58 protein-coding genes and 1 pseudogene (2 of these 59 only partly in view) are annotated in these 54,070 nt (G+C 66.4%); 30 read left to right on the forward strand and 29 right to left on the reverse strand.

The features are described 5' to 3' along the window. Positions 1-1,422, forward strand: partial view of a primosomal protein N' gene (locus EAE28_RS09180; RefSeq protein WP_127105551.1) — the 3' portion only. It extends 774 nt beyond the left edge of the window; the window shows 1,422 of its 2,196 coding nt (coding positions 775-2,196); its start codon lies off the left edge, out of view; it ends in the stop codon at positions 1,420-1,422. A gap of 48 nt (positions 1,423-1,470) precedes the next feature. Continuing rightward, the gene (locus EAE28_RS09185) at positions 1,471-2,064 is read left to right on the forward strand and encodes an SAM-dependent methyltransferase (protein WP_127105552.1); all 594 of its coding nucleotides are present in this window, start codon (positions 1,471-1,473) and stop codon (positions 2,062-2,064) included. A 60-nt stretch (positions 2,065-2,124) separates the two neighbouring features. Here the strand turns inward: EAE28_RS09185 and EAE28_RS09190 are convergent, their stop codons facing one another. The 5 genes from EAE28_RS09190 to EAE28_RS09210 all read right to left on the reverse strand — a co-directional run bounded on the left by EAE28_RS09190 (position 2,125) and on the right by EAE28_RS09210 (position 7,763). Further along, positions 2,125-2,610: a PaaI family thioesterase gene (locus EAE28_RS09190; RefSeq protein ID WP_127105553.1), complete on the reverse strand. Its 486-nt coding sequence runs from the start codon at positions 2,608-2,610 to the stop codon at positions 2,125-2,127. Positions 2,611-2,696: 86 nt separating this feature from the next. Next, on the reverse strand, positions 2,697-3,056 hold the full coding sequence (gene copM, locus EAE28_RS09195; protein ID WP_127105554.1) for a CopM family metallochaperone: 360 nt from the start codon (positions 3,054-3,056) through the stop codon (positions 2,697-2,699). An 86-nt stretch (positions 3,057-3,142) separates the two neighbouring features. Then, positions 3,143-4,246: a pyridoxal phosphate-dependent aminotransferase gene (locus tag EAE28_RS09200; RefSeq protein WP_127105555.1), complete on the reverse strand. Its 1,104-nt coding sequence runs from the start codon at positions 4,244-4,246 to the stop codon at positions 3,143-3,145. Continuing rightward, positions 4,243-6,537 carry a xanthine dehydrogenase family protein molybdopterin-binding subunit gene (locus EAE28_RS09205; protein WP_127105556.1) on the reverse strand — a complete coding sequence of 765 codons (2,295 nt, stop codon included), beginning with the start codon at positions 6,535-6,537 and terminating at the stop codon, positions 4,243-4,245. The genes EAE28_RS09200 and EAE28_RS09205 overlap by 4 nt, the downstream gene beginning before the upstream one ends. Positions 6,538-6,602: 65 nt before the next feature. Further along, positions 6,603-7,763 carry a type III PLP-dependent enzyme gene (locus EAE28_RS09210; protein WP_127105557.1) on the reverse strand — a complete coding sequence of 387 codons (1,161 nt, stop codon included), beginning with the start codon at positions 7,761-7,763 and terminating at the stop codon, positions 6,603-6,605. A 160-nt stretch (positions 7,764-7,923) separates the two neighbouring features. On the opposite strand from EAE28_RS09210, the gene EAE28_RS09215 reads away from it, so the two are divergent. Further along, the gene (locus tag EAE28_RS09215; protein WP_127105558.1) at positions 7,924-8,355 is read left to right on the forward strand and encodes an Lrp/AsnC family transcriptional regulator; all 432 of its coding nucleotides are present in this window, start codon (positions 7,924-7,926) and stop codon (positions 8,353-8,355) included. Between the two features lie 2 nt (positions 8,356-8,357). Here the strand turns inward: EAE28_RS09215 and EAE28_RS09220 are convergent, their stop codons facing one another. From EAE28_RS09220 to EAE28_RS09235, 4 genes are all read right to left on the reverse strand, one after another. Next, positions 8,358-9,224: a hypothetical protein gene (locus EAE28_RS09220; protein ID WP_127105559.1), complete on the reverse strand. Its 867-nt coding sequence runs from the start codon at positions 9,222-9,224 to the stop codon at positions 8,358-8,360. Continuing rightward, positions 9,206-9,904, reverse strand: coding sequence for a DUF3592 domain-containing protein (locus EAE28_RS09225; protein ID WP_164736595.1), 699 nt, complete (start codon positions 9,902-9,904; stop codon positions 9,206-9,208). Before EAE28_RS09225 ends, EAE28_RS09220 begins: the two co-directional genes overlap by 19 nt. 84 nt (positions 9,905-9,988) lie before the next feature. Then, positions 9,989-10,369 (reverse strand): VOC family protein, encoded by a 381-nt coding sequence (locus tag EAE28_RS09230; protein ID WP_127105561.1) that lies wholly within the window; start codon positions 10,367-10,369, stop codon positions 9,989-9,991. A 130-nt stretch (positions 10,370-10,499) separates the two neighbouring features. After that, positions 10,500-11,690 (reverse strand): pyridoxal-phosphate-dependent aminotransferase family protein, encoded by a 1,191-nt coding sequence (locus EAE28_RS09235; RefSeq protein ID WP_127105562.1) that lies wholly within the window; start codon positions 11,688-11,690, stop codon positions 10,500-10,502. Positions 11,691-11,850: 160 nt separating this feature from the next. Between EAE28_RS09235 and ygfZ the strand changes: the two genes are divergently transcribed. Next, the gene (ygfZ, locus tag EAE28_RS09240; RefSeq protein WP_127105563.1) at positions 11,851-12,651 is read left to right on the forward strand and encodes a CAF17-like 4Fe-4S cluster assembly/insertion protein YgfZ; all 801 of its coding nucleotides are present in this window, start codon (positions 11,851-11,853) and stop codon (positions 12,649-12,651) included. Here the strand turns inward: ygfZ and EAE28_RS09245 are convergent. The 12 genes from EAE28_RS09245 to EAE28_RS09300 form a co-directional block, all read right to left on the reverse strand. Further along, positions 12,648-13,016 carry an Mth938-like domain-containing protein gene (locus EAE28_RS09245; RefSeq protein WP_127105564.1) on the reverse strand — a complete coding sequence of 123 codons (369 nt, stop codon included), beginning with the start codon at positions 13,014-13,016 and terminating at the stop codon, positions 12,648-12,650. The genes ygfZ and EAE28_RS09245 overlap by 4 nt on opposite strands. Continuing rightward, on the reverse strand, positions 13,013-13,987 hold the full coding sequence (gene secF / locus EAE28_RS09250; protein WP_127105565.1) for a protein translocase subunit SecF: 975 nt from the start codon (positions 13,985-13,987) through the stop codon (positions 13,013-13,015). Before secF ends, EAE28_RS09245 begins: the two co-directional genes overlap by 4 nt. A 10-nt stretch (positions 13,988-13,997) precedes the next feature. After that, positions 13,998-15,662: a protein translocase subunit SecD gene (gene secD / locus EAE28_RS09255; RefSeq protein WP_127105566.1), complete on the reverse strand. Its 1,665-nt coding sequence runs from the start codon at positions 15,660-15,662 to the stop codon at positions 13,998-14,000. Positions 15,663-15,768: 106 nt separating this feature from the next. After that, a complete protein-coding gene (yajC, locus tag EAE28_RS09260; protein WP_127105567.1) occupies positions 15,769-16,098 on the reverse strand; it encodes a preprotein translocase subunit YajC in 330 nt (109 codons plus the stop codon). A 249-nt stretch (positions 16,099-16,347) separates the two neighbouring features. Further along, the gene (locus tag EAE28_RS09265) at positions 16,348-17,889 is read right to left on the reverse strand and encodes a flotillin family protein (RefSeq protein WP_127105568.1); all 1,542 of its coding nucleotides are present in this window, start codon (positions 17,887-17,889) and stop codon (positions 16,348-16,350) included. A gap of 22 nt (positions 17,890-17,911) precedes the next feature. Next, entirely contained in the window at positions 17,912-18,673 is a 762-nt protein-coding gene (locus EAE28_RS09270) for a Rossmann-fold NAD(P)-binding domain-containing protein (protein WP_127105569.1), read from the reverse strand. Next, on the reverse strand, positions 18,673-20,145 hold the full coding sequence (locus tag EAE28_RS09275) for an aldehyde dehydrogenase family protein (RefSeq protein ID WP_127105570.1): 1,473 nt from the start codon (positions 20,143-20,145) through the stop codon (positions 18,673-18,675). The genes EAE28_RS09270 and EAE28_RS09275 overlap by 1 nt, the downstream gene beginning before the upstream one ends. 1 nt (position 20,146) lies before the next feature. Beyond that, on the reverse strand, positions 20,147-21,289 hold the full coding sequence (locus EAE28_RS24345) for an ATP-binding cassette domain-containing protein (RefSeq protein WP_181954484.1): 1,143 nt from the start codon (positions 21,287-21,289) through the stop codon (positions 20,147-20,149). Further along, a complete protein-coding gene (locus EAE28_RS09285; protein WP_127105571.1) occupies positions 21,282-22,013 on the reverse strand; it encodes an ABC transporter ATP-binding protein in 732 nt (243 codons plus the stop codon). The genes EAE28_RS24345 and EAE28_RS09285 overlap by 8 nt, the downstream gene beginning before the upstream one ends. After that, entirely contained in the window at positions 22,010-22,933 is a 924-nt protein-coding gene (locus tag EAE28_RS09290; RefSeq protein WP_127105572.1) for a branched-chain amino acid ABC transporter permease, read from the reverse strand. The genes EAE28_RS09285 and EAE28_RS09290 overlap by 4 nt, the downstream gene beginning before the upstream one ends. Beyond that, positions 22,930-23,796: a branched-chain amino acid ABC transporter permease gene (locus EAE28_RS09295; RefSeq protein WP_127105573.1), complete on the reverse strand. Its 867-nt coding sequence runs from the start codon at positions 23,794-23,796 to the stop codon at positions 22,930-22,932. The genes EAE28_RS09290 and EAE28_RS09295 overlap by 4 nt, the downstream gene beginning before the upstream one ends. A 63-nt stretch (positions 23,797-23,859) precedes the next feature. After that, positions 23,860-25,068: an amino acid ABC transporter substrate-binding protein gene (locus EAE28_RS09300; protein WP_127105574.1), complete on the reverse strand. Its 1,209-nt coding sequence runs from the start codon at positions 25,066-25,068 to the stop codon at positions 23,860-23,862. Between the two features lie 545 nt (positions 25,069-25,613). Between EAE28_RS09300 and EAE28_RS09305 the strand changes: the two genes are divergently transcribed. From EAE28_RS09305 to EAE28_RS09395, 19 genes and pseudogenes are all read left to right on the forward strand, one after another. Then, entirely contained in the window at positions 25,614-26,810 is a 1,197-nt protein-coding gene (locus EAE28_RS09305) for a phage portal protein (RefSeq protein WP_127105575.1), read from the forward strand. Beyond that, the gene (locus EAE28_RS09310; RefSeq protein WP_127105576.1) at positions 26,807-27,052 is read left to right on the forward strand and encodes a GTA head formation protein, RCAP_rcc01685 family; all 246 of its coding nucleotides are present in this window, start codon (positions 26,807-26,809) and stop codon (positions 27,050-27,052) included. The genes EAE28_RS09305 and EAE28_RS09310 overlap by 4 nt, the downstream gene beginning before the upstream one ends. 9 nt (positions 27,053-27,061) lie before the next feature. Continuing rightward, positions 27,062-27,598, forward strand: a complete 537-nt coding sequence (locus EAE28_RS09315) for an HK97 family phage prohead protease (RefSeq protein WP_127105577.1) — start codon at positions 27,062-27,064, stop codon at positions 27,596-27,598. A 105-nt stretch (positions 27,599-27,703) separates the two neighbouring features. Next, positions 27,704-28,915 carry a phage major capsid protein gene (locus tag EAE28_RS09320; RefSeq protein WP_127105578.1) on the forward strand — a complete coding sequence of 404 codons (1,212 nt, stop codon included), beginning with the start codon at positions 27,704-27,706 and terminating at the stop codon, positions 28,913-28,915. A 175-nt stretch (positions 28,916-29,090) separates the two neighbouring features. Beyond that, a complete protein-coding gene (locus EAE28_RS09325; RefSeq protein ID WP_127105579.1) occupies positions 29,091-29,678 on the forward strand; it encodes a head-tail connector protein in 588 nt (195 codons plus the stop codon). Then, on the forward strand, positions 29,678-30,013 hold the full coding sequence (locus tag EAE28_RS09330; RefSeq protein WP_127105580.1) for a head-tail adaptor protein: 336 nt from the start codon (positions 29,678-29,680) through the stop codon (positions 30,011-30,013). Before EAE28_RS09325 ends, EAE28_RS09330 begins: the two co-directional genes overlap by 1 nt. Beyond that, positions 30,010-30,417, forward strand: coding sequence for a DUF3168 domain-containing protein (locus EAE28_RS09335; protein ID WP_127105581.1), 408 nt, complete (start codon positions 30,010-30,012; stop codon positions 30,415-30,417). The genes EAE28_RS09330 and EAE28_RS09335 overlap by 4 nt, the downstream gene beginning before the upstream one ends. A gap of 25 nt (positions 30,418-30,442) precedes the next feature. Beyond that, positions 30,443-30,850, forward strand: a pseudogene (locus tag EAE28_RS09340) (phage major tail protein, TP901-1 family); the annotation flags it as partial. An 89-nt stretch (positions 30,851-30,939) separates the two neighbouring features. Beyond that, positions 30,940-31,263 (forward strand): gene transfer agent family protein, encoded by a 324-nt coding sequence (locus tag EAE28_RS09345; RefSeq protein ID WP_127105583.1) that lies wholly within the window; start codon positions 30,940-30,942, stop codon positions 31,261-31,263. A 35-nt stretch (positions 31,264-31,298) separates the two neighbouring features. Beyond that, a complete protein-coding gene (locus EAE28_RS24395; RefSeq protein WP_425466770.1) occupies positions 31,299-31,601 on the forward strand; it encodes a phage tail assembly chaperone in 303 nt (100 codons plus the stop codon). Continuing rightward, complete coding sequence (locus EAE28_RS09355) at positions 31,519-32,121, forward strand: phage tail tape measure protein (protein ID WP_342773090.1); 603 nt, start codon at positions 31,519-31,521, stop codon at positions 32,119-32,121. The genes EAE28_RS24395 and EAE28_RS09355 overlap by 83 nt, the downstream gene beginning before the upstream one ends. 2 nt (positions 32,122-32,123) lie before the next feature. Continuing rightward, positions 32,124-32,756, forward strand: coding sequence for a DUF2460 domain-containing protein (locus EAE28_RS09360; protein ID WP_127105585.1), 633 nt, complete (start codon positions 32,124-32,126; stop codon positions 32,754-32,756). Then, positions 32,753-33,616: a DUF2163 domain-containing protein gene (locus tag EAE28_RS09365; RefSeq protein WP_127105586.1), complete on the forward strand. Its 864-nt coding sequence runs from the start codon at positions 32,753-32,755 to the stop codon at positions 33,614-33,616. Before EAE28_RS09360 ends, EAE28_RS09365 begins: the two co-directional genes overlap by 4 nt. Further along, positions 33,609-34,040, forward strand: coding sequence for an NlpC/P60 family protein (locus EAE28_RS09370; protein WP_127105587.1), 432 nt, complete (start codon positions 33,609-33,611; stop codon positions 34,038-34,040). Before EAE28_RS09365 ends, EAE28_RS09370 begins: the two co-directional genes overlap by 8 nt. 19 nt (positions 34,041-34,059) lie before the next feature. After that, positions 34,060-37,998: a baseplate multidomain protein megatron gene (locus EAE28_RS09375; protein WP_127105588.1), complete on the forward strand. Its 3,939-nt coding sequence runs from the start codon at positions 34,060-34,062 to the stop codon at positions 37,996-37,998. Further along, positions 37,998-38,285, forward strand: coding sequence for a DUF7742 family protein (locus EAE28_RS09380; protein ID WP_127105589.1), 288 nt, complete (start codon positions 37,998-38,000; stop codon positions 38,283-38,285). The genes EAE28_RS09375 and EAE28_RS09380 overlap by 1 nt, the downstream gene beginning before the upstream one ends. 68 nt (positions 38,286-38,353) lie before the next feature. Further along, the gene (gene cysE, locus EAE28_RS09385) at positions 38,354-39,157 is read left to right on the forward strand and encodes a serine O-acetyltransferase (protein ID WP_127105590.1); all 804 of its coding nucleotides are present in this window, start codon (positions 38,354-38,356) and stop codon (positions 39,155-39,157) included. 155 nt (positions 39,158-39,312) lie between these two features. Continuing rightward, positions 39,313-40,257, forward strand: a complete 945-nt coding sequence (locus EAE28_RS09390) for a phosphatidate cytidylyltransferase (RefSeq protein WP_246022321.1) — start codon at positions 39,313-39,315, stop codon at positions 40,255-40,257. 3 nt (positions 40,258-40,260) lie between these two features. Next, positions 40,261-40,893 (forward strand): CDP-alcohol phosphatidyltransferase family protein, encoded by a 633-nt coding sequence (locus EAE28_RS09395; protein ID WP_127105591.1) that lies wholly within the window; start codon positions 40,261-40,263, stop codon positions 40,891-40,893. Between the two features lie 163 nt (positions 40,894-41,056). Here the strand turns inward: EAE28_RS09395 and EAE28_RS09400 are convergent, their stop codons facing one another. From EAE28_RS09400 to EAE28_RS09415, 4 genes are all read right to left on the reverse strand, one after another. Beyond that, positions 41,057-42,364: a pyruvate dehydrogenase complex dihydrolipoamide acetyltransferase gene (locus EAE28_RS09400; protein ID WP_127105592.1), complete on the reverse strand. Its 1,308-nt coding sequence runs from the start codon at positions 42,362-42,364 to the stop codon at positions 41,057-41,059. A gap of 10 nt (positions 42,365-42,374) precedes the next feature. Continuing rightward, positions 42,375-43,745: a pyruvate dehydrogenase complex E1 component subunit beta gene (locus tag EAE28_RS09405; protein ID WP_127105593.1), complete on the reverse strand. Its 1,371-nt coding sequence runs from the start codon at positions 43,743-43,745 to the stop codon at positions 42,375-42,377. 13 nt (positions 43,746-43,758) lie between these two features. Further along, positions 43,759-44,748 carry a pyruvate dehydrogenase (acetyl-transferring) E1 component subunit alpha gene (gene pdhA / locus EAE28_RS09410; RefSeq protein ID WP_127105594.1) on the reverse strand — a complete coding sequence of 330 codons (990 nt, stop codon included), beginning with the start codon at positions 44,746-44,748 and terminating at the stop codon, positions 43,759-43,761. Positions 44,749-44,885: 137 nt separating this feature from the next. Next, positions 44,886-45,182 carry an FtsB family cell division protein gene (locus tag EAE28_RS09415; protein WP_246022322.1) on the reverse strand — a complete coding sequence of 99 codons (297 nt, stop codon included), beginning with the start codon at positions 45,180-45,182 and terminating at the stop codon, positions 44,886-44,888. Positions 45,183-45,345: 163 nt separating this feature from the next. Between EAE28_RS09415 and EAE28_RS09420 the strand changes: the two genes are divergently transcribed. Continuing rightward, complete coding sequence (locus EAE28_RS09420; protein ID WP_127105596.1) at positions 45,346-46,941, forward strand: acyl-CoA dehydrogenase family protein; 1,596 nt, start codon at positions 45,346-45,348, stop codon at positions 46,939-46,941. A gap of 88 nt (positions 46,942-47,029) precedes the next feature. On the opposite strand, the gene EAE28_RS09425 is transcribed toward EAE28_RS09420, so the two are convergent. Together EAE28_RS09425 and EAE28_RS09430 are read right to left on the reverse strand one after the other, a co-directional pair. Beyond that, complete coding sequence (locus tag EAE28_RS09425; protein WP_127105597.1) at positions 47,030-47,398, reverse strand: hypothetical protein; 369 nt, start codon at positions 47,396-47,398, stop codon at positions 47,030-47,032. 91 nt (positions 47,399-47,489) lie between these two features. Further along, positions 47,490-47,843, reverse strand: coding sequence for a helix-turn-helix transcriptional regulator (locus EAE28_RS09430; RefSeq protein ID WP_127105598.1), 354 nt, complete (start codon positions 47,841-47,843; stop codon positions 47,490-47,492). A 128-nt stretch (positions 47,844-47,971) separates the two neighbouring features. Here EAE28_RS09430 and EAE28_RS09435 point away from each other — a divergent pair, with 128 nt between their 5' ends. The 4 genes from EAE28_RS09435 to EAE28_RS09450 are packed head-to-tail and all read left to right on the forward strand — an operon-like array spanning position 47,972 to position 50,574. Then, positions 47,972-48,202 carry a twin-arginine translocase TatA/TatE family subunit gene (locus tag EAE28_RS09435; protein ID WP_127105599.1) on the forward strand — a complete coding sequence of 77 codons (231 nt, stop codon included), beginning with the start codon at positions 47,972-47,974 and terminating at the stop codon, positions 48,200-48,202. A gap of 31 nt (positions 48,203-48,233) precedes the next feature. Then, on the forward strand, positions 48,234-48,845 hold the full coding sequence (gene tatB, locus EAE28_RS09440; protein ID WP_127105600.1) for a Sec-independent protein translocase protein TatB: 612 nt from the start codon (positions 48,234-48,236) through the stop codon (positions 48,843-48,845). A gap of 2 nt (positions 48,846-48,847) precedes the next feature. Then, on the forward strand, positions 48,848-49,735 hold the full coding sequence (gene tatC / locus EAE28_RS09445) for a twin-arginine translocase subunit TatC (RefSeq protein WP_127105601.1): 888 nt from the start codon (positions 48,848-48,850) through the stop codon (positions 49,733-49,735). Further along, positions 49,732-50,574, forward strand: a complete 843-nt coding sequence (locus tag EAE28_RS09450) for an ATP-binding protein (RefSeq protein WP_127105602.1) — start codon at positions 49,732-49,734, stop codon at positions 50,572-50,574. The genes tatC and EAE28_RS09450 overlap by 4 nt, the downstream gene beginning before the upstream one ends. A gap of 79 nt (positions 50,575-50,653) precedes the next feature. On the opposite strand, the gene EAE28_RS09455 is transcribed toward EAE28_RS09450, so the two are convergent. After that, the gene (locus EAE28_RS09455; RefSeq protein ID WP_164736596.1) at positions 50,654-51,082 is read right to left on the reverse strand and encodes a DUF1499 domain-containing protein; all 429 of its coding nucleotides are present in this window, start codon (positions 51,080-51,082) and stop codon (positions 50,654-50,656) included. A gap of 143 nt (positions 51,083-51,225) precedes the next feature. Beyond that, positions 51,226-52,188: an agmatinase gene (gene speB / locus EAE28_RS09460; protein ID WP_127105604.1), complete on the reverse strand. Its 963-nt coding sequence runs from the start codon at positions 52,186-52,188 to the stop codon at positions 51,226-51,228. 180 nt (positions 52,189-52,368) lie between these two features. Between speB and glmU the strand changes: the two genes are divergently transcribed. Next, positions 52,369-53,718 (forward strand): bifunctional UDP-N-acetylglucosamine diphosphorylase/glucosamine-1-phosphate N-acetyltransferase GlmU, encoded by a 1,350-nt coding sequence (gene glmU, locus EAE28_RS09465; protein WP_127105605.1) that lies wholly within the window; start codon positions 52,369-52,371, stop codon positions 53,716-53,718. 2 nt (positions 53,719-53,720) lie between these two features. Next, positions 53,721-54,070, forward strand: partial view of a glutamine--fructose-6-phosphate transaminase (isomerizing) gene (gene glmS / locus EAE28_RS09470; protein WP_127105606.1) — the 5' end (the start) only. 1,468 nt of this gene lie beyond the right edge of the window; only the first 350 of its 1,818 coding nucleotides appear in the window; its start codon is at positions 53,721-53,723; its stop codon lies off the right edge, out of view.

Genomic DNA, 54,070 nt, shown 5'->3' on the forward strand with positions numbered 1-54,070 from the left:
GAGGGGTTCCTGGAACGGGTCGAGGCGCGGTTTGGCGTGCGGCCGGGCGAGTGGCACTCGGGCGTGACGATGACCGAGCGACGGCGGCTGTGGCGCATGGCCGGAGAGGGGCGGGTGTCGATGGTGGTCGGCGCGCGCTCGGCGCTGTTCCTGCCGTACCGCGATCTGGGCCTGATCGTGGTCGATGAGGAACACGATACGTCCTACAAGCAGGACGACGGCGTGATGTACAACGCCCGCGACATGGCCGTGCTGCGCGCCTCGCTGGCCTCGGCGCAGGTGGTGCTGGCCTCGGCCACGCCGTCGCTGGAAAGCTGGGCCAATGCCGAGGCGGGCAAGTACAAGCGCGTCGATCTGCACGCGCGCTTCGGCGTGGCCGAGCTGCCGAAGATGCGCGCGCTCGACCTGCGCGGGCAGAAACTGCCGCATGGGCGCTGGATCGCACCGGCGCTGAAAGACGCGGTGGACGCGCGGCTGGCGGCGGGCGAGCAGTCGCTGTTGTTCCTGAACCGGCGCGGCTATGCACCGGTGACGACGTGCCGCGCCTGCGGGCATCAGATCGCCTGTGAAAATTGCGACTCGCGCATGGTCGAGCACCGGTTCCTCAACCGGCTGATGTGCCATCAATGCGGTGCGACCGCGCCCGTGCCGACCGCTTGCCCTGAGTGCAAGACCGAAGGCTCCATGCATCCGATCGGGCCGGGGGTTGAGCGGCTGGATGAGGAAACCCGCAGCCTGTGGCCCGATGCGCGGGTGGCGGTGCTGTCGTCGGACCTGTTCGGCTCGGCCCGTGCGCTGAAGGAACAGATTGCGGCGATTGCGGCGGGGGCGGCGGATATCGTCATCGGCACGCAGCTGGTGGCCAAGGGGCACAACTTTCCGCTGCTGACGCTGGTGGGGGTGATCGACGCCGATCTGGGCCTGCACGGCGGCGATCTGCGCGCGGCCGAGCGCACGTTCCAGCTGATCCGGCAGGTGGCCGGACGGGCGGGGCGGCATGACAAGCCGGGGTTGGCGCTGTTGCAGACGCACCAACCGGACCATCCGGTCATTCAGGCGATCCTGTCGGGCGATGACGAAGGCTTCTGGCAGGCCGAAGCGAACGAGCGGAAGGCGCTGGCCATGCCGCCCTATGGGCGGCTGGCGGGGATCATTCTGTCCTCGACCTCGCTGGAGCATGCGTTCGAGATGGGCAACCTGCTCGCCCGGAACCCCGAGGCGCTGCACAAGATCGGCGCGCAGGTTTACGGCCCTGCGCCCGCGCCGATTGCGCGGGTGCGGGGGCGTCACCGGGTGAGGTTGTTGGTCAAGGCGGCCAAGGGTGCGCCGTTGCAGCAGGCGATCCGGGCGTGGCTGGCCCCGCTCAAGCTGCCGGGAGATACCCGGCTGGCGGTGGATATTGATCCGCAAAGCTTCTGGTGATCGCGCCGATGCGGCTTATCTAAGCGTAAAGCACAAGGAGCGCCGCGCATGTGGGAAAACCGCTATTCCAAGACCACCGATTATCTGTTCGGCACCGCCCCGGCGCTGTTTCTGACCGAGAACCCATGGCTGACTGATGGGGTGGAAACCGCGCTGAGCGTGGCGGATGGCGAAGGGCGCAATTCGGTGCAGCTGGCGCGCGCCGGGGTGCAGGTCACGGCGTTCGATCTGTCGCCGACGGCGGTAGGCCGGGCCAAGGCACTGGCGGCAAAGGCTGGTGTGGCGCTCGATACGCGCGAAAGCGACTGGCAGGGCTGGGACTGGGACCGGCAGTTCGATCTGGTGGTAGGGATCTTCATCCAGTTCATGCCGCCCGCCGAGCGCCCCGCGCAATTCGCCAGTATCGCGCGGGCGGTGAAGCCCGGCGGGCGTGTCGCGCTGCATGGCTACACGCCCGAACAGGTGGCATTGGGCACCGGCGGGCCGTCAGACACCGCGCAGATGTGGACGCCCGAGATGCTGGTCGCGGCCTTCCCCGGCTGGCGCATCGAGCGCCTCGCCGCCTATGAACGCGACGTGCAGGAAGGGCGCGGTCACAGCGGGCGTTCTGCGCTCATCGACTTCGTGGCACGCCGCCCCTGATCCTCACCTTGTTCTAAATACTCACCTTTTTTGGGCGACGGCGGCAAGAAGCCCCCCGGCTTACCCGCGCAGGATGATGCAGGTGGTCGAGCCGGTGGCGTAAAGCTTGCCATCCTCGACACCGATGATCGTGCCCTCAGCCACCGCGGTCGAGCGTCCGGCGTGCTGGACCCGCACCCGGCATTCGACCAGCACGCCGGGTTTCAGGGCACGGGTCAGGTTTACCTTGTATTCCAGCGTCGTATAGCCCGCGCCCGCCTCCAGCGTGGTGGCGACCGAACAGCCCAGCGCGCTGTCCAGCACGGTGCCATACCAGCCGCCATGAACGCCGCCCATCGGGTTGAGATGCTTGAATTCGGCGCTGCCACGAAAGGCCGCTTCGCCGAATTTCATCTCATACATGCGGAAATTCATCACCTCGGCAATCGGCGCACCGGCGATGCGGCCCTCGACGATGGCCTGCATATACTCAAGCCCGGTCATCTTGGCGACAACGTCGCGGATGGGCAGGTCGGCGGGGCTTCTGGCGGGGTATTGCTCGGCCATGACGGGCCTCCCTTCTGGCTGTGGGGGAAGCTAGGCAAGCGGGCGGCGTCGGGCCAGCCCTGACGGGGCGGCCCGACGCAACGTCATCACTGGCCGTGGCGGGCGAGCCAGTCGCGCATGAAGGCGATCTCGGTTTCCTGCGCGGCGATCACGCCCTCGGCCAGTGCGCGGATTTCAGGGTCTTGCCCGTATTCCAGCACAACGCGCGCCATATCGACCGCGCCCTGATGGTGCGGGATCATGCCCCGGACGAAATCGACATCGGCGTCGCCGGTCATCTCGGCCCCCATTTCGGCATGCATGCGGGCATTGATCTCGGCATAGGCGGTGGCCGCCGGGGTGTCGGCCATCGGCATTGCATGGCTCTGATGCCCGGCCATTTGCGCGGCGGCGGGCAGGGTCAGAATGATCAGCGGCAGGGCAAGGAGAAGACGTGAGGGGCGCATGGGGAGCTCCGGGTGTATGTGCCCGAAACCTTGGCGGGATTCCCCTCACTGGAAGGCAAATGACGGTCGTGTGATCGGGCGTGTGATCAGCCGCGCGCGTTGGCCAGCGCCAGCGGCAGGGCGGCGGCAAAGGCGTCGAGCTGGGCGTCCGGCCCGGCGCTGACGCGGATGCAGCGGTCATGCGGCGCAACGAAAGGCATGCGGATGAACACGCCGCGTTTCACCACCCCGGCCAGCACCTTGCGGGCGAAATCGCCGTCCTTGCCGCAGTCGATCGTGACGAAATTCGTGGCCGACGGCAGGGCGCGCAGCCCGTTCTCGGCCGCGATGGTGTTGAGGCGGGCGTGGGCGCGGGTGACTTTGGCGACGGTCTCGGCCAGATAGGCATCGTCCTGCAGCGCGGCCAGCGCGCCAATCTGCGCGGCGCGGTTCATGCCGAAATGGTTGCGCACCTTGTCAAACGCTGCGATCAGCCCCGGCGCGCCGATGGCATAGGCGACGCGGGCGCCGGCCATGCCGTAGCCCTTCGAGAAGGTGCGGAAGCGGATGACGCGGGGGTCGTCGGGGTCGATCACCGGGGCCGTCCCGGCGGGGGCGAATTCGATATAGGCTTCGTCCAGCGCCAGCAGGGTGCCGTCCGGCACCTGCGCGACCATGGTTTCGATCACCTCGGCGCTGTGCCAGCTGCCCATCGGGTTGTCAGGATTGGCGAGGTAGATCAGCTTGGCGTGCACGTCGCGGGCGCGGTGGATCAGCGCGCTGGGGTCTTCGTGGTCGCCGAGGTACGGCACCTTGTGGAGCACGCCGCCGAAGCCTGCGATGTGGTAGTTGAAGGTGGGATAGGCCCCGTCCGAGGTGACAACGGGATCGCCCTGTTCGATCAGTAGGCGGGCGAGGTAGCCGAGCAAGCCGTCGATGCCCTCACCGACGATGACATGCGCCGGTGTGACGCCCATCTTCGCCGCAATCGCCTGTTTCAGATCGAAATTCTCGGGATCGCCATACATCCACTGGTCGGCCGAGGCCGCCGACATCGCGGCAATCGCGCGGGGCGAGGGGCCAAAGCCGTTCTCATTGGCCCCCAGCCGCGCGTCAAACACCGCGCCACGGGCACGTTCGTTGGTTTCCGGGCCGACGAAGGGCACGGTGGCAGGCAGGCTATCGACCAGCCGTGTATAGCGCGGGCTCATTCAGCGGCGACTTTCCGGGCGTCTTGCAGCCAGCCCCAGATGCGTTGCGGGGTCATCGGCATGTCAACATGGTGAACGCCCTGATCCCAGAGCGCGTCGAGCGTGGCATTGCTGACCGCAGAAAGCGCGGCAACGGTGCCCGCCTCGCCGCAGCCTTTCATGCCGATCGGGTTGTTTTTCGACGGCGTCGGTTCGCTGTAAAAGCGGATCGCCGGGAAATCGGTGGCGCGGGGCATGGCGTAGTCCATGAAGCTGCCGGTCAGCAACTGACCGTCCTCATCAAACTGCGTGTCTTCGACAATCGCTTGACCAAAGCCCTGCGCGATGCCGCCGTGGACCTGACCTTCGGCCAGTTGCGGGTGCATCAGGGTACCAAGGTCATCGACGGCCAGATAGCGATCCATGACCAGCGCGCCGGTTTCGGGGTCGATCTCGACCTCGCAGATATGCGCGCCGTTGGGGAACGAGCGGCCTTCCAGCTTGGTGCGCTTTTCGTGCTTGAGCAGGTCTTTGCGGCCCTTGGCGCGGGCCAGATCGGCGGCTTCCAGCAGCGTCAGGCGCTGGTTCGAGCCGGGGGCCGAGAAGATGCCGTCATCAAAGGTGAAAGGCGTCGCTTCGATCTCTTCCTCAAGGAAGGTCGAGAAAGCGGCGACCATCGCCTCGGCGGTGCCATGCGTCGCGACGGACTGCACGGTGACCGAGCGCGAGCCGCCGGTGCCGCCGCCGCGCGCGATGCGGTCGCTGTCGCCTTGGACCACGTCGATCAGATCGAAGGGCAGACCGGTGAGGTCGGACAGGTACTGCGCATAGACGGTCTCATGGCCCTGACCGTTTGACTGGGTGCCGACGTAGAGGTTCACGCGGCCCTCGTCGGTGAATTCGACGGTCGCGCCTTCGGTGTCGTCGCCCAGAATGGATTCGATGTAATAGCTCAGCCCCATGCCGCGCAGCAGGCCTTTGGCCTCGCTGGCCTTGCGGCGGGCAGGGAAGCCTGCGACATCGCCCAACTCATGCGCGCGGTTCAGCACGCGGGCAAAGTCGCCGACGTCATAGGTGACCTCGGACGGGGTGGTGTAGGGGAAGTTGTCCGGCGCGATGAAGTTGCGCGCGCGCAGCTCGAAGGGCGAGACGCCCAGTTCGCGCGCGGCGTTGTCCATGGCGCGTTCCAGCAGCGTGATCGCCTCAGGGCGTCCGGCACCGCGATAGGCATCGACGGGGGTGGTGTGGGTGTAGATGCCCTGCACGTCGAGCGTGGCGCAGGGGATGTCATAGACGCCGGTGAGCACCTTGGAGAACAGCTCGGACTGGATGTTCTGGCCGAACATCGAGTTATAGGCCCCCAGGTTCGAGCGGGTGGTGACGCGGTAGGCGAGGATCTTGTTGGTGTCATCGAACGCCAGCTCGGCCACGCTTTCCAGATCGCGCGCGCCGTTGTCCGACAGCATCGCTTCGGCCCGGTCAGAAACCCACGCAATCGGGCGACCCAGCACCCGCGCGGCCTGCGCCAGCGCGAATTGTTCGGGGTAGAGCATGGTTTTCATGCCAAAGCCGCCGCCAACATCGGGCGTGGTGACTTGCACGTTTTCAGCGTCCAGGCCCAGCACGCGGGCCAGTTCGCGCTTGTGGGTCCACACGCCCTGACCGTTGAAGGCGAAGTGCAGCCGTTCGCCGTCCCAGTCGGCCAGCGCGGCGCGGGGTTCCATGCTGACCACGGCAACGCGGTTCTGGCGCACGGACAGCGTGGTGACGCGCGCAGCTTTGGCGAAGGCGGCGGTGACGGCGTCGGTGTCGCCCAGATGCCAGTCGACGGGCAGGTTGTCGGCCACCTCGTCATGCACCAGCGGTCCGCCGGTGTGCAGGGCCAGATGGGCGGGTTTCTCGTCGTAGTCGAGCTCGATCACTTCAGCGGCGTCGAGGCCTTGCTCGCGCGTTTCGGCGATGATGATCGCGACCGGTTCGCCCATATGGCGCATCACGCCGTCGGCCAGAATGGGACGGTAGGTAACCGCGCCCTTGAGGCCGCGCCGATCGGTCGAGACGGCGGCCCACAGGCCCTCGGTCACGCCGGCGGACTTGAGGTCTTCAACGGTGAGGATGGCCTGAACGCCCGGCATCTCGGCGGCGTCGCTGGTGTCGATCTTGCGGATCACCCCGTGCGCGACGGGAGAGCGCAGGAAGACCGCTTGCAGCAGGCCCTCAGGATGCAGGTCGGCCATGTATTGACCGGTCCCGGTCAGAAACCGCAGATCTTCGCGACGCTTGACGCCTTGAGATTGTCCGAATGCCCGCATGGTGCTCCCCTGTCTGCTCGCGGCGCGAGGATAACCCCCAGCGCCGCGAGGACAAGGGCCGATGATCAGACGGAGAGGTCCATCACCATGTGAACCGCCAGCGCACCAAAGCCGTTGAAGCGGGTGTTGGTGGCGACGGAATAGGCACCCATGCCCTGAACCAGCAGGTAATCGCCCTCTTCGATGTCCGAGGGCAGCGGGGTTTCGCCCGGTAGGCGGTCAACCGAATCGCAGGTCGGGCCAAAGACGGTGCGGCGGCGGGTGTCACCCTCGCGCTGCACGCCCTCAGGCGACCAGGCGGTGATGCGGTCCATTGCGCCCATCAGCGGCAGTTCCGAGAAGGCCCCGTAAACGCCATCGTTCAGGAAGACGTGGTTGTCGTCGCGCAGGCCCTTGATGCGGGTGGCCAGCGCCATCGAATCGGCGACCAGCGCGCGACCGGGTTCGCAGATCAGGGCAGGGGCGTCTTCGCCAAAGGCTTCTTCGGTCACGCGACCGATCAGGTGGAAGATCGCGTCGAGCGAGGGGACAATCGCCTGCACGCGGTGCGACGGGAAACCGCCGCCGACGTTCAGGCGGTGGATGCGTACGCCAGCGGCGTCGCTGATGCGCTTGGCAGCGCGGATATAGGCGTCCCATGCCTGCGGATCGACGCATTGCGTGCCGGGGTGAAAGGTCAGCGACGGCGTGTAGCCTGCCGCAGCGACGCGGGTGAGGATCTCGGTCGCCAGTTCCTCGGTCGCGCCGAATTTCGCGCCGAAGTCATAGGCAGCACCGGCGACCGGCAGCTTGTAGCGGGCGGTGATTTCGACACGCTCGCCGTTCTCGCGGTGGGTGGGAACCAGCGCGAACAGCTTGTCCAGTTCGCTGAGCGAATCGACCGAGTAGCTGGCCACATCGCGGCCAACGGCAAAGACGATCTCATGCTTGGCACGAACCGGGTTGTTGTAATGCAACGCCGCGTCGGGGACGAGGCGGCGGATCATGGCGATTTCCTCGGGCGAGGCGACGTCGAAACCCGACACACCGGCGGCCGCGAGGTTGTCCACGACAGCCTCATCGGGGTTGGATTTGACGGCATAGGTCACCAGACCCGGAAACCCGTCGAGGAAACGCTGCGCCTGCGTCTGCAGGGCGGCCGGCGACAGGAACATCACCGGGTCGTTCGGGTTCACCGACCGGAGATATTCGACCGGATCGGACCAGATGCTTTCGGAAAAACCCATGGCGTAACCTTTCGCCTCGCTGTTCATCGTGTCCGGACCACCTCCGGCACTATAGGACAGGATGGCGCAAATAGGATGAAAACCCACCAATCAAAAGAATTGAATCGCTGCGTGGGGTCGTTAATATGACGAAATTTTCGGCAGAATGACGGGTGGTGCCATGGATGACCTCGACCGGGCGCTGATCGCTCTTTTGACCGCTGACGCGCGTCAGCCTCTGGCGACGCTGGCGCGCAAGCTGAAGGTGGCGCGCACCACAGTGCAGTCGCGGCTTGAACGGCTGGAGGCGACGGGCGCAATTGTCGGATACACACTGAAATTGGGCCAAAGTGCCGAGCGGCCACGCATCCGGGCGTCGATTCTGGTGTCGATCGAGCCGCGCAATCAGGCGTCGATTCTGACCCGGCTGCGCTCGATCCCCGAGGTCGAGCGCGCTTTCACCACCTCGGGCCGATTCGACCTGTTGTTGCAGGTCGCGGCGGCCACGACCGAGCAGCTTGATTCGGTGCTGGACGGGATCGGGGCCTTGCCGGGGGTGCGCTCGTCCGAAAGCCTGATCCATCTGACGACACGGATCGACCGGATCGCCTGACCTCACGTGGGGTAGTCGCCGCTCCAGAAGCCGCGCCGGGTGATCGGGTCGATATAGACACGGATGCTGGCGCCGGGTTTGGGGAGTTTGCCTTGGTTGGGGCGCGTCTCGCCGCTGTGGCCTTGCTTGGTTGTCCAGAGCATCTGGTGGTGGCGGCTGTTGCCGGTGGCGGTGTGGCCCGTCACCTTGGCCGACAGCCGCACGCCGCGCCGGGCGGCGCGGTTCATTGCCATGATGTCATCGGCGGCTTTGGGCGCGGTCCAGGCGGTGAGGCCGAGAAGGCCGAGGATCATCCAGCCCAGCAGCGGGCCATCACCGCGTTGCAGGGCCAAGGTCAGCAACAGGGCGAAAAGCGCGAAGGCCCCGGTGAGCCAGGCGAAGGGGTTTTCGACAAGGCGGCTCCACGGAATTTGCGGGGCGTCAGGGTGGTGGGGCAGGTCGGCGGCGAGCAGATCGCCGGGCAGATCGCCCTCCCACCACGCTTTGCCGGTCCTGGGATCAGCGAGCAGGGTGATGCGATGCCCGGCCGGGGGCCGCCAGTCATCAGGCTGGCGGCGCAAGCTGTGGCCTTGGGTGTCGGTGGTGTCGGTCCAGGTGAGGCGGGGGCCGGGGGCATCGGTGACCGTGGCGGTTCTGGTCTGGCCGCTGGTCAGCGCGCGGGCCATCGACGGCGCGTGACGCAGCCGCCAGAGGGCGAGGGCGGTTGCGAGGGCCAGCAGCCATGGGGCGAGCGTGACGCCGGGGCCGCCGTTGATCGGGATGGGCGGCGTCCGGGCCAAGGCAAGCGCAAGCACGGCCAGCGCAACCGGCTGGCCAAGGGGCGTGCGGGCGGCAAGGCGCAGGAGCGGGCTCAGTACTCGCCCTCCCACCAGCCGCGTCCGTTGCGCGGGTCGATGTAGACGGGGATTTCATCGCCGAGAGCGGGCAGGCGTGTGAGGTGCTGGGCCATGGATCTGCCGCTGAGATCGCCAGCCTGCCAATGGACGAAATAGTATTTCGAGCGTTTCTTGCCATTGCGCACCAGCTCGGTGACCCGCGCCATGCGGCGCTCGCCAAACCGCGCGGCGCGGCGTTGTGAGCGTAGGGAGCCCGCCAGCACCCAGGCAAAAACCGCCGATACGGTGGCCGAAACCGCCCCGACACCCGCGATCAGCTGGCTGTGCCAACGGGTGTCGCCTTGCCCGAACTCGCTCACTGTCGGGTCCGAGGCCGAGTAACGCAGCGACATCGCTGCGCCGATCCGCGCACGGTCGTAGGTGCTGTGCGACACCGAATGGCGCGCGGTTCGGGTCTGGTTCTGCCCATCGCTGAACCGCACGGTAAGGTAATAGCTGTGCGTCGTCGCGCCGGTGTTGCGGCGGTGGGTGGTGATGTCGCGGTCGACGATCACCCCGCGCGCATCGACGCCGTCGCGCGCCAGCAGGGCCGCATCGCGTATCTGGAACACGGCAAACGGCACCATGATCGCTGCGAGCAGCAGGAACATCAGCACAAAGCCAAAGCTCGCCCGGCTGGTCCAGGCGCGCCAAGTCAGGGACGGTGGGGGCATTGGCGGCTCCGATGCGGCGCGGGCGGAACTGGCCCGTGCCATAGGGTCGGCCCAGATGCCGATTCGGTTCAATCCCGCGCCCGGCTATTGCGACGCGATCCACCACGTCGCGCCAGACGGATCGCGCACGCCGCCGCGCAGATCGTCGCCTTCCGATCGTCGCTGGGGTTGCTGCACGACCGTGGCGCCGGCGGCAACGGCGCGGGCGAAGACGGCGGCGGCGTTGGCGACATAGAGGTGCAGATGGGGGGACGACCCCTGCACGTCGGTTGCGCCGCCGCCGATCATCACCACGCTGTCGTCAACCTTGACCTCGGCATGCATCAGCGAACCGTCGTCGCGGTCAAAGCGGCGCAAGAGCTTGCCGTCAAAGGCGGTTTCAATAAAGGCGATCAGGGCCTCGGCGTCAGAGGCGATCAGGTAGGGGCTCAGGGAGGGATAGGACGTCGGTTTCCATGGTTCCATCGGCCAATTCCTTAACGCAAAGTCACACAGGTGACGATTCCCGCAACCGGGACCGGGTCAGTTTCTCGCAGACCACGCCCTTTGGCAAAGGCGATTTCGGCGCGGCAGGGTGACTGCCGCGCCGGATCGCTCAGGCGCTGGCCAGTGCGGCGGCGGCGGCGTCCAGCGCGCCGGGGCCATGGGGGATGCCCAGAACCTTCATGCCGGTGTCGATCACCGCAAGCGCGCCCAGCGTCATGTGGGCGTTGACGTGGCCCATATGGGCGATGCGGAAGAAGGCATCCGCCCCCGGCTCGCCCGGTTCGGTCATGCCAAGGCCGATGCCCAGCGTCACGCCGGCCTCGAATTCGGTCCAGCGGCGCAGGCGGGTGCCGTCATCACCTGAGAGCCGCGCCGCCGTGACCGAATGGCCCCGGTGCGCAGGGTCGGCGATGTTGAGGCGGAAGGCACCCTCGGTGCCCCACGCCCCGGCGGCGGCCCAGACGGCGGAGGCCAGCGCGGTGTGGCGCGCCCAGACGTTCTCGATGCCTTCCTCGTGCAGCATGGTCAGCGCTTCGCGCAGGCCAAGCAGATGGTGGGTCGGGGCGGTGCCGTACCAGTTTTCATAAAAGAACTGCGCGTCGTTGCGCGGCGTCCAGTCCCAGTAAGGCGAGCGCAAGTCCGAGGATTTGCACGCGGCCTTGACCTTGTCCGAGAAGAACACGAAGCCCAGACCCGGCGGGGTCATCAGGCCCTTCTGGCTGGCCGCGATCATCACGTCGACGCCCCAGTCATCCATCTCGAACCGGTCGCAGGCGAGGCTGGCAATGCAATCGACCATTAGCAGGCCGGGGTGGCCCAGATCGTCCATCAGCTTGCGCACCATGGCCACGTCGTTGCGCACCGAGGTGGCGGTGTCCATGTGGGTGACCATCACGGCGCGGGCGTTGGGGTTGGCGCGCAGGGCGGTCTCGGCGCGCTCGGGGTCGATGGGGGCGGCCTTGCCGAAATCGGTGACGGCGGTTTTCACGCCCAGCTGGCGGGCATTCTCGGCCCAGCCGTGGCCGAAGCGGCCAGTGGCCAGCACGATGGCGGTATCGCCCCGGCTGAAAGTATTGGCGTTGGCGGCTTCCCAGGTGGCATGCCCGTTGCCGATATAGATGGCGAGGTTCTGGCGTGTGCGGGCGACAGCCTTGAGATCATCGCGCAACCCGCCGACCATCTCGGTCAGCTCGCCCTCGTAGATGTTGGGGGCTGCTTTGTGCATGGCGTTGAGGACGCGGTCAGGCATGACCGAAGGGCCGGGAATGGCCAGATATTGACGGCCATTGGCGAGAGACATGGGGCGGCTCCTGAACATGTGCACTAAGGTGGCGGATCCTAGGTGCGGCATCGGGAAGCGTCAATGTGACCTGATGCGATCCGCGCGCAATACAGCGTTGCGTCAAGGGGTGTGCAAGGGCTGGGGCGGGGCCTATATCTTTGCGGCCAAGGAGACTGACATGCCCGAAATGACACCTGTTCTGAACCCCGAGAACCGCTGCGCCCCCGTTGAGGGCCGTGCCATGCTGCGTGTGACGGGAGAGGACCGGGTGAAGTATCTGCAAGGGCTGGTCACGCAGGATATGGGCCGGGTGGTGCGCGATGGCATCGGTTACGGCGCGCTGCTGACGCCGCAAGGCAAGCTGATCGCCGATTTTCTGCTGGTTGCGCAACCCGACGCGGTGCTGATCGACGTGGCCGAGGATCTGGCCGACGATCTGGCGCGGCGGCTGACGATGTTCAAGCTGCGCTCGAAGGTGGTGGTTGACCGGGTCGAGATGCCGGTGACGCGGGGCATCGGTCCGGCGCCTGAGGGCGCGCTGGCTGATCCGCGCGACGCGGCGCTGGGCTGGCGGCTCTATGGGCAGGCGCTGACGCAGGGTGAGGCGGTTGATTGGGACGCGCGGCGCATTGCGGCGCTGGTGCCCGAGACGGGGGCCGAGTTGGTGCCCGGCGACAGTTTCATTCTGGAGCTGGGGTTCGAGCGCCTGAACGGCGTCGATTTCCGCAAGGGCTGCTACGTAGGGCAGGAGGTCACGGCGCGGATGCACCACAAGACCACGCTGCGCCGGGGGTTGGTGTCGGTGCAGGTCGCGGGCGCGGTGCCGGTGGGAACGCCGGTTTTGATGGAAGACGGGCGCGAGGCCGGCGTGCTCTACACGCAAGCGGGCGGGCAGGGGCTGGCCTTGGTGCGGATGGACCGGATCGACGGGCCGCTGACCGCCGATGGCGTCGAGGTCAGCGTGGGAGGCGAGGCTTAAGCCTCGGCCTCGCCCACGGGCAAAAGGGCGATGGCGACGCGCCGGCCCTCGGACAGCAGGACATTATAGGTGCGGCAGGCGGCGGGCGAGGACATGACCTCGACCCCCAGACCGGCGGCTTCGAGCGTTTGGCGCAGGTCGGCCGGGATGTGGCCGATGTCACGCCCGGTGCCGATGAACAGCACATCGACCTGATCGGCCAGCGGCAGCAAGGCGTCTATGTCGTCAAAGCCGCCCCATGTCACCACCTGTCCCGGTACAAACAGCACCGGGGCAGGGTGGACAACGCCGCCCAGCCGGAAAAAGCCAGGGCCATACCCCTCGATGGGTTGGGCGGCGCCAAAGTCGATCTCGGTCAGTTTCATTTCGCGTCCGAGGTGGTGAACTGCGTCCCAGCCTTGTCGCCACCTTTGTCCCAATCGCGCTTGACGCCAAGGTACTTGACGATGACGGCGGCGACATAGACCGAGGACCACGTCCCCACGAACACGCCCCAGATCATCGCGAAGACAAAGCCACGGATCACATCGCCGCCCAGCACGAACAGGGCGATCAGCGCGATCAGGGTGGTGAACGAGGTCATCAAGGTTCGCGTCAGGGTCTCGTTCAGCGACAGGTTCATCACGTCGAGAATGCTGCGCTTTTTGAACTTGATGAAGTTTTCGCGCATGCGGTCGAACACCACCACGGTGTCGTTGAGCGAATAGCCGACGATGGTCAGCAATGCTGCGATGATCGCCAGATCAAAGCGCAGTTGCAGCACGACGAAGACGCCTATGGTCAGCGTGATGTCATGCACCAGTGCTGCCACGGCCCCCAGCGCGAACTGCCATTCGAAACGCAGCCAGATGTAGACCAGCACAGCCCCCAGTGCCGCAGCGACGGCGAGGATCGCCTCTTGCACCAGCTCGCCCGAAACCTTGGGGCCGACCGATTCCACCGAGGTGAAATGCAGCGTCGAATCGTAGGTTTGCAGCGAGGTTTCGACCTGGTTGAGCACCTCGGGCGTCACGGATTCGGTGTCACCCTGCGCCTGAATGCGGATCATCGCGACGTTCCGCTCTGGCCCGTAGGTGGGGTCAAAGACCTGCGTGATGGCGATGTCGCCCAGACCCATCGGGGCCAGCGACTCGCGGTAAGCGCCGATATCGACGGGCTGCGTCCCCTCGGTACGGATCGAGGTGCCGCCGCGGAAGTCGATGCCGAAGTTCAGCCCGACCGCGAAGAACACCGCGATCGAGGCTGCCATGAGCAGCACCGACAGGCCGAAGGTGTAACGCCACGGCCCCATGAAGTTGATGTTGGTATCGTCAGGAACGATTTTCAGCCGGAACATGGGTCGATCCTTACAGGGACATCGTCTTGGGACGGCGACGCTCGAACCACCAGATGATGATCAGGCGCGTCACAAAGATCGCCGAGAAGACCGAGGTGATGATCCCCAGTCCCAGGGTGATGGCGAAGCCGCGGACCGGGCCGGAGCCCAGTGCAAAGAGGATCGCGGCGGTGATGAAGGTGGTGATGTTGGCGTCGAGAATGGCCGACATCGCCTTTTCATAGCCCAGCTCGATGGCCCGTGCCGGGCCACGCGCCGTGCGCAACTCCTCGCGGATACGTTCGAAGATGAGCACGTTGGCGTCGACGGCCATACCGATCGTCAGCACGATCCCGGCGATGCCCGGCAGCGTGAGCGTGCCGCCGATCAGCGAGAGAACCGCGAACACCATCATGATGTTGAACACCAACGCGACATTGGCGATCCAGCCGAACAGGCCATAGCTGAGGCCCATGTAGAGCAGCACCGCGACCATGGCGACGATGGCGGCGGTCTTGCCGGCGTCGACGCTGTCCTGACCCAGTTCGGGCCCGATGGTGCGTTCTTCAAGGAAAGTCATTTCGGCGGGCAGGGCACCGGCGCGCAGCAGGACCGATAGATTGGTGCTTTCCTCGACGGTGAAGCGCCCGGTGATGATGCCCGAGCCGCCGGAGATATGCGACTGGATGACCGGGGCCGAGATGACCTCGTTATCCAGCACAATCGCGAAGGGGCTGCCGATGTTTTCCGCGGTATAGAGCCCGAAGGCCCGTGCGCCCGCCGGGTTGAAGCGGAAGCTGACGGCGGGACGGCCGTTCTGGTCGAAGGTCGGCTGCGCGTCGGTCAGCTGCTCGCCGTTGACGACGGGGGTTTGTTCCAGAATGTAGTAGACGCCTTGCTGGTCCATCGACGGGTAGATCACCTGCCGTGGACCGGGGGCTTCGTTCGCGTTCGAGGTGGTGCGCACGACCGGGTGGAACGTCAGGCGTGCCGTGGTGCCGATCAGCGACTTGAGTTCGTCTGCCGAGCCGATGCCGGGCACCTGAATCAGGATACGGTCGGTGCCCTGACGCAGGATCGTCGGCTCGCGGGTGCCGACTTCATCGACGCGGCGGCGGATGATTTCCAGCGACTGGCGCATGGTGCGGTCATCGGTGGCCAGACGCTCGGCCTCGGACAGGGTGACGACGATCTCGTTGCCATCGAGGTGGATATCGAGATCCTGCTGACCGATGCCGGTCAGCGTCTGCATGGGCTGCGACAGCGTGCGCACGGTTTCGAGCGCTTGCGGCAGGGCATCGGTATTGCCGATGGCGATGCGCAGGACGCCGGGATCGTCCGAGGGCATGCGGCGGACACCGCCGACGGTGGAACGCTCGGCGCGCAGGAGGTCGCGGACCTCGGGCCAGAGGGCGTCGATGCGGTCGGCGTAGACGTCCGAGACCTGCACTTCGGCCAGCAGATGCGCGCCGCCGCGCAGATCGAGCCCGAGGTTGACCAGATCAGAGGGCAGCCAGTCGGGCCAAAGCGCGCGTTCGGCTTCCAGCTCGGGGGTCGAGGTGCCAGCCTCGATCGTCGCGACGGCATCATTATGGCGCTCGACCTGATCGTAGAACAGGTTGGGCGCAGCGAAGACGGCAGCGCCCAGACAGATCAGAATGATCAGCGCGCGCTTCCAAAGGGAGACTTGCAGCATGGTGAGGCCTTGCGATGGAGCCGGGCAACGGGGGCCGGGAAGGGCGCTGTGAGCGCCCGGTCAGGGCCGCGGCACGAGCTGTGCGCCGCGACCGCAGAAGGCGATATCAGCTGGCTGCCGGTTCGCTCTTGGACATCACGGTGGTGATGGTCGAGCGCACGACGCGGACTTTCACGCCTTCGGCGATCTCGACCTCGACTTCACCGTCTTCCTTGACCTTGGCAACCTTGCCGATCAGGCCACCTGCCGTGATCACCTGATCGCCACGGCGCAGGGCATCGACCATCGCGCGATGCTCTTTGACTTTCTTTTGCTGCGGGCGGATCAGCAGGAACCACATGATCCCGAAAATCAGGACGAAGGGGACGAGTGACGAAATCAGGCTACCGGCACCGGCAGCGCCGGCGGTCTGGGCAAAGGCAGGGGTGATGAACATGGGGCTCCTCGGGTCATCATCGGGCCGGGGATAGCCCCCGACGTCAGGTCGCGCGCACCCTATATGGGGGCTTTGGTGAGTTCAAGCGAGAGGGGTGAGGCGAAAAAGCGCGATGACAGGCGCGTGTTTGCCGGTAAGGGGGGGGCGGCGGGCGGCCCCCATCGAGGGGGCCGCCCGCCGCTCGGGGGCGCTGCCCCCGCCGGGCCGTGCCGGCCCGCCCCCGGGATATTTGGGGACAGATGATGGGGGCTAGTCGTCGCGGCGGCGCTTTCGGTCGATGTCGCCGTGACGGATGTCGTCGGTGAGGCGGTCGAGGACGCGGTGCAGGTTGGGGGCGCTGACGGCCTGATCGAGCACGCCTTCGAGGGCTTGCAGGATCGCGCCGCGCGACCCCTCGACCGTGCCCACCTGATGGATGTTGATTTCCTTGATCTTTTCGACCGGCTTCATCATCTCGCCCAGTGTTTTGGGCAGGGCTTCGAGCCGGGCGAGTTCGACAGCATGGGCGAGGCTGGCGTCCGAGCGGGTGTTTTCGGCGGCGATGCGGGCGGTGAGGGCTTCGGCCTCGGCGTGTCGTCGGGCGAGTGAGGCTTGCGCGTCGAGCTTGGCGGTTTCGAGCGTGTCGGCAGCGACCGCGCGGGCCGAGGCCGAGGCGATTTCCGCCCGGCGCGCGCTGGCTGCGGCGTCGGCTTCGGCGGCGATGACGCCGAGGTCGCGGCGGCGCTCGGCTTCAGCCCCGGCGCGGGCGGTTTCGATGGATTCGTGGGCACGCACAGCCTCGGCGCGGGCCAGATCGGCGTCGGCCTGCGCGCGGCTTTCCTCCTGACTCTTGGCGAGCACCTGCACGGCGCGGTCCTGTTCGGCGATTTCCAGTGCGCGGGCGCGCAGGATTTCAGCCTCGCGGATCGCCTGTTCGCGGGCGATGTCGGCGGTCTGGATCTGCTGTTCCATCTGGATGCGCGACTGGGCGGCAGAGCGTTCGGCCTCGGCCTTGGCGCGGGCGACTTCGGCCAGTTGGGTCGCCATCAGGGCTTCGATCTGCTGGGCCTGCGAGATTTCGGCGCGGCGTTCCTCGAGGTCGATCTCCATCTTGCGGCGGGAGGCTTCCATCGCGGCGCGGCGGACCGAGACGGCGGTGTCGCCCTCGATCTCGGCGCGCTCTTTCTTCGATTGCGCGACAACCTCGGCCAGTTTGCGCAGGCCGACGGCGTTGAAGGCGTTGTTTTCATCCAGTGCTGCGACCGGGGTCTGGTCGAGCGCGGTGAGTGACACGGAGTCGAGTTGCAGCCCGTAGCGGGTGATCGGTTCGGCCAGCGCGTTGCGCACGGCGGCGACGAATTCGGCGCGGCCTTCGTGCAGCTCGTCCATCGTGTGGCGGGCGGCGACGGCGCGCAGGGCGTCGACGAACATGCCCTCGATCAGCGCGTGCAGCTCATCGGGTTGAAAGCTGCGCCGGCCCAGCGTCTGGGCGGCGCGGGCGATGGAGGCTTCATCGGGCGGGACCGAGAGGTAGAATTCCGCGCCGACATCGACGCGCATCCGGTCGCGGGTGATCAGCGACTGGTCGGCGCGGCGGTCCAGATGCAGGCGCAGGGTCTGCATGTTGACGCGCGCGACCTCGTGGAACCAGGGTAGCGCCAGCATCCCGCCGTCGATCACGATCTTGCGCCCGCCGATGCCAGTGCGCACGAGGCTGATCGCGTTGGTGCCCCGCTGGTAGAACGCGGCAGCCAGCGCGATGAGGGCGGCCAGCACGATGATCAGGGCGATGATCCAGAAGATGGTGCTCATCTGATGTTCCTTTCCGGGGGGCTTACAGCCCTTCGAGACGCGTTTGTATCTGGGCAGAGAACCCGGCATCGGCGGCGATGGTGGCGCCTGTCAGGCCCGCCGAGAGGCCGGACAGCAAGAAGACGGCGGCCTGTGCCGCGAGGGCGGGGCCTTGGGCGGCGTCGAGGCCGCTGGCGACGCTGATCGCGGGCGGCAGGTGGCCGTCGGGGCTGGCGGGGGTCAGGGCGTTGACGCGGAGGCCGGGCCAGCTGTGGCAATGGGTGAGGGTCCAGGCGAGCATCGCCCAGCCGATCAGGCGGGGGGTGTCAATGGCTTCGGCCTGCAGCGCCCAGCGGGAGGCGAAATCGTCGGCCTCGCCGGGACGCAGAGCGGCGGCGGCGCGGATCAGGTCGAGCGCGCGCGGCCAGTCGGCGTGGCGGGGGGCGGCGCGGGTGAGGAGGCTCGCGCCGGGGGCGAGGGTGGGGGCGAGGGCCTCGGCGAGGCGTTTGGGAGCGGCGAGGGCCTGGGCTAGCTGGGTAGCCGGGTCGGCGTCGGGGATGGCGGGGAAGAGGGCGAGGCCGTCGAGTCCCTTTGGCAGGGTCTGCGCGACGGCGTCCATCGCGGCGGGGTCGCTGAGGTCGGTGCGGTAGAGGGCGTCAATGTGGTCAAAGCGGGCGTCGCTGTCGATGCCCAAGACCTCGGCCCCCGCGGCCTGCGCTGCCTTGGCCACGGCGCGGCCAAGGCCATGGCCCGAGCCGAGCACGGCAATGCGGCGGTTGAGCAGGAGGCGGGGCAGATCGGGCATCAGAAGACCGGCGGGTAGGGGCGGCCGCCACGATCCAGCGTGATCCAGCGGGTTTCGGTGAAGGTCTCGATCGACCAGCGCCCACCGTGACGGCCAAGGCCCGAGGCTTTGGAGCCGCCGAAGGGGACGTGCGGTTCGTCATTCACCGAGGTACAGTTGATGTGGCACATGCCGGTTTCCAACCGCTTGGTCATGGCCAGCGCGCGGGCTTCGTCGCGGCTGAAGATGCCCGCCGAGAGGCCGTATTCGGTGTCGTTGTTGAGCGCGATGGCCTCGTCATCGGTGCGAAAGGGGATGACCGGGACAACGGGGCCGAAGGTCTCGTCGCGGTAGATCAGCATGTCGGGGGTGACGCCGGTCAGCAGCGTCGGCTGGACAAAGCGCCCGGTGATCTTGCCGCCGGTGACGACTTTCGCGCCCTTGGCGATGGCGTCATCAAGCTGGGCTTTGACGCGGGCGACCTGGCGGTCGTTGATCAAGGGGCCGATGACGTTAGCAGGGTCGGCGCTGTCGCCGACTTTCAGTTTTGCAGCCCGTTCGGCGAATTTGGGCAGGAATTCAGCGTATACCTTTTCATGCACCAGCACTTTTTCAACACTCATGCAGATCTGGCCCTGATGCATGAAGCTGCCGAAATTGGCGGCCTGGGCGGCGCGGTCCAGATCGGCATCGTCGAGTATGATCAGGCTGTCCTTGCCGCCCAACTCAACGCAGGCCTTTTTCAGATGCGCGCCCGCCTTGGCGGCGATGGCGCGGCCGACGGGGGTGGAGCCGGTGAAGGAGATGCCTTTGACATAGGGGTGCTCGATCAGCTCATCGCCCATCGCGGCGACGCCTTCGCGCGCGCAGGTGACGACGTTGAAGACACCGGGGGGGACGCGGGCCTCTTCCATAATCTCGGCAAAGTAGAGGCCACCGATCCAGGGCGTGTCCTCGGACGGTTTGAGCACGATGGTGTTGCCAGCGGCCAGCGCGAAGGCGAAGCCGCGCGCGGTCAGGACGCCGGGGAAATTCCACGGGCTGATCACCGAAATGACGCCCATCGGGTAGCGCACGCCGGTTGAGACCTTGCCGTATTCGGACGGCAGCACCTCACCGAGCGGCTGGTAGCAGATGGCGGCGGCGGAGCGGAAGACTTCGGTGACGTAATGCGCCTCGAACGCGCCCTTGCCGTACCAGCCGCCGCCCTCGGCCTGCGCGCAGGCGATGAAGTCGGGCGCGCGGCGTTCCCAGATGTCGCTGATGCGGTTGAGCAGATGCGCGCGCTCGGTGAATTTCATCTCGGCCCAGGCCGGAAAGGCGGCGTGGGCGGCCTCGATGGCGGCGCGGGCATCGCTGCGCGTGCCGTCCGGGGCTTCGGCGAACAGCGCGCCGGTCGAGGGGTTGATGTCGGCGAAGTTGCGGGCAGTGCGGACCCATTGGCCGTTGATGTACTGGCCTCGGATCGTTTTGGCGGCGGGGGCGTCGAGCATGTCAGACCTCGGTCTTGTCGAACTGCGATGTGCCGGGGCGGCGGCGGTAGATGTCGACGCGGCCTCCCGGGATCGGGGTGGGGGCGCCGGTGGTGGGGCGTTGTTTTATGGGTGCGGCGGCGGTGGGCGCGTTGGTGCGGGCTTGCGGGCGCAGGGGCGGCAGCGAGGAGGGGCGCGGTTGGCGGGCGGCGCTCTCGATGGCCGAAAGGGTTTGGTGCAAATGGTCGGGGCGCGGGGCGCTGGCCGTGTAGGCGGGGGTGAGCGTGCTGGGCGGGCGCACGGCTTTTTGCGCGGCGCTGGCGACGAGGGCGTCGATGTCGAGGCCCGCGATCTGTGATGAGGGGACGGTGGCTGTCGGCCTTGCACGCGGGGTTGGGGTGACGGGCGCGGGTTGCGGGGCTGGGGTCGGCTTGGCCGGGCCGGTGGCGTGACTGGCGGCACCGCCGAGATAGGCGGCTTGGACGGCGGGGTCGTGCAGCAGGACCGAGGCTTTATCCTCGCGCAGGATGCGGCCGTTTTCGAGCAGGTAGCCCCGGTCGGCGATGGCAAGGCTGAGCTTGGCGTTTTGCTCGACCAGAAGGATGCCGAGACCGGCAGCGCGCACGGCCTTGAGGTTCTGGAAGAGTTCTTTGGCGAGCAGGGGCGACAGGCCGAGGCTGGGTTCGTCCAGCATCAGGATTTCCGGGTTGGACATCATCGCGCGACCGATGGCGACCATCTGCTGCTCACCGCCCGACATGGTGCGCACGGTCTGTCCGGCGCGGTCGGTCAGCTTGGGGAACAGGCGGATGAGGCGCTCGAAATTGGCGTCGGCCTCTTCGCGGGCGCGCTGCGGGTTCGCGCCCAGCAGCAGGTTCTCGCGCACGGTGAGGTCGCCGAAGATCCCGCGCCCCTCAGGGACCAGCGCGATGCCGCGTTCGACAACCTTGTGGGCGGGAAGGCCGAGCACGGGGTCGGACCCCATGGTGACACTGCCGGTCGTCTGCCCTTCGCAGATCCCGGCGATGGCTTTGAGCAGGGTGGACTTGCCCGCCCCGTTGGCGCCCAGAATGACGACGATCTCACCCTTTTTCACGCTGAGCGCGGTGTCGGTGAGGGCGGTGTGTTTGCCGTAGCGGACGGATAGGCCAGCGATTTCAAGCATCGTCATCCCCCAGATAGGCGCGGATCACTTCGCGGTCAGAGAGAACCTCGGCGGGTGTGCCCTCGGCGATCTTGGTGCCCGAAGACATGACCACGCAGCGGTCACACAGGCTGCGGATGGCGTCCATGACATGTTCGACAAGGATGATCGTGCGGCCCTCGTCGCGCAAGGATTTGATCAGGTCGATGCCGGTGGACAGCTCGGTCGGGTTGAGACCGGCGAGCCATTCGTCGAGCAGCAGCACCTCGGGCTCTCCGGCCAGCGCGCGGGCGAGTTCGACGCGCTTGGTGTCGATATAGGTGAGGGCCGAGACGGGCAGGCCCGCGACCTGCCCCAGACCGAGGCGGTCGAGCAGGGTGTGGGCGAAACGCTCGGCCTCGGGCCCCCAGCGGCGGCGATGGCCGAAGGCGGCACCGGCAAGGACGTTTTGCGTGACGGTGAGTTCGGGCAGCAGGCGGACCAGCTGGAAGGTGCGCCCGACCCCAAGGCGCGCGACCTTGTGGGCGGGCTGCCCGGCCAGCTCGCGACCGTTCAGCTGGATCGACCCGGCGCTGGGCACGAAACTGCCCGAGATCATGTTGATCATCGTCGATTTGCCCGAGCCGTTGGGGCCGATGATGCCCATCACCTGATGCTCGGTCACGTCAAAGCTGACACCGTTCACGGCGACCAGACCGCCGAAACGCTTGGTCACGTCGCGGGCTTGCAGGATGATTTTGCTCATTGGTTGCCCCCGTAGCGGCGGCGCAGGCGGTCCCAGAGGCCGACGAAACCGCCGGGCAGGACGTAGACGATCAGCAGGAAGGCGAGGCCAAGGAGGAGCAGGGTCTGGTTGGGGGCTTGGCGGGTGATCGCTTCCCACAGTAGGGTGAAGGGGATCACCCCGGCGATGGGGCCCCAAAGGCGGCCGGTGCCACCAAGCAGCGCCATGATGACGACCTGGAACGACAGCAGCGGCGCGAAAGCGGTCGAGGGTTCGATGTAGATATAGCGCGGGGCGAGGATGGCGCCGGTGGCGGCAGCGGCGGCTCCGGGCACCATGAAGAGCAGCACTTTGGCCAGCGCGGTGTCGATGCCGGAATGCTTGGCGACGGTTTCGTCATTGCCGATGATGCGCAGGGCAAAGCCCAGTTTCGAGCGCCCGATCAGCCAGCCCGCAAGGAAGACGAGGGAGGCAAGGGCGATGAGCATCCAGTAGATTTCACGCTCGGTCAGCGAGGTCAGGACATACATCCCCCGGTGGCCGGTCTGGTTTTGTACCCAGGTGACGACCTGCCGGACCATCTCGGCCAGACCGAGGGTGAAGATGACGAAATAGACGCCCGACAGGCGCAGGGTGACCATGCCGACCAGTGCGGCCAACACCGCGCCGAGGGCGGCGGCGATGACGGGGAGGGTCCAGAACGGCAGGTCCTGAAACCCAAGGCCGGTGACGAAGGTGCCGACGCCGAAGAAGGCGGCGGTGGCGAGCGAGATGTAATGCGTGGGGCCGGAGAACAGCGCCCAGGAGGTCGAGAGCACGGCATACATGGCGATGGTGGTGCCCATGGTCAGCCAATAGGGCGAGCCGTAGACGGGCAGCAGGCAGCAGAGGCCGATCAGCAGGGCCGAGACGATCAGGTTGCGGATCTCGCGGGTGCTCATGTCGGTTTCTTTCCGAACAGACCCTGCGGGCGGAACAGCAGCACGGCTAGGAAGAGGAAATAGGCGGCGGCGAGGGTGAGGCCGGGGTCGATCAGCCGGGCGACGGCGGTTTCGGCAATGCCGAGAATTAGCGCGGCAATGATGGTGCCACGGATGTCACCAACGCCGCCCATAATGACGATGATCAGGGCTTTCATGGTGAAGAGCACGCCGACCGACGCATCGAGGGTGAAGAACATTGAAATTAGCGAGCCTCCGGTCGCAGTGATCGCACCGCCCAGTGCGAAGGCGAGGGCCGAGGTGGCCTTGACGTCGATGCCGACCAGCCGGGCCGAGCGCGGGTTAACGGCGACGGCGCGCATCCTGAGCCCGGCACGGGAATAGGTGAGCCAGAGCCAGAGCGCAGCGGCGATCACGGTGGCGATCAGGAAGGCGACGATGCGGTTCTGCGCGTAGGACGAGCCGAACATCTCGAACGGCTGGGCAAGGAAGGCATAGTTGAAATACCCGCCGCCAAAAACCCAGGTCATCACGCCGACAAAGGCAAAGGACATGCCGAAGGTCGCAAGAATGCTGTCGGTTTCCAGCTGGCCCCGGTTTTTGGCGCGGGTGACCAGCGGTTGCAGCATGACGCGGTAGAGCACCCAGTTCACGGCGAAGGCCAGGGGTGCCACGACGATCAGCGCGGCGATGGGGTTCACCTGACCGGCGGTGTAGACCCAGAAGGCAGCGAAGCCTCCGGCGACCAGCATCTCGCCATTGGCGAGGTTCATGATGCGCGCCACGCCGTATTGCAGGTTCAGCCCCATGGCGATGAGCGCATAGGTGCCGCCCAGCAAAAGGCCGGTGATCAGGATGAACATCAGGGTACGTCCGCCGTCTGGAAAATGGGGCGGCGGCGCAAGGGATGCGCCGCCGCGGTTGGGTTATTCCCAGCCGTCGAAGACTTGAACCGGCACAGCACCCTCGCGGCCACGCGCCGCGACGCCGCGGAACACGCCGTCTTGCCATTGGCCGACGGTCCAGTAGGCCTCGTTATCGTTGTTCTCGTTGAACGATACCGGACCGAGGACGGTCTCATAGGAATGCGAGCGGTCCTGCAGGTAGGTGAGGACTGCGGCGCGGTCAGGGGCGCCGACAGCCTCGATCGCCTGACCAAGGATTTCCAGCGTGGCGTAGGTGGCGGCAGAGGCCCAGAAGTCCGGTCCCTGACCGTTCAGCTCGGTGTGGGCCGTGGCGAAAGCCTGAAACGCGGGATCATCGGCATTGACGCCCCCCATGCCCAGGACGCCTTCGGCGGCAGCGCCGAAGCGGGCTTCATAGGCCGGGAAAGCGGTGGCGACGGCGGTGAAGAACACGTGCGGGGCGAAGTTCTGCACGATGGCCTGATCGGTCAGCGCGAAGGTGTCGCCGGGATAGGACCACGCGATGAACGCGTCAGGGTTCGAGGCTTTGGCACCGTCGATCACCGGGGCCAGATCCTGCGTGCCCAGCGGGTACGAGGATTCGTAGACGATCTCGAACCCGTTGGATTCCAGCACGCTGCGCGAGATGCCGGCCATTTCGATGCCGAAAGCATCGGCGACGTTGACCAGCGCCACGCGGTTGCCGATCTCGCCGCGCTCACGCAGGTCAACGAGCACATGGGCGGTGTCTTCGGCCATGACCGAAGTGCGGCCGAGCACGAAGAACATGTTGGGGAATTGCTGGGCCAGTTCCGGCTGTTGGTCGGTCACGGCGGTGCCGGTGATCATCGGATAACCGAGCTGGGCAAAGACAGGCGCTGCGGCAAGGTTCATGCCGGTGGAATAGGGCGCGACCATGAAGTCGACCTGATCCTGCGTGGCAAGGCGCTGGGCGGCCATGATCGCCTGTTGCGGGTTGGTCTGGTCGTCATATTCGATCAGCTCGATGGTCGCCGGGCCATCGGCCAGCTGCAACCCTCCGCGCGCGTTGACTTCGCTCACCCACAGGCGAACGGCCGGCCAGTGCGTCACGGTTGCGCCCCCGGCGAGCGGGCCGGTCATGGGGGCAGCGGCCCCCAGACGGATCAACGATTGCGCCGAGGCGCTTGACAGCGTGGCAACCGCCAGCGCGGCCACGGCAGCCGTGGTCATCAGAGTTCTGCGAAACATGGAATCTCCCCCTATCGTTTGAGGCGGCTGGGCCGCCCGGTTTTAGCGCGCGATAGCGAGAGAGCCGTGATCGCCGGGCTTTGGGCCATCCCCTCCTCAGGACAACGACCAGAGCCTTGCGATCCCTCTCGACAGCGACGCGTGGCGGACGCTCCCGTCATCCGCTCGTGTATACAGAATGCACCCTTCAAACGGCATTTCAACCCCTTTTTGCGAAAGTTTTCGCTGGGTTAGCGGGTCGGTATGCAGTGAGCGCAAGGGTTTGGAATGCGGGCTGCTTGCCTCGCATTTGCAGAAAAATGCTCTGCTGCGGGTGCATATTTGTGAGAAATCAAGCGTGTCGATTATGCTGCGCTGCGCGAATCCGGGGAATGTATACATTGTTTGGGGCTTGGCGCTTGCAAAACGCATGGCGGAGCGGGTGTTGCATGTTCGGCGGGCACCGAACGCAGGCTCTGCGCTTCTTCAAGAAATAGGGTCGATAACCCCTCACCAAGCCGAGGCACCGGGCCGTTTCCGGGGCAGCGTGACAGGGAGGCAGGTGCATGTTCGATCTTTTTCGCAAGCCGTCGGGAGCACCCGAGGCCAAGGCCTCGGCCGTTGGCCCGCTGACGGCTGGGGGTGTGGGCCGCATGGCGGCGATGCAGGGAACGACCCAGCCGCGCTGGACCGCCCGCGATACGGTGTCGCTGACCCGTGCCGGGTTTCAGGGCAACCCGGTGGGGTTTCGCGTGGTGCGGCTGATCTCGGAAGCGGCGGCGGCGCTGCCGCTGGTTTTGCAAGATTGCGAGCGCCGCTACGAGCAGCACCCGCTGTTGGCGCTGCTGCGCCGTCCGAACCCGGCGCAGGGGCGGGCCGAGTTCCTTGAGGCGATCTATGCGCAGTTGCTGTTGTCGGGCAACGCCTATGTGGAGGCGGTGGCCGCAGCGGAGGGGGGCGTGCCGGGTGAGCTGCATGTGCTGCGCTCGGACCGGATGAGCGTGGTGCCGGGCGCGGACGGCTGGCCGGCGGCGTATGACTACGCAGTGAGCGGGCGCAAACACCGTTTCCACATGGGAGAGGGCGCGGCACCGATCTGTCATGTGCGGGCCTATCATCCGTTGGACGATCACTATGGGTTGTCGCCCATTGAGGCCGCAGCTTCGGCGCTGGATGTCCATAACAGCGCAAGCCGCTGGTCCAAGGCGCTTTTGGACAATGCCGCGAGGCCCTCGGGGGCGATCATCTTCAAGGGCGACGATGGCGTGGGCACGATGTCGAACGAGCAGTTCGAACGGTTGCAGAGCGAGATGGAGACCCACCATCAGGGTGCGCGCAACGCCGGGCGGCCGATGCTGCTGGAGGGCGGGCTGGACTGGAAACCGATGGGCTTCAGCCCCTCGGACATGGAATTTCACAAGACCAAGGAAGCCGCCGCACGCGAGATCGCCTTGGCGTTTGGTGTGCCGCCCATGCTGCTGGGCATCCCCGGCGATGCGACCTATGCCAATTACGCCGAGGCGAACCGGGCGTTCTTTCGCCTGACGGTGCTGCCGCTGGCGGGCAAGGTGGCCGAGTCGCTGTCGCATTGGCTGTCCGGTTTTGCCGGGGTCGATCTGGCGCTGAAACCCGATCTGGATCAGGTGCCCGCGCTGGCGGTCGAGCGGGATCAGCAATGGCAGCGGGTGCTGGGTGCAGGCTTTCTGAGCGATGCCGAAAAGCGCGCGATGCTGGGGCTGCCCCCTGTGGCTGACGGCGCATGAACGCGCAGCGCAAGGCAGTCGGTGGATCGCGGTTTCTGTACGACAGTTTCGATCTGGCACAGGCGCGGATCGATGCGCAGGAGCGCGTCGAGGACGAGCGCCGCGCGGGGCTGGAGTACCGGCTGGGTCGCATCGAGGACGAGCTGCTGCGGCTTGAGAAGCGGCTGTGGCTGGCGGTGTACGGCGTGGCCTCGGGCGTGTTGGTGCATGGCGCGGTGGCCTTTCTGGCAACGCAGATGTGAGGAGGCAGGATGCACGGTCTTGAGACGAAGTTTCATCAGCCGGGCGGCGCCGGGTTGGCGCTGACGGACGGGTCGGTGATTGCGGGCTATGCCTCGGTCTTTGGGGTGCGCGACCGGGGCGGTGATGTGGTCATGCCCGGTGCCTATGCCGCGTCGCTGGCGCGGATCAAGGCGGCCTCGGGCCGGGTGCGCATGCTGTGGCAGCACGATCAGGGCCAGCCGATTGGTGTCTGGGACGAGGTGGTCGAGGATGCGCACGGACTGCGCGTCAAGGGCCGCCTGCTGAACGAAGTCGAGAAGGGCCGCGAGGCGGCGGCGCTGATGGCGGCGGGGGCGGTTGATGGGCTGAGCATTGGCTACCGCACGATCCGGGCGGAAAAGCTGCCCGACGGTGGGCGCAAGTTGATCGAGCTGGAGCTGTGGGAAGTGTCGCTGGTGACCTTTCCGATGCTGCCCGACGCGCGGGTTTCGGCCAAGTCCGACGCCGGTTTTATGGGTGAGCTGGCGCGGGCGCTTGAGGCGGCGCGTGAGGCGCTCAGTCGCTGAGGCGTTTCCGATTTTAGGTGAGACACGTGCCCCCTTCGGGGAGCGCGGTGGGGGCGGGTTGCCCGAGGGAACCCGCGCAGTGGCAACCATGAAAGGATGGATGCGATGAGCAGCGAGTTTCCCGGCCCTGTGAGCCAGGAGAAAAGCGCGACGCGGCAGCCCATTGGCGAGGCGACGCAAGTGACGAAGGCGCTGGAGGGTTTCGTGACGGAAATCAAAACCTTCCGCGCTGATATGATGGGCACTCTGAAAGAACAGGACGAGCGACTGACCATGCTGGATCGTAAATTCACCACCAAAACCGCCCGCCCCGTGCTGGCACAGGCTGACGCGGGCGAAGGCCTGCACCTCAAGGCGTTCGACGCCTATCTGCGTCAGGGCGACGACGACGGCCTGCGCGGCCTTGTGCTTGAGGGCAAGGGGCTGAATACCGCCGTCAATTCGGAAGGCGGCTATCTGGTCGATCCGCAGACCTCGGACCGTATTCACGCGGTTCTCGATGCCTCGGCGTCGATCCGCGCGATTGCCAGCGTGGTGCAGGTCGAGGCGGGCTCGTTCGATGTGCTGGTCGATCACGGCGATGTCGGTTCGGGCTGGGAGACGGAATCGTCGTCGATCACCGAGACGGGCAGCGCGGCCATCGACCGCATCTCGATCAAGCTGCACGAACTGTCGGCGATGCCGAAGGCCTCGCAGCGGCTGCTGGAAGACAGCGCGTTTGACGTCGAGGGCTGGCTGGCCGAGCGCATCGCGATGAAATTCGCCCGCGCCGAAGCGGCGGCCTTCATCAGCGGCACCGGCACCGATCAGCCGCGCGGGTTCCTGGACCATGACATCGTGGCCAATGGCACCGAAGTCTGGGGCGAACTGGGCTATGTCGCCACCGGCGCTGCGGGCGATTTCGACGCCACCAACCCGGCGGATGCCATCGTCGATCTGGTCTATGCGCTGGAGGCGGGCTACCGCGCCAATGCGGCCTTCGTGATGAACTCGAAGACCGCCGGTGCCGTGCGCAAGATGAAGGACGCCGATGGCCGCTTCCTGTGGTCGGACGGTCTGGCTGCCGGTGAGCCTGCGCGCCTGATGGGCTATCCGGTGCTGATCGCCGAGGACATGCCCGACATCGCCGCCAACGCCCATGCCGTCGCCTTTGGTGACTTCCGCGCGGGCTATACCGTGGCCGAACGCCCCGATCTGCGCGTGCTGCGCGATCCGTTCAGCGCCAAGCCGCATGTGCTGTTCTACGCGACCAAGCGCGTGGGCGGTGATGTGACCGATTTCAGCGCTATCAAACTGCTGAAATTCGCCGCGTCGTAAGCGTGGAGTGAGATTGGGCCGGTCCCGTCGGGGCCGGTTCGATGGCGGCGCAGGCGCGCGCGGGAAGGTCCGGTTGGACCCATCGTCCCGCACCGTCCGGCTGCTCCCCTCCGTGCGAGCGGTGCGGGAGCGTGTCTGCGCCGGTCAGCGCGTTGAACGGGTCAAGGAGGCCAGCATGGATCTGATCGAAACCAGCGTTGTGGACGACGGCGACCTGCCGGTCGCTGACTTTCGCGCGCATCTGCGGTTGGGCGCGGGCTTTGCTGACGAGGCGACAGGAGACCCGCTGCTGGTGCAATACCTGCGGGCAGCGATTGCGGCGGTTGAGGCGCGGATCGGCAAGGCTCTGATGAGCCGCGATTTCCGGCTGATCCTGCCCTGTTGGCGCTGGGCGGATGCGCAGGCGCTGCCGGTGGCGCCGGTGACGGCGGTGGCAGCGGTGACGATGATTGGCGGCGACGGCGTGCCCGCGGTGGTCGATCCGGCGCGGTGGCGTCTGGTGGTGGACCGTCACCGCCCGCAGCTGCTGGCGACGGGTGCGGTGTTGCCGGGGGTGCCGACAAACGGCCGGGTCGAGGTCGACTTCACCGCCGGGTTCGGGGCGAGCTGGGACGCGGTGCCGGACGATCTGCAACAGGCGGTGATGCTGCTGGCGGCGCAGTTTTATGAGGGGCGCACGGGGGGTGAACTGGGCTCGGGACCGGTGGCGGCTCTGGTGGCGCGCTGGATGCCCGTTCGGGTGACGGCAGGGGGGCATCGCTGATGGCTTATGCACTGACGCGCCCGATGGTGCTGGAGGAACCCGGCACAACGCCCGATGGCGCGGGCGGGTTCACCACCAGCTGGACGGCGCTGGGCACGCTGTGGGCCGAGTTGCGCGCGGGGTCGGGGTCTGAGCGGCGCGGGCTGATCGCGCCCGAAGGGCGGATGCTGTATCGCGTCTATCTGCGCGCCGCCCCTCAGGGCAGCCCGCAGCGCCCGCGACCGGATCAACGCCTGCGCGAAGGCGGGCGGATCTTCACCATTCTGGCGGTCAGCGAGGCCGATCCGAGCGGGGCCTATCTGGTGTGCCACGCGCGCGAGGAGGTTCCGGCATGAGCTATCAGAACGCGGCGGCCGTACAGGTCGCGCTTTATGACCTGCTGAGCGGCGATGCGACACTGGCGGGTCTGGTGCCTGGCGGCATCTTCGACGCGCCGCCCCCGGCCACCCCGCAGGGCACCTATGTGGTGCTGGGTGAAGAGGACGTCATCGACCGCTCGGACGTGAGTGGGCCGGGGGCCGAGCACCGGGTTCTGGTGCAGGTGGTCAGCGATGCGGCGGGGTTCTTGACCTCGAAGACGGCGGCGGCGCGGATCGGAGAGATCCTGCCGGGCAGCCAGCCGAGCCTGAGCAGCGGTCGGGTGGTCGCGATCTGGTTCCATCAGGCGCAGGCGCGCCGGGCCGAAGGGGCCGCGTTGCGGCGGATCGATCTGCGCTTTCGCGTGCGGGTCGAGGGTTAAGTTTCAGACATAAGGAGTGGCGGGCATGGCTGTGCAAAGCGGCAAGGATCTGTTGATCAAACTGGACGTGACCGGGGCCGGTCAGTTCGAAACCATCGCGGGGCTGCGCGCCACGCGCATCAGCTTCAACGCCGAGACGGTCGATGTGACCAGTCTGGACAGCGAAGGCGGCTGGCGCGAGTTGCTGGCCGGTGCCGGGGTCAAGGCGGCGTCGATCTCGGGGTCGGGCGTGTTCCGGGATGAGGGCACGGATGAGCGGGCGCGGGCGGTGTTCTTCAACGGCGAGATCCCGGCGTTTCAGGTGGTGATCCCCGATTTCGGCACGGTCGAAGGGCCGTTCCAGATCACCAGTCTGGACTATGCGGGCAGCTACAACGGCGAGGCGACCTATGAGTTGTCGATGGCCTCGGCCGGCGCGCTGTCGTTCGTGTCGGCGACCGAACTGGCCTTGGCGCCCGAGGATTACGAGGGCGACGGCGGCGATCAGCCCGAGCCGGACGAAGGCAGCGGTGAGCCGGTCTGATGGCCAATCCGCTGGCGGGCGAGGTGGCGCTGGTTCTGGACGGTCAGCGCCACCGGTTGAAGCTGACGCTGGGCGCGCTGGTCGAACTCGAGCAGGCGCTGGGCGCGGACAGTCTGGTGGCGCTGGTCGAACGCTTTGAAACGGGGCGATTTTCGGCGCGCGACGTTATGGCGCTGATCCTGGCCGGTTTGCATGGCGGCGGCACGCCGGTGGCGGCCTCGGTCCTGCTGAGCGCCGAGATCGAGGGTGGCCCGGTCGAGGCGTCGCGGGTCGCCGGGCAGCTTTTGGCACGCGCGTTCAGCGCGCCGGGGGCGGCGGGGTGAGTGCGCTGGACTGGCCGGGGCTGATGCGCGCCGGGATGCACGGGCTGGGGCTGCGTCCGATTGAGTTCTGGGCGCTGACCCCGGCGGAACTGATGATCATGCTGGGCCGCGACGAGGCTGCGGGCAGCGGGTTCACCCGCGCCCGGCTGGACGCGCTGCTGGCGCGCTACCCGGACGGTCCGGGGCAGGGAAAAGAGGCAGGACATGGCAACACTGGACGAGTTGAACGCGCAGCTGGCCGAGCTGGAAGCGCGGATGGGATCGACGGCGGATCTGGTGGGGTCGCTCGATTCGTCTCTGGCCGACATGGGCCGCTCTCTGGGCGACACCAGCCGTGAAATGGCGGGCCTGTCGCGCAGTCTGGGCACCGGGGTGCGCCGCGCTTTTGACGGGGTGATCTTTGACGGCATGCGTCTGTCGGATGCGATGCGCGGCTTGGGTCGGTCGATCAGCGATGCGCTCTATTCCGCCGCGATGCGCCCGGTGCAGGGCGCGCTGGGCGGGGCACTGTCGTCGGTGGTTGGCGGGCTGATGAACAGCGTGCTGCCCTTTGCCAATGGCGCGTCGTTCAGTCAGGGCCGGGTGATGCCCTTCGCGCAGGGCGGCGTGGTGTCCTCGCCGGTGAGTTTCCCGATGCGCGGCGGCACCGGCCTGATGGGCGAGGCCGGACCCGAAGCGATCCTGCCGCTGGCGCGCGGCGCTGACGGGCGGCTGGGGGTGCGTGGGGCTGGTGGCGGGCGGGCAACCAGCGTGGTGATCAACGTCCACACGCCCGATGTCGCCGGGTTTCAGCGCAGCCAGAGCCAGATCGCCGCGCAGATGCAGCGCCTGCTGGCGCAAGGGCAAAGGAATTACTGACCATGGCATTTCACGATATCCGCTTTCCCGCCACGCTGAGCTTTGGCTCGCTGGGCGGGCCGGAGCGCCGGACCGAGATCGTCACGCTGGCGAACGGGTTCGAGGAACGAAACACCCCCTGGGCGCAGGCCCGGCGGCGCTATGACGCGGGGCTGGGGCTGCGTTCGCTCGACGATGTCGAACAACTGATCGCGTTTTTCGAGGCGCGTCAGGGCATGCTGCACGGGTTCCGCTGGAAAGACTGGGCGGATTTCAAGACCTGCCGCGCCTCGCAATCGGTGGGGCCGCTGGACCAGTCGCTGGGCTTTGGCGACGGGGTGACGACCGTGTTCCAGCTGTCGAAAACCTATCGCTCGGGCGAGTGGGCGTCAGCCCGTGTGATTGCCAAGCCGGTGGCCGGAACGGTGCGGGCGGCGATTGGCGGGACCGAAGTGGGTGAGGCGGTGGAGTGGTCGGTCGACACCTCCAGCGGCCAGATCACCTTCACCTCGCCGCCGGGTGTAGGGGCCGAGATCACCATCGGCTGCGAGTTCGACGTGCCGGTGCGGTTTGATACCGATCTGGTGCAGGTCTCGGTCGCCAGTTTCAAGGCGGGCGAGGTGCCCAAGGTGCCGGTGATCGAGGTGCGCCAATGAGCGAGGTGATCACCACCCGCGCCCGCGCCTGGGCGCTGAGCCGCGCCGATGGCACGGTGCTGGGCTTTACCGACCATGACCGCGATCTGAGCTTTGACGGGATGGCGTTTCGGGCCGGGACCGGCATGACCGCCAGCGCCATCATGCAGGGCACCGGGCTGGCGGTGGACAACACCGAGGCCGCAGGCGCGCTGAGCGACGCGGCGCTGCGTGAGGATGACATCCTTGCCGGGCGCTATGACGGGGCCGAGCTGACCATCTGGGAGGTCGACTGGACTGACCCCACCTGGCGGCGTGTGCTGTTTCGCGGCGCGCTGGGCGAGATCACGCGGGCGGGCGGGGCGTTCAAGGCCGAGCTGCGCGGGCTGACCGAGCCGCTGTCGCAAAGCGGCGGGCGGGTGTTTGGGGCGCTGTGCCCGGCGGTGCTGGGCGATGCGGACTGTGGCTTCGATCTGGATCAGCCGGGGTTCGTGGCCGAGGTGGATCTGCTGGGCGTCGATGAGGGCGGCGCGGTGCTCGATCTGCCCGAGCTGCCCGACTACGCCGCCGACTGGTTCGTCGACGGGCAGGCGCGGTTCCTGACGGGCGCGGCCGCAGGCATGGCGGTGCCGGTGCGGCGCGAAGAGCGGGCCGGCACGCTGCGGCGGCTGCATCTGTGGTCGGTGCCGGGGTTTGCACCTGCGGCGGGCGACCGGGTGCGGGTTGAGGCGGGGTGCGACAAGCGATTCCAGACCTGCCGCTTCAAGTTCCTCAATACGCTGAATTTTCAGGGCTTCCCGCATGTACCCAGCGACGACTGGCTGCAGGCCACGCCGCGCGCGGATGGCCCCAATACCGGCGGCAAGCGGCCCAATGGCTGACGCGCGGGGCTTGTTGGTGACTGAGGCGCGGCGCTGGATTGGCACGCCGTACTGCCATCAGGCCTCGACACTTGGCGCGGGCTGCGACTGTCTGGGTCTGGTGCGTGGCGTGTGGCGGGCGCGGCACGGGGCCGAACCTGTGGCGATCCCGCCCTACGGCCCGGACTGGTCGGAACCGGCGCGCGACGAGGCCCTGTGGCGCGCGTTGGCACACCACCTGCGCCCGGCGTCCGAGCCCTTGCAGCCGGGCGACGTGCTGCTGTTTCGCATGCGCGCGGCTTCTGTCGCCAAGCATCTGGGCATCCTGACGCAAGCCGGTGCACAGCCGCGCTTTGTCCACGCCTACAGCGGCCACGGGGTTGTCGAGAGCCCGCTGAGCCCCCCTTGGGCGCGCCGGATCGTGGCGCGCTTTGACATGACGTGATCGAAAAGGAGCCATCGGTATGGCGACTCTGCTTCTGTCTGCCGCCGGTGCGGCCATTGGTGCGAATTTTGGTGGTGCGGTGCTGGGCCTGTCGGGGCTGGTCATCGGGCGCGCGATTGGGGCGACTGTCGGGCGGCTGATCGACCAACGGTTGCTGGGGCTGGGCTCGGGCTCGGTCGAGACGGCGCGCATTCAGCGGCTGCACATTACCGGCGCGGGTGAAGGCGTGCCGATCCCTCGTATCTGGGGGCGGATGCGCACGGCGGGGCATGTCATCTGGGCCTCGGATTTCAACGAAATCCCCGGCGGCTCGCGCCGCGCCAAGGGTGGGCTTGGGCCGAAGGTCACCGAGCAGTCGCGCTATGTGGTAAGCGTGGCGATTGCGCTCTGCGAGGGCGAGATCGGCGGCATTGGCCGGATCTGGGCTTACGGCGACGAGATCGCGCGCAGCGACCTGAACCTGCGGGTTTACCCCGGCACGATGGACCAATCGCCCGATCCCAAAATCGAGGCGGTCGAGGGCGACGGCGCGGCACCAGCCTATCGCGGCACGGCCTATGTGGTGATCGAGGATCTGGATCTGGGGCCGTTTGGCAACCGGCTGCCGAACCTCAGTTTCGAGGTGATCCGCGCCGCGCAGGCCGAGGGGGTCAGCACCTTGCAGGATGCGGTGCAGGGCGTGGCATGGTTGCCGGGAGCGGGCGAATATGCGCTGGCGACGGAGAAGGTGCTGCTGGCCTCGTCCGAGGCCGAGCTTTTCGCACCCGAGTTTTCGATTTCGGGTCAGGATACACAGGGTTACGCCAATGCGCATAGCCCCTCGGGTGCGGCGGATTTTCCGACCTCGCTGACGGCGTTGCAAACGGAGTTGCCGAAGGCGCAGTCGAGCCTGCTCATCGCCTCGTGGTTCGGGGATGATCTGCGCTGCAGTGAGTGTCTGATCAAACCCAAGATCGAGTTCGACAACCGGATAGGCAAGGACCATGCGTGGCAAGTGGCCGGGTTGGGCCGGGATGATGCCGAGCTGGTGCCGCAAGTCGCTGATAAGCCGGTCTATGGCGGCACGCCCTCGGATCGGTCGATCCTGCAGGCGATTGAAGCGTTGAACGACGCGGGGCAGGCGGTGGTATTCTACCCCTTCCTGCTGATGGAGCAACTGACCGGGAACGGTTTGCCCGATCCGTGGTCCGAGGCCGAGGACCAGCCGGTCTTGCCGTGGCGCGGACGCATTACGCTGGACAAGGCACCGGGTCAGACCGGTTCAACCGATCGCTCGGCGGCGGCCGAAGCCGAGGTCGCCGCGTTCTTTGGCACCGCGCAGGCGTCGGATTTCACCGTGTCGCCGGGGTCGGTCAGCTATTCCGGCCCGGTCGAGTGGTCCTACCGCCGCTTCATCCTGCATTACGCGGCGCTCTGTGCGGCCTCGGATGGGGTCGAGGCGTTCTGCATCGGGTCGGAAATGCGGGCGCTGTTGCAGATCCGGGGTGCGGATGACAGCTTCCCCGCCGTGGTGCAGATGGTCGATCTGCTGCACGAGGTGCGCATGGTGCTGGGTGGGTCGGTCAAGCTGGTCTATGCCGCCGACTGGTCGGAATATTTCGGCTATGACGCAGGCGAGGGGAACCGCTACTTCCACCTCGATGCGCTCTGGGCCGATGATGATCTCGACGTGATCGGCATCGACAACTACATGCCGCTCGCTGACTGGCGCGAGGGTGAGGGGCATGCCGATTGGCAGGCGGGCTGGCGCGACTTCTATAATCTCGACTATCTTCAGGCCAATATATCGGGTGGGGAGGGGTACGACTGGTACTATTCCGACAATCCCCAGCGTGACGCGCAAGAGCGCACGCCGATCACCGATGGCGAAGCCGAGCCTTGGATCTGGCGCTACAAGGATCTGCGCGCGTGGTGGGAGAACCCGCACACCGAGCGGATCGGCGGCGTTCGGGCCGCAGAGTCGACCGACTGGCAGCCGCGCTCGAAACCCGTCTGGTTCACCGAATACGGCTGCGCGGCAATCGACAAAGGGGCCAACCAGCCCAACAAATTCATCGACCCGAAATCCTCGGAATCGCAGGCACCGTATTATTCTACCGGCGTGCGCGATGACCTGATGCAGATGCAATATCTGCGCGCAATGCATGGCTATTGGACCGATCCGGCCAATAACCCGGTTTCGGATGTCTATGCTGGGCGGATGCTCGACTGGTCACGCAGCCACGCCTGGGCCTGGGACGCGCGGCCCTGGCCACAGTTCCCGGCAGCGACAGATACATGGGCGGATGGCGACAACTGGCTGCGCGGGCACTGGCTGACCGGGCGCGCAGCGTCGCAGCCGCTGGACGCGTTGGTGGCCGAGATTTGCCAGCGCGCCGGGATTGCTGCCTTTGACGTCAGCCGGCTTTATGGCGTGGTGCGCGGCTATGCCGTGCCCTCGACCGCGACAGGCCGCGCGGCGTTGCAGCCGCTGATGCTGGCGCACGGGTTCGAAGCGGTCGAGCGCGACGGCGTGCTGGTGTTCCGCATGCGGACCGGGCGCGCGCCGGTGGCGCTGGACGCGGGCGATCTGGTGGCGCGGGAGGGCGGTGATCTGGAGCTGTCGCGCGCCTCGGCTCCCGACACGGCCGGGCGCTTGCGGCTTACGTATATCGAGGCCGAGGGCGGCTTCGAGACGCGCGCCGCCGAGGCTGTTCACCCCGACGATCCGGCCGGCAGCGTGGCCGACAGTGAATTGCCGCTGACGTTGACGCGCGGCGAAGCCCGCACGGCGGTCAAGCGCTGGCTGACAGAATCACGCATCGCGCGGGACGTGGCGAAATTCGGCCTGCCGATGTCGTCGTCACTCGCCGTTGGCGACGTCGTGGCACTGGGGCAGGGTGAGAGCACGCGGCACTACCGGATCGACCGGATGGAGCTGACCGGCGAGCGCGCGCTTGAGGCGGTGCGCATCGAGCCGGGCCTTTACCGCCACCGCGATGCCAGCGACGACCTGCCGGTCGCGGGGGCGTATCTGCCCCCGGTCCCGGTCTTGCCGATCTTCCTGGACCTGCCGCTGATGCGCGGCGACGAGGTCGAGCACGCGCCGCATCTGGCCGTCACGGGCACGCCGTGGCCGGGCGTCGTCGCTGCATATGACGCGCCTGTGGCAGGCAGTTTTTCGCTGAACACACTGGTGGGGCTGCGCGCGACGGTCGGGCAGACACGCACGCCTTTGCACCGCGCGGCACCAATGGTCGAGCAGCGTGGTCACGGGGTCGACGTCACGTTTGCCCAAGGGGCGGTGCTGGCCTCGGTCAGCGAGGCGGAACGGCTTGATGGTGCGAATATCGCGGCGATTGGCATCGGCGGAAACTGGGAGCTGTTCCAATTCGCGCAGGCCGCGTTGATCGAGCCGGGTGTGTGGCGGCTCACGGGGCTGTGGCGCGGTCAGTTCGGGACCGAGCGAGTGATGCCCGATACCTGGGCTCCGGGCGCTGTTGTAGTGTTGCTCGACGGTGCGCCACAACAGGTGGATCTGCCCTCCTCGGCACGCGGCGTGGCGCGGCGGTGGCGGGTGGGACCGGCGGCGCTGGCCTATGACGATCCGGTCTATGTCGAAAGCACGCAGGCCTTTGCGGGCAACGGGTTGCGGCCCTATGCGCCCGCTTTCCTGACGGCCGAGCGGCCCGCAGGCGGGGGCGCGCTGGCGATCCGCTGGACCCGGCGGACCCGCAAGGGGGGCGATGGTTGGGACGCGCCCGAGGTACCGCTGAGCGAGGAAAGCGAGACCTATCAGCTGCGTATCCGGTCCGGTGGGGACGTGGTGCGCACGGTCACGCTGAGCGCGCCGTCTTACAGCTACACCCCTGCGCAGCAAGCAGCCGACGGGGTGAGCGGGGCGTTTGTGGTCGAGGTTGCGCAGGTCTCGGCCAGCTACGGACCGGGGCTTTACGCGACGGTCGATGTGGCGGGCTGATGCGGCCGGTCACGCTGACCGATCTTGCCGCCGCCGCGCGGGTGCTGCTGGCTTTGCCAGAGGCACAGCGCGCGGCGGGTTTGGCGGCGTTACTTGCGCGGGCTCAGACGGCGGAGCAGCATCGTCGTGACACAGGGCGCAACCATCCGGCTTATGGCAATGGCACGCTGCTGGCAGCGGCTCTGGCGCATCCGTTTGCCGAGCCGCAAAGCCCCGGCACGCAGGACTATCTGACCTGCCTCTCACTGGTGCTCGACGCCCTTGTGGCGCGCAACCGCACAAGCTGAGTTCGGGCCACTGGAAAATCCGGTCCGATCGTTTATCTTTGTGGGCAGACAAGCTGCGGAGAAGCGCGATGCCCGAAACCAAACCCAGACTGAGCCAGCTCGACCCCGTTTGGCAGCGCATCTGTGAAGAAGCCAATCAGGTTGTGCGCGACGAGCCGCTGCTGGGCGGCGTGATGCACAACAATCTGCTGCACCACGCGACGATGGAGCGGGCACTGGCGTTCCGTTTCGCGCTCAAGCTTTCCTCGGCCGAGATCAGCGAGCAGATCCTGCGCGAGATCGCCGAAGAGGCCTATGAAACCTCGCCCTGGCTGGGCGAAGCGGCGCGCGCTGACATCGTTGCGGTGCACGAGCGCGATCCGGCCTGCCACCGATTCCTGCAGCCCCTGATGTATTTCAAGGGCTATCAGGCAATTCAGGCCTACCGCGTTGGCCATTGGCTATGGACTACGGGTCGCGGCGACATGGCGCTTTTCGTGCAAATGCGGATTTCCGAGATGTTCGGCGTGGATATCCATCCGGCGGCGCGAATCGGCAAGGGCATCATGATCGACCACGCGCATTCCATCGTCATCGGTGAGACGGCGGTGGTAGGCGATAACGTCTCGATGCTGCATTCGGTTACGCTGGGCGGGACGGGCAAGGTCGACGGTGATCGTCACCCCAAGATCGGCGACGGCGTGCTGATCGGTGCCGGGGCCAAGGTGTTGGGCAACATCCATATCGGGGCCAATACTCGCATCGCCGCGGGGTCGGTAGTGCTGATCGACGTGCCCGCGTGCAAAACGGTGGCCGGGATACCGGCGAAAATCGTCGGGGAAGCGGGTTGCCCGCAGCCGGCGCTGTCGATGGATCATCGCTTCCGCGAGTGACGTCCTTGTTTCCCGGCGCGCCCGATCCGCACGGCTTCGCGCCGCGCGGCCAGGCGAGGCGCGTTTGAACCCGACGGTCGTGCCGGGCGACACAGCTGCAACCACGGACGACAGTTCGTGCCTGCCGTAACCTCGTTCGCCCGGAGGCCTCCCTTTTGTCCCTGATCTCAATACCCGCGGGCCTGTTGTGGCTGCTGGGCGGCGTTGGCGCGTTCCTTGCGCTGGCGACGCTCATTGGCCAGATCCTCAAGCGCCGCCGCCCGCAAGGGCATGCGGTCATCGCCAATCTCAACGCAAGGATCGCTGCGTGGTGGGTGATGGTGGCGCTGCTGGCGCTTGCCTTCCTTGCCGGGCGCGCGGGCGTCGTGCTGCTGTTCGCCGCCCTCGCCGCCCTTTCGTTGCGCGAATTCCTCAAGGTCACGGCCTGCGGACGCGCCGATGTCTGGGTGATCACCGGGGTCTATGCCATTGTACTGCCAGTACAATTCTGGGCGGTCTATATCGACTGGTACGGATTCTATACCGTTTTCATCCCGGTCTATGCCTTCTTGCTGATGCCCGCTGTTGCTGCCCTTGCGGGCGGAAGCAGCGGTTTCATGGCCCGCGCGGCCGAGACGCAATGGGGTCTCATGGTCTGCGTCTACGGCCTGAGCCATGTGCCCGCGATCCTGTCGCTGGCGATCCCCGGTGGCGAGGCGCAGCATATCCAGCTCATCGCGTGCCTGATCTTTACCGTGCAGCTGTCGGATGTGATGCAATACATCTGGGGCAAGCTGGCAGGGCGGTACAAGCTGGCCCCCGAACTGTCCCCGTCGAAAACCTGGGAAGGCATGATCGGCGGGGTGGCCAGCGCCGTCGCGGTGGCGACTGCGCTCTGGCCGCTCACGCCCTTCACCCCCGCCGGGGCAGCGCTGATGGCGCTGGTGGTGACGTTGATGGGCACGCTGGGCGGGCTGGTGATGTCAGCCATCAAGCGCGACAAGGGGGTCAAGGACTGGGGCGCGGTGATCGCCGGGCACGGCGGGTTCCTCGACCGGCTGGACAGCGTGATCTTTTCGGCACCGATCTTCTTTCACCTCACCCGCTATTACTGGACCTGAGCCATGGATGATCCCAACCGCCGCCCGATTGCCGCCCGCCGGCTGGCACCGATGCAAGGTCTGGCCCGGCTGTTGACGGAATGGGGTGCCACGCCGAACGGGATTTCACAGGTCTCGATGGTCTTTGCGGCGCTCGGGTTTGGCACCTTCTGGGCCGCGCCGATGGCGGGGGTTTGGGGGCAGGGGGCGCTGCTGTTGCTGGCGGCGCTGATGATCCAGGGGCGGCTGGTGTGCAATCTGGTCGATGGGCTGGTTGCGGTCGAGGGCGGGCGCGCAACGCCGCAAGGTGCCTTCTGGAACGAGGCCCCTGACCGTGTTGCCGACACCCTGTTGCTGTGGGGCGCGGGGCTGGCCGCCGGGCATCCGGCGCTGGGGTTGGGCTGCGCGGTGCTGGCGGTCGCGACGGCGTATTTGCGCGAATTTGGCCGGGCTGAGGGGTTCGCGCCCGACTTCGGCGGCCCGATGGCCAAGCAGCACCGGATGGCAGCGCTGACCCTTGGCGCGGTGGTCGCGGCCTTCTGGACGGCGCAGGCGGCGGTCGTGCTGACCGTCGCGCTGACGGTCATTGCGCTTGGCACGCTGGTGACGGCGGGTCTGCGGGCGCGGCGGGTGTTGGGGCACCTTGCGGGACGGTAGGTGCCGGGGGGCTGCCGCCCCCCGGACCCCCTGCTTCAAGGGGAGCGCACGCGCCCCCCTTGAAAATCCCCCCGTGGATACTTTCAGACAGAAAATGCAACAGGCAGAAAAAAGCCCGGGCGGCGCGGGGCCGTCCGGGCTTTTCGTGTGCAAGAAGAGGGCGTTACGCCAGCATGGCCATCGGGTTCTCGAGGTTCTCGATGATCGCGGTGAGGAACTCGGCCCCCAGCGCACCATCGATGACCCGGTGATCGACCGAGAGGGTCATCGACATCACCGTCGCGACACCGATCGTGCCATCCGCCTTGACCACCGGCTGTTTCAGCCCCGCGCCCACGGCCAGGATCGAGCCATGCGGCGGGTTGATCACGGCGTCGAAATTCTCGATGCCGAACATGCCAAGGTTGGAGATCGCGAAGCTGCCGCCGACGTATTCATGCGGCGCGAGCTTGCGGTTGCGGGCGCGGGTGGCGAGGTCTTTCATCTCGGCCGAGAGGGCCGACAGCGATTTGAGATGCGAGTCCTTGATCACCGGCGTGAACAGCCCGCCATCGACCGCCACCGCCACCGCCACATCCGACGGCTTGAGCCGCAGGATCCGGTCGCTGGCCCAGACCGCATTGGCATCGGGCACTTTTTGCAGCGCCATGGCACAGGCCTTGATGATGAAGTCGTTCACCGAAAGCTTGACGCCCCGGCTTTCCAACTGGCCGTTGAGCTGCGCGCGGAAGGCCATCAGCGCGTCCAGCTGCACCGAGCGGCGCAGGTAGAAATGCGGGATGGTCTGCTTGGCTTCGGTCAGGCGGGCGGCAACGGTCTTGCGCATGCCGTCGAGCTTGACCTCTTCATAGGCGCGGCCCTCGAACATCTTCATGACCGTTTCAGCCGAAGCGCCGGTGGCCATCGCGGCTTTGGCCGGGGCGGCGGCAGCAGCCGGGGCCGCCTCAGCGGCAGGCGCGGCTTTCGGGCTGGCCGTTGCGCCCTCGACATCCGCCTTGACGATGCGGCCATGCGGGCCGGAACCCGTCACGGCCGTCAGATCGAGGCCCTTGTCCTTGGCGATGCGCCGCGCCAGCGGCGTGGCAAAGACGCGTTTGCCGTCGGCCACGGGCGCTGCCGGGGCGGCGGTCACCGCTTCGGCCTTGGTCTCGACTTTGGCTTCTGGCTTGGCCTCAGACCTGGCCGGAGCCGCCTCGGCCTTGGGCGCGCTGATGTCCGAGGCGCTTTCGCCCTCTTCCAGCAGCACGGCGATCAGGCTGTTGACCTTCACGCCTTCGGTCCCTTCGGCGATGACGATCTTGCCGATCGTGCCTTCGTCAACGGCCTCGAACTCCATCGTCGCCTTGTCGGTCTCGATTTCAGCGATGACCATGCCAGAGGTGACGGTGTCGCCCTCTTTGACCAGCCATTTCGCCAGCGTGCCCTCCTCCATGGTGGGCGACAGCGCGGGCATCAGAATTTCCACGGGCATGACGGCCTCCTTAGCGGTAGGTGACTTTGTGCACGGCTTCGACCACTTCGGCAGTGGTGATCAGCGCGAGCTTTTCAAGATTGGCGGCGTAGGGCATCGGCACATCCTTGCCGCACAGGTTGATCACCGGCGCGTCCAGATAGTCGAAGGCTTCCTGCATCACCACCGAGGTGATGAAGTTGCCGACCGAGCTTTGCGGGAAACCCTCTTCCACGGTGACCAGACGGTTGGTCTTTTTCACCGAGTTCAGGATCGCCGCCGTGTCCATCGGGCGGATCGAGCGCAGGTCGATGACCTCGGCGTCGATACCGTCAGCGGCCAACTTTTCCGCCGCTTCCAGCGCGTAGGTCATGCCGATGCCGAAGCTGACGATGGTCACATCCTTGCCCTCGCGGGCGATGCGGGCCTTGCCGAGCGGGATGGTGAAATCATCCATATCCGGCACCTCGAAGGTGCGGCCATAGAGGATCTCGTTCTCAAGGAACACCACCGGGTTGCCGTCGCGGATCGCCGACTTCAAGAGGCCCTTGGCGTCAGCGGCGGTGTAGGGCATCACCACTTTCAGGCCCGGAATGTGGCTGTACCACGCCGCATAGCACTGGCTGTGCTGAGCACCCACGCGGGCCGCAGCGCCGTTGGGGCCGCGGAACACGATGGGGCAGGGCATCTGGCCGCCGGACATGTAGTTGGTCTTGGCGGCCGAGTTGATCAGGTGGTCGATGGCCTGCATGGCGAAGTTGAAGGTCATGAACTCGACAATCGGGTTCAGACCGCCCCAGGCCGCGCCGACGGCAAGGCCGGTGAACCCGGCTTCGGTGATCGGCGTGTCGACGACGCGCTTGGCACCGAATTCGTCCAGCAGACCCTGGCTGATCTTGTAAGCGCCCTGATACTCGCCGACTTCCTCGCCCATGAGAAACACGTTTTCATTGCCGCGCATCTCTTCGGCCATGGCCTCACGCAGGGCTTCGCGCACGGTCATCGACTTCATCTTGGTGCCTTCTGGCCAGTCGGGCGTGACGGGCGCGGAAGGGGCAGCCGGGGCCGGAGCCTCGGCCGGTTTGGCGGTGGCGGGGGCAGCGGCGGGCGCGGCCTCGGCCTTGGGGGCAGCGGCCTCGACCCCTGCATCGGCACTGTCACCGTCTTCCAGCAGCACGGCGATCGGGTCGTTGACCTTCACGCCCTCGGTGCCTTCGGCAACCAGGAGCTTGCCCATCGTGCCTTCGTCGACGGCTTCGAATTCCATCGTCGCCTTGTCGGTCTCGATTTCAGCGATGATCATCCCCGAGGTGATGGTATCGCCTTCCTTTACCAGCCATTTGGCCAGCGTGCCCTCTTCCATCGTCGGCGAGAGGGCGGGCATCAAAATCTGAATGGCCATTGAGTGTCCTCCCTCAGGCGTAGATGTCGGTCCAAAGCTCGGAAACGTCCGGCTCGGGGCTTTCTTTCGAGAATTCAGCGGCTTCGTTGACGATGGCCTTGATCTCTTTGTCGATGGCTTTCAGATCCTCGTCCGAGGCCAGACCGCCGGTCATCAGCATCTCGCGCACCCGCTCGATGGCGTCACGCTCGCTGCGCATTTTTTCGACTTCCTCGCGGGTCCGGTATTTGGCCGGGTCCGACATCGAGTGACCGCGGTAACGATAGGTCATCATTTCAAGGATATAGGGGCCATCGCCCGCACGGCAGGCCGCAACGGCTTTTTCAGCGGCGGCTTTGACCGCCAGCACGTCCATGCCGTCAACCGACTCGCCCTTGATGCCGTAGGCCGCGCCGCGTTCCCACAGGTTGGGGGATTTGGTCGAGCGCTTGTTCGAGGTGCCCATGGCGTATTGGTTGTTCTCGATCACATAGACGACCGGGAGGTTCCACAGCTCGGCCATGTTGTAGCTCTCATAGACCTGGCCCTGGTTCGCAGCGCCGTCGCCGAAATAGACGAAGGTGACGTTGTCATTGCCCTTGTACTTGTCGGCAAAGCCGAGGCCCGTGCCCAGCGGCACCTGCGCGCCGACGATGCCATGGCCGCCGTAGAAATGCTTCTCTTTCGAGAACATGTGCATCGAGCCGCCCTTGCCCTTGGAGTAGCCTCCAGACCGGCCGGTCAGCTCTGACATCACACCTTTGGGATCCATCCCCGCGACCAGCATGTGACCGTGGTCACGGTAGCTGGTGATGCGTTTGTCGCCCTCTTTCGCGGCAGCCTCAAGGCCGACGACGACGGCTTCCTGGCCGATATAGAGGTGGCAGAAACCGCCAATCAGACCCATGCCATAGAGCTGGCCGGCCTTTTCCTCGAATCGCCGGATCAGCAGCATTTCACGGTAATACTTAAGCAGTTCTTCCCCCGAGATGTTTGATTTCTCGGTCGTTTTTCTCGCAGCCATCGGCGCCTCCCCTGGTCGCGTCGGGAATAGTTTAACACTAAACCATTTATTACACGAAACCCTCCAAAAAAGCGAGTGCGAATTCCCACCCGCTCGTGCAGGGCACGGCAGAGGGCCAGCCTAACATGAAAATCGGATCAGCGAAGGACGATCTCGTCGCCACGCACATAGCCCAGCACATCGCGGGCTTGCTGGTCCAGCAGGTCGAGATCCAGATACTGGTCTGACAACCGGCGCGTGTTGTTTTCGAGAACCACCAGATCGGCGGCAAGCCGGTCCCGTTCATCGCGCAACTGTGCGGCATCGGCGTCGATCTGGATGCGGCGGAACAACCCGTATTCCCCCTGCACGGCGGCAAAGGTCAGGTACACGCCGAAGGTTCCGGCGATGGCGTAGAAGATAACCGGGGTAAACCGGGGGCGTTTGCGGTTCATACTGCTGCTCATGGCCTCTGAACGGGCCTTTCGCGCAGTGTGCCACAGCGCGGCGACAAAAGGAATCCCCCGTTCGCTCCGGCGGCACGCCGACGCCGACGCGGGGTTATGCTTGCCCGACTCAACCTGCCGGGGGCACCGTTCGGATCAAAGGGAGACAGCCATGACAGACGCCCCCGCCAGCGCCCCGCGCAGTGATCTGCGCACGCATGAGGTGTTCAACCAGCCGACGCCTGGTTTCCGTGACCCTTGGGCCGCCGACCGCAGCCTGCGCCGGATCGTGGGGGAGGATGCAGATCTGGCCGCGTTGGGCGCGGCCTTGGGTTCGCCCGAGATGCGCGAAGCGGCGCACGATGCCCAGACCCGGCTGCCCGAGTTTCGCCCCTTTGACCGCACTGGTCGTCGCATTGACGAGGTCCACTTCCATCCCGGCTATCACACGTTGATGACGCTGGGGCTTGAGGCCGGCTATGCGGCAACCGCCTGGGACGGGACGGGCAGCCACCTCAGGCATTCCGCGATCAACTACATGGTCAGTCAGATCGAACCGGGCGTCTGCTGCCCGATGACCATGACCTACGCGGCCGTTCCCGCGCTCGCCGCTGACGCTGACCTCGCCGCCCTTTGGCAACCCCGGCTGACCGCGCGGGCCTATGACCCGGCGATGATCTCGGTGGATCGCAAGGGCGCTGCGACGCTGGGCATGGCGATGACCGAAAAGCAGGGCGGCTCGGATGTGCGGGCCAATTCAACAAGGGCGGAACCTGACGGCGAGGGCCATCGCCTTTTCGGTCACAAATGGTTCTGCTCGGCGCCGATGTGCGACGGCTTCCTGACACTGGCGCAACTGCCCGAGGGGCTGACGTGCTTCCTGGTCCCCCGCTGGCTGCCCGACGGCACGCGCAATCCGTTCACTATCCTGCGGCTGAAAGACAAGCTGGGGAACAAGGCCAACGCGTCCTCGGAAATCGAATACGACGGCACCTATGCCCAGCGGCTGGGCGCGCCGGGCAGGGGGGTGCAGACGATCATCGAGATGGTGCATCACACCCGGCTCGATACCGCGATGGCCCCCGCTGGCCTGATGCGCTCGGCCTTAGGCGAGGCGCTGCACTGGGCGCGCGGGCGGACGGTGTTTCAGAAACGGCTGGTCGATCAGCCGCTGATGCAGGCGGTGCTGGCCGATCTGGCGCTGGAGGCCGAAGGCGCGCTGCTGCTTGCGCTGGATGTGGCGCAGGCCTTCGATGATCCGGCGCGCCGGCCCTATGCGCGGCTGGCCGTGGCGCTGGCGAAATTTGCCTCAAACAAGGCCGCGCCGGGGATGATTTATGAATGTATGGAGTGCCTTGGCGGCATGGGCTACGTCGAGGACACGCCGCTGCCGATGCTCTACCGCGAGGCCCCGCTTAACTCGATCTGGGAAGGGTCGGGCAATGTGATCTGCCTCGACATCCTGCGCACTCTGGCGCGCGAACCCGACGCGGGCGCGCAGCTGAACGCGCGGCTGGACGCGGCGCGGGGGCTGGACGGGCGCTTTGACGCGGCTTTGAGCGCGCACCGCGACCGCTGGCCCGGTCTGCCGCCCGAGGCACAGGCGCGCTGGTTCGCCGAGTCGCTGGCGGCGCTGTTGACCGGCGCGGTGATGCTGGCCGACAGCCCGCTGGCGGGCGAATGGCTGGCGGTACGGATGGATGCGCGGGGCCGGGTGGCGGGGGCAGTGGGACCGCTGGATACCGAGGCGATCCTCGACGCGGTGTGAGGATGGCTGTCCCCGGTTCCGGTGGGGTGGAACCCCACCCTACGGTGCGCCGGGGCGTAGGGTGGGGTTTCACCCCACCGCCTATCCTTCAGAAATGCGCCTTGGGTTCGTCGGGCTTACCCGCCGCCAGGGCGAACAGCCCACCCACCAGACAGAACCCGATCGGGAACATGGTGAACACGCCGAACCCGAAGGCCACATAAAAAAGCCCCGCCGCGACCAGCATCAGCACGCCGCCCCAAAGTGCCCGCACCCGCGCCATCGCCCCGCCCGCTATCGCCAGAAGGGGGCCAAGGAAACTGGCCAGCCGGATCATCTGCACATCGTGAACCTGGCCGAAGAACTGGCTCACTTCCTGATGGGTCTCGGTCAGCACCGTGTAGCCATAGCTGAAGAAGCCGACGATCATCGCCAGAAGGCCGCCGATGATGCCCAGAATCAGGGCTGCGTTGCGCATGTCTCAGACCTCAAAACTGCCGCGCCGCTCACCGTGCCGCACGGGATCGCAGATAGGGGCTGCACGGCCCCCGGTTCAAGAGCAAGCGACATCACGGTTCCCCCAGCCCGGCCTGCGGCAACAGCGTGGCGATCTTGTAGAGCAGCGTTTTCGCTGCCCGCGCGCGCGGATGCGTCGGGTCATCGGCAATGGCGCGCAGCGCCTCGCCCAGCACCCCGGCCTCGTCCTGCGTCAGCGCGGTCGGCGGCAGTACCAGCGGCGTGCGCAGGATATAGCCCAGACCCCGCTCACCCTCGACCGGGATACCTGTGGCCGCCATCATCGCCATGTCGCGCCAGATCGTGCGGGTCGAGACCCCCATGGTCCGACCCAGCTCATCCGCCGTATGCAGCTTGCCGTCGCGCAGGATCTGCACCAGGTCGTAAAGTCGCTGATCGCGGTTCATCGCGCACCCCCAACTGACAAAATACTGTCAGCAGAGCCGCAGCGCCACCCCATTCGACCCTTTGATCGGCCCCCAATGCGCAATAAACCTGCCTCATCGAATTGCTATCAACCCAAGGAGAGTGACGCATGGGTCTGACCAATATCGGCCTTCCCGGCCTGCTTCTCATCGCTGTCGTGGTTCTGGTCATGTTCGGGCGCGGCAAAGTCGCTGGCCTGATGGGCGAAGTCGGCAAGGGCATCACTGCCTTCAAGCGCGGCATCAAGGACGGCAGCGAAGAGCTGGAAAACCAGCGCGACGCTGATGCGAGCGCTGATACTGCCCGCGACGTGACCCCCACCAACCGCGACAACGCCTGACCCTTCACGGTCGGCAACAAGGAGCGGGTCTATGTTGGACATCGGCTGGTCTGAAATGCTGGTGGTTGGCGTTGTGGCGCTGATCGTGGTGGGTCCGAAAGACCTGCCAAAGATGTTCCACACGCTGGGCGAAATCACCGGCAAGGCCAAAGGCATGGCGCGCGAGTTTCAGCGCGCGATGGACGTTGCGGCCAAGGAGACGGGCGTTAACGATCTGGTCAAGGACTTCAAGCGCACGACCTCAGGGGCGAGCATCAAGGAAGCCGCCGGGTTCGATGACATCGAAAAAGAGTTCCGTGACATTGGCCGCACGGGCAAACCCGCCGCGCAGACCAAGGCCAACGCCAAGCCGGGCATGACGCCGATCGAGGTGGCACCCGTCGCCAAGCCCGTCGATGTCGAGCCTGACGAAGCGTCGGCTGACGAGGTCGAGGCGCAGTCTCATGATGCCGATCTGGCCGCCCGCAACGCAGCCGCCTCGGCCACCGAGGCCGAACGCATCAAGCGCGCCAAAAAGGCCGAGGCCGCGCGTCTGAAAGCCGCCGAACTGCGCGCGCAGCGTGACGCCGAAGCCGCTGCCGCTGCGCCGGCGCGCCCTGAACCTTCGAGCGAGCCTGAACCCTCGAGCAAGACCGAGTCCTGAGCATGGCCAAGTCAACCACACCTGACGATATCGACGACAGCTCGGCCCCGCTGATCGAGCATCTGGCCGAGCTGCGCAACCGGATCATCAAGTCGCTGGTCGCTTTCGTGATCGCGATGTTGCTGTGCTTCATGGTCTGGAACCCGATCTTCAACTTCCTGACCCAGCCGCTCTGTGACGCGCTGGAATCGCAAGGGCAAGCCTGTAACCTCGTGCTGATCCAGCTGCAGGAAGGTTTCTTTGTCGCCGTCAACATCGCCATGCTGGGCGGCTTCGTGCTGGCCTTCCCGGTGATCGCGTTCCAGCTGTGGCGCTTTGTGGCGCCGGGCCTCTACAAGACGGAAAAGAATGCGTTCTTGCCGTTTCTTGTCGCCTCGCCGCTGATGTTCTTTCTGGGCGCCGCCTTCGCTTATTACGTGATCATGCCGATGGGCTACACGTTCTTTCTGGGCTTCCAGCAATTCGGTATGGACGGGGCAGGGCCGGTAACGACCGCCCCTGACGCCATCGCCGATCCGCAAGGCGCGATTGAATCGCTCCAGCGTGCGGGCATCGCGTTTCAGGGCTCGGTCAATGAATACCTGTCGCTGACCACCAAATTCATCATCGCCTTTGGCCTGTGCTTCCAGCTTCCGGTCCTGCTGACGTTGATGGGCAAAGCCGGGCTGATCTCGGCTGACGCCCTGCGGCGCGGGCGCAAATGGGCGGTCGTCGGCATCCTGACGCTGGCCGCCGTGGCCACGCCGCCGGATGTGATTTCGCAGATCGTGCTGTTTTGCGTGGTCTACATGCTCTACGAGATTTCGGTGATCCTGGTCACCCGCGTCGAGAAGAAGCGCAACGCTGACCTGATGGCCGAAGGCCTCCTGGACCCCGAAGATCTGGAATGACCGACCTGCTGTTGACCCGTATCGCCGAGGCGCTCGAGCGTCTCAGCCCCGCACCTGCGCCCGCCCCGGATTTTTCCGGGGCCGACGCCTTTGTGTGGCACACTGCGCCTGACCGGCTGGAACCCGTCGCCCGCGTGAACCGCGTGCCGCTGGCGCTGCTCAAGGGGATCGGCCGGGTCCGCGACATCCTGCTGGAGAACACCCTGCAGTTCGCGCGCGGTTATGGGGCCAACAATGCGCTGCTCTGGGGCTCGCGCGGGATGGGGAAATCGTCGCTGGTCAAGGCGATCCATGCCGAGGTGCTGGCGCAGGGCCTGCCCTGCACGCTGGTCGAGATCCAGCGCGAGGATCTGCCCTCGGTCGGACGCCTGCTGAACCATCTGCGCGGCGCGCCCGAGCGGCGGTTCGTGCTGTTTTGCGATGACCTCAGCTTCAGCCACGACGACACGCATTACAAATCGCTCAAAGCCGTGCTGGATGGCGGGCTTGAGGGACGGCCGGATAACGTGCTGCTCTACGCGACGTCCAACCGCCGCCACCTGATGCCGCGCGACATGATCGAGAACGAGCGCTCGACGGCGATTTCGCCTGCGGAAGCGGTCGAGGAGAAGGTCTCGCTTTCGGACCGGTTCGGGCTGTGGCTGGGCTTTCATCCCTGCACGCAGGACGATTATCTGGCGATGATCGACGGCTATGTCGGCGAGTATGGCCTGACCGTGGACCCCGAGGTGCTGCGCGCCGAGGCGATCGAATGGCAAGCCACGCGCGGGGGGCGCTCGGGCCGCGTCGCCTGGCAGTTCTTCTGCGATCTGGCCGGGCGGATGGGCAAGGCGATCTGACGCACGGTGCGCTGAAGCGCACCCTACACCGGTCGGAACCGCCGTCGCTTGTCGGGGTAGGGTGCGCTTCAGCGCACCGTCATGGTTCAGCTTGCGGCAACCAGCGCCCGAGACGTGCCGCGTTGACACCCCGATCCGAATAGCCAAACCGCGCGCGCGACAGGGCGACGATGCGCGTCCCCTCTCCCTCAGCCGTCAGGCGGATCGACACGTAATCGGGGTAGCGCATCAAAGCCGTGCGCGCGATCCAGGTGCCGAACAGGACGTCCCCGGCCAAAAGCGTCGCGCCTTCAGTACGGGCGCGCGTCTCGATATAGGTGGCGACCTGATCCACCGGCATCGCGACAAGCCGCTCGACCCGCGCGGCATTGGGCGAAGAGGGCATCGGCGCAGTGACGGGATCAACGTGCCAGACCGCCGGATCAGACGGCGCAAAGCGGACCCAGGCGGCAAAGCCGATGAAGGCGAGCGCCACGATCAGCACCAGATAGAGAAACCAAGTCGCCATACGAACCATACCATCCTCGCCCGGGAACCAGTGTTTCGACAGTGTCGTGCGAGAGCCATGTGTCAACAGATCTGCGGCTCTCAAAGGTCAGAAAAGCGCCGCGCGTCGGATTTCCGGCGCGTAGGCGCCCCGTTTGCCGCCCATCACGTCCGCCGGGTCCAGGCCCACAGGCACAGGATTTCCATCGCCACATGCGCCCCGGCCACTGCCGTGGCACCGGTGGTGTCATAGGGCGGCGAGACCTCGACCACGTCGCCGCCGGTCAGCTTGATCCCGGCCAACCCGCGCAGGATCGCCGCCGCCTGCCAGCTGGCCAGCCCACCCCAGACCGGCGTGCCCGTGCCCGGCGCAAAGGCTGGGTCCAGCGCGTCGATGTCGAAGGTCAGGTAGCACGGTGCGTCGCCGACGATCTCCTTGACCCGTGCTGCCACGGCTGCCGGACCCATCTGGTGCACTGCCGGTGCGTCGATGACGTTGAAACCGTGGTAATCCTCGCATTCCGTGCGGATGCCGATCTGCACGGAATTCTTCGCATCCACCAGCCCGGTCTTGACCGCCTTGTACATGAACGTCCCGTGGTCGATCCGATCCATGTCGTCATCGACCCACAGGTCGGAATGCGCGTCGAACTGGATCACCCGCAGCGGCCCGAACCGCTCGGCATGGGCTTGCAGGATCGGCAGCGTGATCGAATGATCCCCGCCCAGCACAAGCGAGCCTGCGCCCGCGTCGAGGATACCGCCAATATGGGCGCGCAGGGTGGCGGGGAAGTCCGCGGTCTTGGCGTAGTCGAACGCGAGATCGCCGTAGTCTACCACGCTGAACTCGCCCAGCGGGTCGAAACCCCAGCCATAGGGTGGGTCATAGGGTTGCAGGGTCGACGCCTCGCGGATCGCGCGCGGGCCAAAGCGGGTGCCCGTCCGGTGCGTCACCGCCTGATCAAAAGGCACGCCGGTCACAGCAAGGTCTACCCCGGTCAGATCCTTGGAATACCGCCGTCGTAGAAAGCTGGTGGCCCCGCCAAAGGCATTCTCGAAGGACAGTCCGCGCCGGTCTTGTCGGGTGAAAGCCCCGTCAACCTCGGTCTTTGCATCTTCGAGCGCCATGCCCTTTCCCCCTTCGCTTGTGTTTTCGCGACAGGACCAAACAAAGCCGACAAACGCAAGCGCGGTCTTTTGAGCACGGTTTTGCCTGTGTTTCAGCCTGTCACGTGGTGTGATCGGCCCGCTCCTTGCATTGACCCCGGGCTAGCGTAAAACGGGCCGAAACCAGAGCAGGCGTCCCTTATGTCCGTATCCCTCGTGATCCTCGCTGCCGGTCTTGGCAGCCGGATGAACTCTGAACGACCCAAGGTGCTGCACCCTCTTGGCGGAGCCCCGCTGTTGGCACATGCGATGCGCGCGGGTGCTGCATTGGGGCCTGAGCGTGTGGTGGTCGTTACAGGCCACGGTGCCGAGGCCGTGGCCAAGGCTGCGCGGGTTGAAGACCCCGATGTGCTGATCGCCCATCAGGTCGAGCAACGCGGGACAGCCCATGCCGTTGCGCAGGCGCGGCAGGGGCTGGACGGGTTCGAGGGTGATGCGGTCGTTCTCTATGGCGACACGCCGTTCGTGACCGGCGACACGCTGGAGCGGATGCGCGATGCTCGGAGCAAGCATGCTGTGGTCGTGCTGGGGTTCGAGGCTGCTGATCCCGGTCGCTATGGGCGACTGGTGATGCAGGGCGATCAGTTGGAACGGATCGTCGAATTCAAGGACGCGACCGAAGACGAGCGGGCCATCCGCTTGTGCAACTCGGGCGTGGTCTGCGCGGACGCGATGACACTTTTCCAACTTATTGACGGGGTCGGCAACGAAAACGCCTCGGGCGAATACTACTTAACCGACATCGTGGCTATTGCCAGACAAAAGGGGCTCTCGGTCGGCGTGGTCCGCTGCGATGAGGCCGAGACGCTGGGCATCAACACCCGTGCCGAACTTGCCGCCGCCGAGACCGCCTTTCAGGCACGCAAACGGGCCGAGGCACTGGACGATGGCGTGACCCTGATCGCGCCCGAGACGATCTATTTCGCGCTGGACACGGTGATCGGTCGCGATGCGGTCGTCGGCCCCAATGTCGTCTTTGGCCCGGGCGTCACCATCGAAAGCGAAGCGACCATTCGCGCCTACTGCCATCTTGAGGGCTGCCACGTCAGCCGCGGCGCCACCGTCGGGCCGTTCGCCCGCCTGCGCCCGGGGGCCGAACTGGCCGAGGATGTCCACATCGGCAACTTCGTCGAGATCAAGAACGCGATTCTGGACGAGGGGGCGAAGGTCAATCACCTGTCCTATATCGGTGACGCCGACGTCGGCGAGAAGACCAATATCGGCGCGGGCACCATCACCTGCAACTATGACGGCGTGTTCAAGCACCGCACGACCATCGGCAAACGGGTCTTCATCGGCTCGGATACCATGCTGGTGGCACCGGTCACGCTGGGCGATGACGCGATGACCGGCTCGGGGTCGGTGATCACTGGTGATGTGCCGGCGGGTGCTCTGGCGCTGGGACGGGCCAAGCAAGAGAACAAGCCGGGGCTGGCCATTCGCCTGATGGAGCGTCTGCGGGCGCTGAAAGCAAAAAAGAAAGAGGGCTGAGCATGTGCGGCATTGTCGGGGTACTGGGGTCGCATGAGGTGGCACCGCTGATCTTGGAGTCGCTCAAGCGGCTTGAATATCGCGGCTATGACAGTGCGGGCATCGCCACGGTGAACGCCGGTGTGCTGGACCGCCGCCGCGCGGTCGGCAAGCTGGTGAACCTGTCGGATCTGCTGGTGCATGACTCGCTGGCGGGCAAGGCCGGGATCGGCCACACCCGTTGGGCAACCCACGGCGAGCCGAATGTCGGCAACGCCCACCCGCACCGCTCGGGCCCGGTTTCGGTCGTGCATAACGGCATCATCGAGAACTTCCGCGTCCTGCGTGAGGAACTCGCCGCCGCCGGGCTGGC

Source organism: Pararhodobacter zhoushanensis, from assembly GCF_003990445.1.
Classification (GTDB): Bacteria; Pseudomonadota; Alphaproteobacteria; order Rhodobacterales; family Rhodobacteraceae; genus Pararhodobacter; species Pararhodobacter zhoushanensis.

What these genes read in the sequence shown, in the direction of transcription:
- speB (WP_127105604.1), bottom strand. Translation starts at nt 52,188, where the DNA reads ATGGCGCTCGAAGATGCAAAGACCGAGGTTGACGGGGCTTTCACCCGA.
- EAE28_RS09315 (WP_127105577.1), top strand. Translation starts at nt 27,062, where the DNA reads ATGCACGGTCTTGAGACGAAGTTTCATCAGCCGGGCGGCGCCGGGTTG.
- EAE28_RS09300 (WP_127105574.1), bottom strand. Translation starts at nt 25,068, where the DNA reads ATGTTTCGCAGAACTCTGATGACCACGGCTGCCGTGGCCGCGCTGGCG.
- EAE28_RS09330 (WP_127105580.1), top strand. Translation starts at nt 29,678, where the DNA reads ATGGCTTATGCACTGACGCGCCCGATGGTGCTGGAGGAACCCGGCACA.
- EAE28_RS09325 (WP_127105579.1), top strand. Translation starts at nt 29,091, where the DNA reads ATGGATCTGATCGAAACCAGCGTTGTGGACGACGGCGACCTGCCGGTC.
- EAE28_RS24345 (WP_181954484.1), bottom strand. Translation starts at nt 21,289, where the DNA reads ATGCTTGAAATCGCTGGCCTATCCGTCCGCTACGGCAAACACACCGCC.
- EAE28_RS09275 (WP_127105570.1), bottom strand. Translation starts at nt 20,145, where the DNA reads ATGCTCGACGCCCCCGCCGCCAAAACGATCCGAGGCCAGTACATCAAC.
- EAE28_RS09345 (WP_127105583.1), top strand. Translation starts at nt 30,940, where the DNA reads ATGGCCAATCCGCTGGCGGGCGAGGTGGCGCTGGTTCTGGACGGTCAG.
- EAE28_RS09185 (WP_127105552.1), top strand. Translation starts at nt 1,471, where the DNA reads ATGTGGGAAAACCGCTATTCCAAGACCACCGATTATCTGTTCGGCACC.
- EAE28_RS09360 (WP_127105585.1), top strand. Translation starts at nt 32,124, where the DNA reads ATGGCATTTCACGATATCCGCTTTCCCGCCACGCTGAGCTTTGGCTCG.
- secD (WP_127105566.1), bottom strand. Translation starts at nt 15,662, where the DNA reads ATGCTGCAAGTCTCCCTTTGGAAGCGCGCGCTGATCATTCTGATCTGT.
- EAE28_RS09370 (WP_127105587.1), top strand. Translation starts at nt 33,609, where the DNA reads ATGGCTGACGCGCGGGGCTTGTTGGTGACTGAGGCGCGGCGCTGGATT.
- EAE28_RS09455 (WP_164736596.1), bottom strand. Translation starts at nt 51,082, where the DNA reads ATGGCGACTTGGTTTCTCTATCTGGTGCTGATCGTGGCGCTCGCCTTC.
- EAE28_RS09320 (WP_127105578.1), top strand. Translation starts at nt 27,704, where the DNA reads ATGAGCAGCGAGTTTCCCGGCCCTGTGAGCCAGGAGAAAAGCGCGACG.
- yajC (WP_127105567.1), bottom strand. Translation starts at nt 16,098, where the DNA reads ATGTTCATCACCCCTGCCTTTGCCCAGACCGCCGGCGCTGCCGGTGCC.
- EAE28_RS09310 (WP_127105576.1), top strand. Translation starts at nt 26,807, where the DNA reads ATGAACGCGCAGCGCAAGGCAGTCGGTGGATCGCGGTTTCTGTACGAC.
- cysE (WP_127105590.1), top strand. Translation starts at nt 38,354, where the DNA reads ATGCCCGAAACCAAACCCAGACTGAGCCAGCTCGACCCCGTTTGGCAG.
- EAE28_RS09295 (WP_127105573.1), bottom strand. Translation starts at nt 23,796, where the DNA reads ATGTTCATCCTGATCACCGGCCTTTTGCTGGGCGGCACCTATGCGCTC.
- EAE28_RS09375 (WP_127105588.1), top strand. Translation starts at nt 34,060, where the DNA reads ATGGCGACTCTGCTTCTGTCTGCCGCCGGTGCGGCCATTGGTGCGAAT.
- EAE28_RS09335 (WP_127105581.1), top strand. Translation starts at nt 30,010, where the DNA reads ATGAGCTATCAGAACGCGGCGGCCGTACAGGTCGCGCTTTATGACCTG.
- EAE28_RS09265 (WP_127105568.1), bottom strand. Translation starts at nt 17,889, where the DNA reads ATGAGCACCATCTTCTGGATCATCGCCCTGATCATCGTGCTGGCCGCC.
- EAE28_RS09420 (WP_127105596.1), top strand. Translation starts at nt 45,346, where the DNA reads ATGACAGACGCCCCCGCCAGCGCCCCGCGCAGTGATCTGCGCACGCAT.
- EAE28_RS09450 (WP_127105602.1), top strand. Translation starts at nt 49,732, where the DNA reads ATGACCGACCTGCTGTTGACCCGTATCGCCGAGGCGCTCGAGCGTCTC.
- EAE28_RS09285 (WP_127105571.1), bottom strand. Translation starts at nt 22,013, where the DNA reads ATGAGCAAAATCATCCTGCAAGCCCGCGACGTGACCAAGCGTTTCGGC.
- EAE28_RS09365 (WP_127105586.1), top strand. Translation starts at nt 32,753, where the DNA reads ATGAGCGAGGTGATCACCACCCGCGCCCGCGCCTGGGCGCTGAGCCGC.
- EAE28_RS09245 (WP_127105564.1), bottom strand. Translation starts at nt 13,016, where the DNA reads ATGAAACTGACCGAGATCGACTTTGGCGCCGCCCAACCCATCGAGGGG.
- EAE28_RS24395 (WP_425466770.1), top strand. Translation starts at nt 31,299, where the DNA reads ATGCACGGGCTGGGGCTGCGTCCGATTGAGTTCTGGGCGCTGACCCCG.
- EAE28_RS09270 (WP_127105569.1), bottom strand. Translation starts at nt 18,673, where the DNA reads ATGCCCGATCTGCCCCGCCTCCTGCTCAACCGCCGCATTGCCGTGCTC.
- EAE28_RS09230 (WP_127105561.1), bottom strand. Translation starts at nt 10,369, where the DNA reads ATGGAACCATGGAAACCGACGTCCTATCCCTCCCTGAGCCCCTACCTG.
- EAE28_RS09395 (WP_127105591.1), top strand. Translation starts at nt 40,261, where the DNA reads ATGGATGATCCCAACCGCCGCCCGATTGCCGCCCGCCGGCTGGCACCG.
- EAE28_RS09405 (WP_127105593.1), bottom strand. Translation starts at nt 43,745, where the DNA reads ATGGCCATTCAGATTTTGATGCCCGCCCTCTCGCCGACGATGGAAGAG.
- EAE28_RS09190 (WP_127105553.1), bottom strand. Translation starts at nt 2,610, where the DNA reads ATGGCCGAGCAATACCCCGCCAGAAGCCCCGCCGACCTGCCCATCCGC.
- EAE28_RS09235 (WP_127105562.1), bottom strand. Translation starts at nt 11,690, where the DNA reads ATGTCTCTCGCCAATGGCCGTCAATATCTGGCCATTCCCGGCCCTTCG.
- EAE28_RS09430 (WP_127105598.1), bottom strand. Translation starts at nt 47,843, where the DNA reads ATGAACCGCGATCAGCGACTTTACGACCTGGTGCAGATCCTGCGCGAC.
- EAE28_RS09305 (WP_127105575.1), top strand. Translation starts at nt 25,614, where the DNA reads ATGTTCGATCTTTTTCGCAAGCCGTCGGGAGCACCCGAGGCCAAGGCC.
- EAE28_RS09400 (WP_127105592.1), bottom strand. Translation starts at nt 42,364, where the DNA reads ATGCCCGTGGAAATTCTGATGCCCGCGCTGTCGCCCACCATGGAGGAG.
- EAE28_RS09200 (WP_127105555.1), bottom strand. Translation starts at nt 4,246, where the DNA reads ATGAGCCCGCGCTATACACGGCTGGTCGATAGCCTGCCTGCCACCGTG.
- secF (WP_127105565.1), bottom strand. Translation starts at nt 13,987, where the DNA reads ATGTTCCGGCTGAAAATCGTTCCTGACGATACCAACATCAACTTCATG.
- EAE28_RS09355 (WP_342773090.1), top strand. Translation starts at nt 31,519, where the DNA reads ATGGGATCGACGGCGGATCTGGTGGGGTCGCTCGATTCGTCTCTGGCC.
- ygfZ (WP_127105563.1), top strand. Translation starts at nt 11,851, where the DNA reads ATGCCCGAAATGACACCTGTTCTGAACCCCGAGAACCGCTGCGCCCCC.
- pdhA (WP_127105594.1), bottom strand. Translation starts at nt 44,748, where the DNA reads ATGGCTGCGAGAAAAACGACCGAGAAATCAAACATCTCGGGGGAAGAA.
- EAE28_RS09425 (WP_127105597.1), bottom strand. Translation starts at nt 47,398, where the DNA reads ATGCGCAACGCAGCCCTGATTCTGGGCATCATCGGCGGCCTTCTGGCG.
- EAE28_RS09215 (WP_127105558.1), top strand. Translation starts at nt 7,924, where the DNA reads ATGGATGACCTCGACCGGGCGCTGATCGCTCTTTTGACCGCTGACGCG.
- copM (WP_127105554.1), bottom strand. Translation starts at nt 3,056, where the DNA reads ATGCGCCCCTCACGTCTTCTCCTTGCCCTGCCGCTGATCATTCTGACC.
- EAE28_RS09435 (WP_127105599.1), top strand. Translation starts at nt 47,972, where the DNA reads ATGGGTCTGACCAATATCGGCCTTCCCGGCCTGCTTCTCATCGCTGTC.
- EAE28_RS09225 (WP_164736595.1), bottom strand. Translation starts at nt 9,904, where the DNA reads ATGCCCCCACCGTCCCTGACTTGGCGCGCCTGGACCAGCCGGGCGAGC.
- EAE28_RS09290 (WP_127105572.1), bottom strand. Translation starts at nt 22,933, where the DNA reads ATGAGCACCCGCGAGATCCGCAACCTGATCGTCTCGGCCCTGCTGATC.
- EAE28_RS09415 (WP_246022322.1), bottom strand. Translation starts at nt 45,182, where the DNA reads ATGAACCGCAAACGCCCCCGGTTTACCCCGGTTATCTTCTACGCCATC.
- EAE28_RS09380 (WP_127105589.1), top strand. Translation starts at nt 37,998, where the DNA reads ATGCGGCCGGTCACGCTGACCGATCTTGCCGCCGCCGCGCGGGTGCTG.
- EAE28_RS09210 (WP_127105557.1), bottom strand. Translation starts at nt 7,763, where the DNA reads ATGGGTTTTTCCGAAAGCATCTGGTCCGATCCGGTCGAATATCTCCGG.
- glmU (WP_127105605.1), top strand. Translation starts at nt 52,369, where the DNA reads ATGTCCGTATCCCTCGTGATCCTCGCTGCCGGTCTTGGCAGCCGGATG.
- tatB (WP_127105600.1), top strand. Translation starts at nt 48,234, where the DNA reads ATGTTGGACATCGGCTGGTCTGAAATGCTGGTGGTTGGCGTTGTGGCG.
- EAE28_RS09205 (WP_127105556.1), bottom strand. Translation starts at nt 6,537, where the DNA reads ATGCGGGCATTCGGACAATCTCAAGGCGTCAAGCGTCGCGAAGATCTG.
- tatC (WP_127105601.1), top strand. Translation starts at nt 48,848, where the DNA reads ATGGCCAAGTCAACCACACCTGACGATATCGACGACAGCTCGGCCCCG.